The organism is Kitasatospora sp. NPDC048365, from assembly GCF_043200835.1.
Taxonomy (GTDB): domain Bacteria; phylum Actinomycetota; class Actinomycetes; order Streptomycetales; family Streptomycetaceae; genus Kitasatospora; species Kitasatospora terrestris.
Genome location: NZ_JBICYJ010000001.1, coordinates 1 through 56,777, shown reverse-complemented (window position 1 = coordinate 56,777; position 56,777 = coordinate 1). Strand labels below are relative to the sequence as shown.

The 56,777-nt window shown below is 71.5% G+C and carries 48 protein-coding genes and 1 pseudogene (1 of these 49 running past the window's edge); 20 read left to right on the top strand and 29 right to left on the bottom strand.

Annotation, left to right across the window (positions count from 1 at the left end; genetic code table 11):
* The 6 genes from ACGFX4_RS00245 to ACGFX4_RS00220 form a co-directional block, all read left to right on the top strand.
* Nucleotides 1-606: the 3' end of an ABC transporter family substrate-binding protein gene (locus tag ACGFX4_RS00245; RefSeq protein ID WP_393068903.1), read on the top strand. It extends 1,119 nt beyond the left edge of the window; 606 of the gene's 1,725 nt are visible here — the last part of the coding sequence; its start codon lies beyond the left edge, outside the window; the stop codon is at nt 604-606.
* Between the two features lie 483 nt (nt 607-1,089).
* Complete coding sequence (locus ACGFX4_RS00240) at nt 1,090-2,115, top strand: ABC transporter permease (protein WP_393068902.1); 1,026 nt, start codon at nt 1,090-1,092, stop codon at nt 2,113-2,115.
* A 130-nt stretch (nt 2,116-2,245) separates the two neighbouring features.
* Nucleotides 2,246-4,018: an ABC transporter substrate-binding protein gene (locus ACGFX4_RS00235; protein WP_393068901.1), complete on the top strand. Its 1,773-nt coding sequence runs from the start codon at nt 2,246-2,248 to the stop codon at nt 4,016-4,018.
* A 174-nt stretch (nt 4,019-4,192) separates the two neighbouring features.
* Nucleotides 4,193-5,170 (top strand): ABC transporter permease, encoded by a 978-nt coding sequence (locus ACGFX4_RS00230; RefSeq protein ID WP_393068899.1) that lies wholly within the window; start codon nt 4,193-4,195, stop codon nt 5,168-5,170.
* Nucleotides 5,167-6,246 (top strand): ABC transporter ATP-binding protein, encoded by a 1,080-nt coding sequence (locus tag ACGFX4_RS00225; RefSeq protein ID WP_393068897.1) that lies wholly within the window; start codon nt 5,167-5,169, stop codon nt 6,244-6,246. The genes ACGFX4_RS00230 and ACGFX4_RS00225 overlap by 4 nt, the downstream gene beginning before the upstream one ends.
* A 30-nt stretch (nt 6,247-6,276) precedes the next feature.
* Entirely contained in the window at nt 6,277-7,365 is a 1,089-nt protein-coding gene (locus ACGFX4_RS00220) for an ABC transporter ATP-binding protein (RefSeq protein ID WP_393068896.1), read from the top strand.
* A gap of 104 nt (nt 7,366-7,469) precedes the next feature.
* Here the strand turns inward: ACGFX4_RS00220 and ACGFX4_RS00215 are convergent, their stop codons facing one another.
* The 11 genes from ACGFX4_RS00215 to typA form a co-directional block, all read right to left on the bottom strand.
* Nucleotides 7,470-8,552, bottom strand: coding sequence for an ABC transporter ATP-binding protein (locus ACGFX4_RS00215; RefSeq protein ID WP_393068894.1), 1,083 nt, complete (start codon nt 8,550-8,552; stop codon nt 7,470-7,472).
* A complete protein-coding gene (locus ACGFX4_RS00210) occupies nt 8,542-9,594 on the bottom strand; it encodes an ABC transporter ATP-binding protein (RefSeq protein WP_393068893.1) in 1,053 nt (350 codons plus the stop codon). The genes ACGFX4_RS00215 and ACGFX4_RS00210 overlap by 11 nt, the downstream gene beginning before the upstream one ends.
* Before the next feature lie 16 nt (nt 9,595-9,610).
* Complete coding sequence (locus ACGFX4_RS00205) at nt 9,611-10,618, bottom strand: ABC transporter permease (RefSeq protein ID WP_393068891.1); 1,008 nt, start codon at nt 10,616-10,618, stop codon at nt 9,611-9,613.
* Nucleotides 10,611-11,537, bottom strand: coding sequence for an ABC transporter permease (locus tag ACGFX4_RS00200; RefSeq protein WP_393068890.1), 927 nt, complete (start codon nt 11,535-11,537; stop codon nt 10,611-10,613). Before ACGFX4_RS00200 ends, ACGFX4_RS00205 begins: the two co-directional genes overlap by 8 nt.
* Before the next feature lie 80 nt (nt 11,538-11,617).
* Entirely contained in the window at nt 11,618-13,240 is a 1,623-nt protein-coding gene (locus ACGFX4_RS00195) for an ABC transporter substrate-binding protein (protein ID WP_393068889.1), read from the bottom strand.
* A gap of 145 nt (nt 13,241-13,385) precedes the next feature.
* A complete protein-coding gene (locus ACGFX4_RS00190) occupies nt 13,386-14,408 on the bottom strand; it encodes an ABC transporter ATP-binding protein (RefSeq protein WP_393068887.1) in 1,023 nt (340 codons plus the stop codon).
* Nucleotides 14,401-15,453, bottom strand: coding sequence for an ABC transporter ATP-binding protein (locus ACGFX4_RS00185; RefSeq protein ID WP_393068886.1), 1,053 nt, complete (start codon nt 15,451-15,453; stop codon nt 14,401-14,403). The genes ACGFX4_RS00190 and ACGFX4_RS00185 overlap by 8 nt, the downstream gene beginning before the upstream one ends.
* Nucleotides 15,454-15,471: 18 nt before the next feature.
* Nucleotides 15,472-16,410: an ABC transporter permease gene (locus tag ACGFX4_RS00180; RefSeq protein ID WP_393068884.1), complete on the bottom strand. Its 939-nt coding sequence runs from the start codon at nt 16,408-16,410 to the stop codon at nt 15,472-15,474.
* Nucleotides 16,403-17,329, bottom strand: coding sequence for an ABC transporter permease (locus ACGFX4_RS00175; RefSeq protein ID WP_393068882.1), 927 nt, complete (start codon nt 17,327-17,329; stop codon nt 16,403-16,405). Before ACGFX4_RS00175 ends, ACGFX4_RS00180 begins: the two co-directional genes overlap by 8 nt.
* Nucleotides 17,330-17,472: 143 nt before the next feature.
* Nucleotides 17,473-19,101: an ABC transporter substrate-binding protein gene (locus ACGFX4_RS00170; protein WP_393068881.1), complete on the bottom strand. Its 1,629-nt coding sequence runs from the start codon at nt 19,099-19,101 to the stop codon at nt 17,473-17,475.
* A 341-nt stretch (nt 19,102-19,442) separates the two neighbouring features.
* Nucleotides 19,443-21,347, bottom strand: coding sequence for a translational GTPase TypA (typA, locus tag ACGFX4_RS00165; RefSeq protein WP_393068879.1), 1,905 nt, complete (start codon nt 21,345-21,347; stop codon nt 19,443-19,445).
* 211 nt (nt 21,348-21,558) lie between these two features.
* Between typA and ACGFX4_RS00160 the strand changes: the two genes are divergently transcribed.
* Nucleotides 21,559-22,767 (top strand): hypothetical protein, encoded by a 1,209-nt coding sequence (locus tag ACGFX4_RS00160; RefSeq protein WP_393068877.1) that lies wholly within the window; start codon nt 21,559-21,561, stop codon nt 22,765-22,767.
* On the opposite strand, the gene ACGFX4_RS00155 is transcribed toward ACGFX4_RS00160, so the two are convergent.
* The 6 genes from ACGFX4_RS00155 to ACGFX4_RS00130 all read right to left on the bottom strand — a co-directional run bounded on the left by ACGFX4_RS00155 (nt 22,757) and on the right by ACGFX4_RS00130 (nt 32,589).
* Entirely contained in the window at nt 22,757-24,490 is a 1,734-nt protein-coding gene (locus tag ACGFX4_RS00155) for an ABC transporter family substrate-binding protein (protein ID WP_393068875.1), read from the bottom strand. The genes ACGFX4_RS00160 and ACGFX4_RS00155 overlap by 11 nt on opposite strands.
* Nucleotides 24,491-24,604: 114 nt before the next feature.
* Nucleotides 24,605-27,163 (bottom strand): SpoIIE family protein phosphatase, encoded by a 2,559-nt coding sequence (locus ACGFX4_RS00150; protein WP_393068873.1) that lies wholly within the window; start codon nt 27,161-27,163, stop codon nt 24,605-24,607.
* A gap of 73 nt (nt 27,164-27,236) precedes the next feature.
* Nucleotides 27,237-29,927, bottom strand: a complete 2,691-nt coding sequence (locus tag ACGFX4_RS00145; RefSeq protein WP_393068872.1) for a SpoIIE family protein phosphatase — start codon at nt 29,925-29,927, stop codon at nt 27,237-27,239.
* A gap of 244 nt (nt 29,928-30,171) precedes the next feature.
* Complete coding sequence (locus ACGFX4_RS00140) at nt 30,172-30,708, bottom strand: (deoxy)nucleoside triphosphate pyrophosphohydrolase (RefSeq protein ID WP_393068870.1); 537 nt, start codon at nt 30,706-30,708, stop codon at nt 30,172-30,174.
* Nucleotides 30,709-30,852: 144 nt separating this feature from the next.
* On the bottom strand, nt 30,853-31,860 hold the full coding sequence (locus ACGFX4_RS00135; protein ID WP_393068868.1) for a hypothetical protein: 1,008 nt from the start codon (nt 31,858-31,860) through the stop codon (nt 30,853-30,855).
* A gap of 108 nt (nt 31,861-31,968) precedes the next feature.
* Complete coding sequence (locus ACGFX4_RS00130; protein WP_393068866.1) at nt 31,969-32,589, bottom strand: DUF4190 domain-containing protein; 621 nt, start codon at nt 32,587-32,589, stop codon at nt 31,969-31,971.
* Between the two features lie 193 nt (nt 32,590-32,782).
* Here ACGFX4_RS00130 and ACGFX4_RS00125 point away from each other — a divergent pair, with 193 nt between their 5' ends.
* Nucleotides 32,783-33,397 (top strand): pyridoxamine 5'-phosphate oxidase family protein, encoded by a 615-nt coding sequence (locus tag ACGFX4_RS00125; RefSeq protein ID WP_393068864.1) that lies wholly within the window; start codon nt 32,783-32,785, stop codon nt 33,395-33,397.
* On the opposite strand, the gene ACGFX4_RS00120 is transcribed toward ACGFX4_RS00125, so the two are convergent.
* On the bottom strand, nt 33,390-34,742 hold the full coding sequence (locus ACGFX4_RS00120) for a DUF3616 domain-containing protein (RefSeq protein ID WP_393069311.1): 1,353 nt from the start codon (nt 34,740-34,742) through the stop codon (nt 33,390-33,392). The two genes, ACGFX4_RS00125 and ACGFX4_RS00120, sit on opposite strands and share 8 nt — an antisense overlap.
* A gap of 233 nt (nt 34,743-34,975) precedes the next feature.
* On the opposite strand from ACGFX4_RS00120, the pseudogene ACGFX4_RS00115 reads away from it, so the two are divergent.
* Nucleotides 34,976-36,132 (top strand): annotated as a pseudogene (locus tag ACGFX4_RS00115) (dihydrofolate reductase family protein).
* 50 nt (nt 36,133-36,182) lie between these two features.
* On the top strand, nt 36,183-36,839 hold the full coding sequence (locus ACGFX4_RS00110) for an HAD-IA family hydrolase (RefSeq protein WP_393068862.1): 657 nt from the start codon (nt 36,183-36,185) through the stop codon (nt 36,837-36,839).
* Nucleotides 36,840-36,911: 72 nt separating this feature from the next.
* Here ACGFX4_RS00110 and ACGFX4_RS00105 read toward each other — a convergent pair whose 3' ends face one another.
* Nucleotides 36,912-37,271 carry a VOC family protein gene (locus tag ACGFX4_RS00105; RefSeq protein ID WP_393068860.1) on the bottom strand — a complete coding sequence of 120 codons (360 nt, stop codon included), beginning with the start codon at nt 37,269-37,271 and terminating at the stop codon, nt 36,912-36,914.
* 141 nt (nt 37,272-37,412) lie between these two features.
* Here ACGFX4_RS00105 and ACGFX4_RS00100 point away from each other — a divergent pair, with 141 nt between their 5' ends.
* Complete coding sequence (locus ACGFX4_RS00100) at nt 37,413-38,669, top strand: ALF repeat-containing protein (RefSeq protein ID WP_393068858.1); 1,257 nt, start codon at nt 37,413-37,415, stop codon at nt 38,667-38,669.
* A gap of 74 nt (nt 38,670-38,743) precedes the next feature.
* On the opposite strand, the gene ychF is transcribed toward ACGFX4_RS00100, so the two are convergent.
* Both ychF and ACGFX4_RS00090 read right to left on the bottom strand, forming a co-directional pair.
* The gene (gene ychF / locus ACGFX4_RS00095) at nt 38,744-39,817 is read right to left on the bottom strand and encodes a redox-regulated ATPase YchF (protein WP_393068856.1); all 1,074 of its coding nucleotides are present in this window, start codon (nt 39,815-39,817) and stop codon (nt 38,744-38,746) included.
* Nucleotides 39,818-39,893: 76 nt separating this feature from the next.
* Complete coding sequence (locus ACGFX4_RS00090; protein ID WP_393068854.1) at nt 39,894-40,283, bottom strand: glyoxalase; 390 nt, start codon at nt 40,281-40,283, stop codon at nt 39,894-39,896.
* A 259-nt stretch (nt 40,284-40,542) separates the two neighbouring features.
* Between ACGFX4_RS00090 and ACGFX4_RS00085 the strand changes: the two genes are divergently transcribed.
* Complete coding sequence (locus tag ACGFX4_RS00085; RefSeq protein ID WP_393068852.1) at nt 40,543-40,965, top strand: DUF6542 domain-containing protein; 423 nt, start codon at nt 40,543-40,545, stop codon at nt 40,963-40,965.
* 113 nt (nt 40,966-41,078) lie between these two features.
* On the opposite strand, the gene ppgK is transcribed toward ACGFX4_RS00085, so the two are convergent.
* The gene (ppgK, locus tag ACGFX4_RS00080; RefSeq protein WP_393068850.1) at nt 41,079-41,819 is read right to left on the bottom strand and encodes a polyphosphate--glucose phosphotransferase; all 741 of its coding nucleotides are present in this window, start codon (nt 41,817-41,819) and stop codon (nt 41,079-41,081) included.
* Between the two features lie 167 nt (nt 41,820-41,986).
* On the bottom strand, nt 41,987-42,961 hold the full coding sequence (locus ACGFX4_RS00075; protein WP_393068848.1) for a 4-hydroxy-3-methylbut-2-enyl diphosphate reductase: 975 nt from the start codon (nt 42,959-42,961) through the stop codon (nt 41,987-41,989).
* Nucleotides 42,962-43,045: 84 nt separating this feature from the next.
* Here ACGFX4_RS00075 and ACGFX4_RS00070 point away from each other — a divergent pair, with 84 nt between their 5' ends.
* Nucleotides 43,046-44,398 carry an APC family permease gene (locus ACGFX4_RS00070; RefSeq protein WP_393068846.1) on the top strand — a complete coding sequence of 451 codons (1,353 nt, stop codon included), beginning with the start codon at nt 43,046-43,048 and terminating at the stop codon, nt 44,396-44,398.
* 10 nt (nt 44,399-44,408) lie between these two features.
* Entirely contained in the window at nt 44,409-45,626 is a 1,218-nt protein-coding gene (xseA, locus tag ACGFX4_RS00065; protein WP_393068844.1) for an exodeoxyribonuclease VII large subunit, read from the top strand.
* On the opposite strand, the gene ACGFX4_RS00060 is transcribed toward xseA, so the two are convergent.
* Nucleotides 45,601-45,873, bottom strand: coding sequence for a hypothetical protein (locus ACGFX4_RS00060; RefSeq protein WP_393068843.1), 273 nt, complete (start codon nt 45,871-45,873; stop codon nt 45,601-45,603). The two genes, xseA and ACGFX4_RS00060, sit on opposite strands and share 26 nt — an antisense overlap.
* 240 nt (nt 45,874-46,113) lie before the next feature.
* On the opposite strand from ACGFX4_RS00060, the gene ACGFX4_RS00055 reads away from it, so the two are divergent.
* Nucleotides 46,114-46,644: an RNA polymerase sigma factor gene (locus tag ACGFX4_RS00055; protein ID WP_393068842.1), complete on the top strand. Its 531-nt coding sequence runs from the start codon at nt 46,114-46,116 to the stop codon at nt 46,642-46,644.
* A 7-nt stretch (nt 46,645-46,651) separates the two neighbouring features.
* Here the strand turns inward: ACGFX4_RS00055 and ACGFX4_RS00050 are convergent, their stop codons facing one another.
* A complete protein-coding gene (locus ACGFX4_RS00050) occupies nt 46,652-47,191 on the bottom strand; it encodes a GNAT family N-acetyltransferase (RefSeq protein WP_393068841.1) in 540 nt (179 codons plus the stop codon).
* 73 nt (nt 47,192-47,264) lie between these two features.
* On the opposite strand from ACGFX4_RS00050, the gene ACGFX4_RS00045 reads away from it, so the two are divergent.
* On the top strand, nt 47,265-47,531 hold the full coding sequence (locus ACGFX4_RS00045; RefSeq protein WP_393068839.1) for an exodeoxyribonuclease VII small subunit: 267 nt from the start codon (nt 47,265-47,267) through the stop codon (nt 47,529-47,531).
* Nucleotides 47,532-47,649: 118 nt separating this feature from the next.
* The gene (locus ACGFX4_RS00040) at nt 47,650-48,240 is read left to right on the top strand and encodes a malonic semialdehyde reductase (RefSeq protein WP_393068837.1); all 591 of its coding nucleotides are present in this window, start codon (nt 47,650-47,652) and stop codon (nt 48,238-48,240) included.
* Between the two features lie 67 nt (nt 48,241-48,307).
* On the opposite strand, the gene ACGFX4_RS00035 is transcribed toward ACGFX4_RS00040, so the two are convergent.
* On the bottom strand, nt 48,308-48,832 hold the full coding sequence (locus ACGFX4_RS00035; RefSeq protein WP_393068835.1) for a DUF4245 domain-containing protein: 525 nt from the start codon (nt 48,830-48,832) through the stop codon (nt 48,308-48,310).
* A gap of 193 nt (nt 48,833-49,025) precedes the next feature.
* Between ACGFX4_RS00035 and glpX the strand changes: the two genes are divergently transcribed.
* Entirely contained in the window at nt 49,026-50,066 is a 1,041-nt protein-coding gene (gene glpX, locus ACGFX4_RS00030) for a class II fructose-bisphosphatase (protein ID WP_393068833.1), read from the top strand.
* A gap of 32 nt (nt 50,067-50,098) precedes the next feature.
* On the opposite strand, the gene ACGFX4_RS00025 is transcribed toward glpX, so the two are convergent.
* Complete coding sequence (locus ACGFX4_RS00025) at nt 50,099-50,476, bottom strand: WhiB family transcriptional regulator (RefSeq protein ID WP_345698772.1); 378 nt, start codon at nt 50,474-50,476, stop codon at nt 50,099-50,101.
* 166 nt (nt 50,477-50,642) lie between these two features.
* Entirely contained in the window at nt 50,643-51,311 is a 669-nt protein-coding gene (locus tag ACGFX4_RS00020; RefSeq protein ID WP_393069310.1) for a DUF1707 domain-containing protein, read from the bottom strand.
* A 219-nt stretch (nt 51,312-51,530) separates the two neighbouring features.
* On the opposite strand from ACGFX4_RS00020, the gene ACGFX4_RS00015 reads away from it, so the two are divergent.
* Complete coding sequence (locus tag ACGFX4_RS00015; RefSeq protein ID WP_393068831.1) at nt 51,531-53,198, top strand: fumarate hydratase; 1,668 nt, start codon at nt 51,531-51,533, stop codon at nt 53,196-53,198.
* Between the two features lie 57 nt (nt 53,199-53,255).
* On the opposite strand, the gene ACGFX4_RS00010 is transcribed toward ACGFX4_RS00015, so the two are convergent.
* The gene (locus tag ACGFX4_RS00010) at nt 53,256-53,480 is read right to left on the bottom strand and encodes a hypothetical protein (RefSeq protein ID WP_393068830.1); all 225 of its coding nucleotides are present in this window, start codon (nt 53,478-53,480) and stop codon (nt 53,256-53,258) included.
* A 166-nt stretch (nt 53,481-53,646) separates the two neighbouring features.
* On the opposite strand from ACGFX4_RS00010, the gene ACGFX4_RS00005 reads away from it, so the two are divergent.
* Nucleotides 53,647-56,619, top strand: coding sequence for a BTAD domain-containing putative transcriptional regulator (locus ACGFX4_RS00005; RefSeq protein ID WP_393068828.1), 2,973 nt, complete (start codon nt 53,647-53,649; stop codon nt 56,617-56,619).
* Nucleotides 56,620-56,777 lie beyond the last annotated feature (158 nt).

Below are 56,777 nucleotides of genomic sequence, written 5' to 3'. Positions count from 1 at the left end.
GGCCAGCACGGCTACCAGGACAACTCGGACGGGCTGAGCCGCTTCGACCCGCAGGCCGCCGCCCAGCAGCTGGACGAGGCGGGCTGGAAGGCCGGCCCGGCCGGCGTCCGGACCCGGGACGGCAAGGAGCTGGCGCTGCGCTTCGTGGTGCCGACCGGCAACCAGGTGGCGGCCAACGAGAGCGCCCTGGTGACCCGGATGCTCGGCCAGGTCGGGGTGAAGGTGACGGTGCAGGCCGTGCCGGCCGCCGACTTCTTCGACAAGTACGTCTACAAGCACGACTTCGACCTGACCGCGTTCGCGCTGCTCGGCACGCCCTTCCCGGCGACCGGCTCGACCAGTACCTTCCAGCAGGACGCCGGCGGCAATTACGCCCAGGTGGGCAGCAAGGCCCTGGACAAGGCGATGGCGGACGCCGCCCGGGCGGACACCCCGGACGCCGCGACCGAGGCGATCAACCGCGCGGACGGCGAGGCGTGGGAGGTCGCCGGCATGGTCCCGCTGTACCAGCGGCCCGCCATCTACGGGGTCCGGAAGAACGTGGCCAATCTCGGGGCGCCGGGTTTGTCCGACTTCGTCTACGAGAACATCGGGCTGCTGAAGTAACCGTCCGGCGAAAACTCGCCAATGGCGTGAAATTGCCAGTCGGCCCGGGTAGCCCCCACTCGACCTAATTCGGATGCGTCGACCCCTCTAAATAGCGGGTGGACCCCTCGCCGCGATAGTGTCCGATTATCGGACACCCAATTACAGTGAACAATTCACTGTATTGATGGCAATTCGGGCAGCGGATCTACACGCGTCACACGACCGCCCAGCCGCGCGTCGCGTCCTGATACCGGACTTGTCGCGCTCGGGTTACGGACGTGTGAACCACGTTCGGGGCACTATGTCCGGTTTTGACCGTCTCACTGGGAGGCTGTCAAGAAGTTTCGAACTACGAAGTGGTTGATATTCCAGCACGATGAAAAAAATGGCTGGCCAGCAACTGAGAAACTCTTGACGTTCGATAAACGACTTGCAAGAGTCCGTGCATCCAACTTCTTACTCCTTGCTGCTGCACGGACCACGGTCGGGAGCTTTTGCACCATGACGACGCCACCAGGGGCCACGACAGAGGCCGACCCCGTCCTCGTCGAGCCCACGAAGGACGCGCCCGGCAACAAGCCCGGCGAGCTCCTCGGGCGCACGCCGGGCCAGATCGCCTGGAGCCGCTTCAAGCGCAACCGGACGGGCGTGATCTGCGCCTGGATCGTGATCTTCTACGTGGTGGTCGCCCTGTGCGCCCCGCTGATCTCCGCGCTGTACGGCAAGGACCCGTACACCTTCTACGGGCTCAAGGACATCTCGCTGCTGGACGAGTTCAACATGCCGGCCGGCGCCAACGGCGGCATCAGCGGTGAGTACTGGTTCGGCGTCACGCCGACCACGGGGCAGGACATCTTCACCAACGTCATCTACGGCGTGCGCACCTCGCTGGGCATCGCGGTGGTCATCGTGATCATCTCGACCCTGCTGGGCTCGGTCATCGGCATCGCCCAGGGCTACCTCGGCGGCCGCTTCGACTACCTCGTCGGCCGCTTCAGCGACCTGCTGCTGTCGATGCCCTCGCAGCTCTTCTTCATCGCGTTCACCCCGATCGTGATCAACCTCTTCGTGCCGATCAACAAGGAGACCCCGACCTACGTCCACGTCCTCGCGATGTGGGTCGTCCTCGCCCTGCTGGGCTGGATGGGTCTGGCCCGACTCCTGCGTGGCATGACGCTGAGCCTGCGCGAGCGCGAGTACGTCGAGGCCGCGAAGATCGCCGGTGCCTCCTCCCGGCGGATCATCTTCAAGGAACTGCTGCCCAACCTCTCGACCACGCTGCTGGTGCAGACCACGCTGCTGCTGCCGGCCATGGTCACCGCGGAGGCGGGCCTGTCCTTCCTCGGCGTCGGCATGGTGAGCCCGACCCCCGACCTGGGCCGGATGTTCGCCGACGCGGCGCAGTTCTACGACACCGACCTCACCTACCTGATCTTCCCGGGCCTCACGCTGACGATCTTCGTCCTCGCGTTCAACCTGCTCGGGGACGCGGTCCGGGACGCTCTCGACCCGAAGACCATCGCGTAACACCTGCACCACCTGAAGCACCCCTGCACACGTAGTACCCGCAAGACCCGCAACCCCAGTCCGGCAGACCCGGCGGCCCCCGCGGTCCGCGCTGACCAGACATCACATGTCCAGTGACAGGTAGGAATCCATGAGACTTCGCAAGGCAGCGTACGTGCCCGCGATGCTGGCCATCAGCGCCCTGGCCCTGACCGGCTGCTCCAGCGGCAGCGGCAGCAAGTCCGGTGACGGCGGCGCCAAGGGCGGCGCCAAGTCCGAGGTGCAGAACTTCGGTCTGGGCACCCTCGCCGACTCGACCGGTCCGGCCCCGGAGGTCAAGGGCTCGAAGACCGGTGGCGTCGCGCACGCCATCGAGGCTGCCGGCCTGGACCACCTGGACCCCGGTCAGATCTACGTCAACGAGTACCAGGCCGTCGCGCAGCTCTACAGCCGCTCGCTGACCGGTTACAAGATCGACCCGGCCTCCGGCAAGACCATCCTGGTCGGCGACCTCGCCACCGACACGGGCAAGGCGTCCGACGACGGCAAGACCTGGACCTGGACCCTCAAGGACAACCTGAAGTTCGAGGACGGCTCGCCGATCACCTCGAAGGACGTCAAGTACGGCATCGAGCGCCTGTACGCGTCCTACCAGGACCAGGGCCCGACCTTCATCCAGGAGTGGCTGTCCGGCGCGGACTACCGCAAGACCTACGAGGGCCCGTACGACGGCAAGGAGCTCGGTGACGACGTCATCGCCACTCCGGACGCCAAGACGATCGTCCTGCACTTCAAGGAGTCCCACAACGACGCGCCGTACGCGGCGGCGATGCCGAACATCACGGCCATCCAGAAGTCGCGGGACACCAAGGAGAAGTACGACGTCAAGCCGGACTCGATCGGCCCCTACAAGATCGAGAGCCACGAGGCCGACAAGTCCCTCAAGCTCGTCAAGAACCCGAACTGGGACCCGAAGTCGGACCCGATCCGCCACCAGTTCGTGGACTCCTGGGAGTTCGAGCTGGGCATCACCAACCCGGCGCTGACCACCCGTCTGATGGCCGGCAACGGTGACGACAAGAACGCGCTGACCCTGGTCCAGAACGCTGACGCGCCGAACATCGCCAAGATCTCGGCCGACGCGTCCTACAAGGACCGTCTGATCAGCAAGTTCCAGCCCTTCGTCGACACCTTCGACATCAACAACACCCGCGTGACGGACCCGAAGGTCCGCAAGGCCCTCGCCCTGGCCTTCCCGCGCGCCCAGGTGCAGAAGCTGCTCGGTGGCTCCGCCACCGGCGACATGGCCACCAACCTGATCAGCCCGACCGTGTCCGGCTGGAAGGACACCGACCCGCTGGGCCTCAAGGCCAAGCCGGAGGGTGACCCGGAGGCCGCCAAGGCGCTCCTGAAGGAGGCCGGCAAGGAGGGCTACCCGATCGTCCTCGCCTACGCGAACACCCCGCGTTGGCAGCCGATCTCGGCCGCCGTCCAGGAGGCCCTGAACTCGGCCGGCTTCAAGGTCGAGCGCAAGGAGCTGGACCCGACCACCTACTACTCGGTGATCGGCAAGAAGGACAACCCGTACGACCTGTACCGCACCGGTTGGGGCGCGGACTGGCCGGTCGGCGCGACCGTGATCCCGCCGACCCTGGACGGTCGCAAGATCGCTGACGGCTCGCCGAACTACACGCACTACAACAGCGACGCCACCAACGCGGAGATCGACCGCATCCTGAAGATCTCGGACGCCAAGCAGGCGAACGAGGAGTGGATGAAGCTGGCCGACAAGATCCTCGCGGACGTCCCGAAGATCCCGACCACCTACGGCAAGTTCTACCAGGTGTACGGCTCGGGCCTGGGCGGCGTGGCCTACAACGAGGTCATCGGCGCCACCGACGTGAACAGCGTCTTCGTCAAGTAAGCACCACCGGGCGCGGGAAACGCTCCCGCACCCGTCCCGGTGGGGGCCGCCGATCAGCGGCCCCCACCGGGCCCACTGCCGACCACCCACAGGCCCTGACCGGGGCCCCGACCGTGCCCGGCACTCTCCACGACGCGGCCGCCGCCGGCGCCCTCACTCGGAAGAGCCCAACCCATGCTCAGATTTCTCATCCGCCGGGTGCTCGGCGCGATTGTCATCCTCTTCCTGCTCGTCCTGCTGACGTACCTGTGCATCATGACGCTGCCGGTCGACCAGGCGATGCTCAGCTGCCCGAAGACCTGTACACCGCAGCAGCTCGAGAACCTCCGGCACAACATGGGTCTGGACAAGTCCCTTCCGGAGCAGGTCTGGCAGTACATGTCCGGGCTCGTGGTGGGCCGGGACTACGGCGACGGCTACTGCAACGCGCCGTGCCTCGGGTACTCCTACAACCGGCATGACTACGTGTGGAACGTGATCATGTCCAACTACCCGGCCACCGTCGTGCTGGCCATCGGTGGTTCGATCTGCTTCATCGTCATCGGTGTGACCCTGGGCATGCTCTCCGCCTGGAAGCAGGGCAGCCTGTTCGACAAGATCGCCAGCTCGGTCTCGCTGGTCGGCCAGTCGACCCAGATCTACTTCATCGCGCCGCTGTCCATCGGCATCTTCGTCACCCAGCTGCACTGGCTGAGCAAGCCCGAGTACGTGCCGTTCACCGAGGACCCGGCCGCGATGTTCGCCGGCATGGTGCTCCCGTGGCTGGTGCTCTCGGTCATCTTCTGGTCGAACTACACCCGCCAGGTCCGCTCGCTGATGCTCGAGCAGCTCTCCGAGGACCACATCCGGGCCGCCCGTGCCAAGGGCATGTCGGCCGGCTACGTGTGGTGGCGCTACGCGCTCCGCGGTGCGATGGCCCCGGTCATCACCATCTTCGGCATCGACCTCGGCGTGGTCTTCTCCGGCGGCATCATCACCGAGTTCTCCTTCGGCATCCACGGCCTGGGCATGCTCGCGGTGAAGTCGGTGAGCACCCAGGACACCATGCTGGAGCTCGGCGTCCTGATGTTCAGCGCCGCCGCGATCCTGTTCTGCAACATCATCGTCGACGCCGTCTACAGCCTCCTCGACCCCCGGGTGAGGATCGGATGACCACCGCAGCATCCGCCCCCGCCCCGCACCACGCTTCCGAGGAGAAGGCCGTGAGCAGCTTCCTGTCCGTCCAGGACCTGCAGGTCCGCTTCCGCACCGAGGACGGCATCGTCAAGGCCGTCAACAACCTGAGCTTCGAGCTGGAGGCCGGCAAGACGCTCGGCATCGTCGGCGAGTCGGGCTCCGGCAAGTCGGTGTCGAACCTGGCCGTCATGGGCCTGCACAACCCGCGCAACACCACCATCGAGGGCTCGATCAAGCTCGACGGCCAGGAGCTGCTCGGTCAGTCGCAGAAGGAGCTGGAGAAGCTCCGCGGCAACAAGATGGCGATGATCTTCCAGGACGCCCTGGCCGCGCTCTCCCCGTACTACACGGTGGGCCGCCAGATCGCCGAGCCCTTCATGAAGCACACCGGTGCGAACAAGAAGGAGGGCCGCGCGCGGGCCATCGAGATGCTGACCAAGGTCGGCATCCCGCAGCCCGACAAGCGCGTCGACGACTTCCCGCACCAGTTCTCCGGCGGTATGCGCCAGCGCGCCATGATCGCCATGGCGCTGGTCTGCGACCCGAAGCTGCTGATCGCCGACGAGCCGACCACCGCGCTCGACGTGACCGTGCAGGCCCAGATCGTCGACCTGCTGAAGGACCTCCAGCAGGAGATGGGCACCTCGATCATCTTCATCACCCACGACCTCGGCGTGATCCGCGAGATCGCCGACGACGTGCTGGTGATGTACGCGGGCCGGGCCGTCGAGCGCGGCACCATGCGGGAGATCCTGAAGACCCCGCAGCACCCGTACGGCTGGGGCCTGCTCAGCTCGATCCCGCGGATCAACGCCTCGGTGGACATCCCGCTGCAGCCGATCCCGGGCACCCCGCCGTCCCTGCTGAACCCGCCGAGCGGCTGCGCGTTCAACCCGCGCTGCGAGTACCGTGAGCTGGTCGTCGGCGACAAGTGCACCACCGAGCGCCCCGCGCTGGAGCTCGCCAACGGTCACCTCACGGCCTGCCACCTCACGGCCGCGCAGAAGCAGTCCATCCTCACCGAGCAGATCCTGCCCCGGCTGAGCAGCTGAGTCCGGAACTCGGTTAAGGAGCAATGAACCATGAGCGCTGAGCAGACTCTGACCGAGCCGGCCGCCTCGGCCACCGCCCCCGGCGAGACCCTGCTGGAGGTGAGCGGCCTCACCAAGCACTTCCCGGTGATGGGCGGTTTCCCGTTCCGTCGCCAGGTCGGTGCCGTCCAGGCGGTCGACGACGTCAGCTTCACCGTGGGCGCGGGCGAGAGCCTGGGCCTGGTCGGTGAGTCCGGCTGCGGCAAGTCGACCACCGGCCGTCTGGTGACCCGGCTGTACGAGCCGACCGCCGGCTCGATCAAGTACCTCGGCCAGGACATCGCGCACGCCTCCCGCAAGGAGCTGGCGCCGATCCGGTCCGAGATCCAGATGATCTTCCAGGACCCGTACTCCTCGCTGAACCCGCGCCACACCGTCGGCACGATCATCAGCGGCCCGATGGAGATCAACGACATCAACCCGCCCGGCGGCCGCGAGGCGCGGGTCAAGGAACTGCTCGAGATCGTCGGTCTCAACCCGGAGCACTTCAACCGCTTCCCGCACGAGTTCTCCGGCGGCCAGCGCCAGCGCATCGGCGTCGCCCGCGCGCTCGCGCTGAACCCGAAGCTGATCGTCGCCGACGAGCCGGTCTCCGCGCTCGACGTGTCGATCCAGGCGCAGGTCGTCAACCTGCTCCAGAAGCTCCAGCGCGAGATGGGCATCGCCTTCGTCTTCATCGCGCACGACCTGTCGATCGTCCGGCACTTCTCGCAGCGCGTCGCGGTGATGTACCTCGGCAAGATCGTCGAGATCGCCGACCGCGACTCGCTGTACAACGCGCCGCGCCACCCGTACACCCACGCGCTGCTGTCGGCCGCGCCGGACGCCGACCCGGACTCCGACGCCACCGAGCGGATCCGGCTGACCGGTGACGTCCCGTCGCCGCTCAACCCGCCGTCCGGCTGCCGCTTCCGCACCCGGTGCTGGAAGGCGCAGGACAAGTGCGCCTCGGAGGAGCCGCCGCTGATCCAGCTCGGCGGCAGCGCGGCGGGCCACCTCACGGCCTGCCACTTCCCCGAGGACGGGGTGACGGCCAAGCCGGCCAAGACCCTGGTCCCGGAGCCGCGCGACGCGGAGTGACCAGAACGAAGGGCCCCCGGTTCACCGGGGGCCCTTCGTCGTTCCCGCTACTGCTCGATCTCGCGCTCCGCCGCGCTCTACTCGATCTCGCGCTCCGCCGCGCTCTACTCGATCTCGCGCTCCGCCGCGAAGTGACACGCGGAGTCGTGCGCCGCGCGCCCGTCCAGCCACTCCCGGACGGTGAGCGCCGGCTCCTCCTGCGCGCACTTCTCCTGGGCCTTCCAGCAGCGGGTGCGGAACCGGCAGCCGGACGGCGGCTTGGCCGGCGAGGGCACGTCGCCGACCAGCACGATCCGGTCCCGCGACTCCCGCGCCGTCGGGTCCGGCACCGGTACCGCCGACAGCAGCGCCTGGGTGTACGGGTGGGTGGCGTGCTCGTAGATCTCCGCGTCGGACCCGATCTCGACCATCTTGCCGAGGTACATCACGCCGACCCGGTCGGAGATGTGCCGGACGATCGAGAGGTCGTGGGCGATGAACATGTACGACAGGTTGAACTCGCCCTGCAGCTTCTCCAGCAGGTTGATCACCTGGGCCTGCACCGAGACGTCCAGCGCGGAGACCGGCTCGTCGCAGATGATGACCTCGGGCTTGAGCGCCAGCCCCCGCGCGATGCCGATGCGCTGGCGCTGGCCGCCGGAGAACTGGTGCGGGTACCGGTTGATGTACTCCGGGTTCAGGCCCACCACGTCCAGCAGGTCCTGGACGGCCTTGCGCCGGTCGCCCTTGGGCGCCACCTCGGGGTGGATCTCGAAGGGCTCGCCGATGATGTCGCCGACCGTCATCCGCGGGTTGAGCGAGGTGTACGGGTCCTGGAACACCATCTGGATGTTGCGGCGGACGGCCTTCAGCGCCGAGCCGCTCAGCCGGGAGATCTCCTCCCCCTTGTACTTCACCGAGCCGCCGGTGGCGGGCTCCAGGTTCATCAGCACCTTGGCGAGCGTCGACTTGCCGCAGCCGGACTCGCCGACGATGCCCAGCGTCTCGCCCTGCATCAGGTCGAAGGAGACGCCGTCGACCGCCTTGACCGCGCCGACCTGCTTCTTGAACAGGATGCCCTTGGTCAGCGGGAAGTGCTTGACCAGGTCGCGCACCTCCAGGATCGGCTCTCCGCGCTCGACCTCCTTCTCGAAGGAGACCTCCTCCGGCACCAGCGCGCCGGCTGCCGACGATCCGTTAGGCGTCATGGATGGTCTCCTTCCAGAAGAAGCAGGCGCTTCCCCGTCCGGCGATCGCCGTTCCGTCGTCCTCGGTGACCTCGAACAGCTTGGGCACCTCCTGCCGGCAGATCTCCTGGGCCCGCGGGCAGCGCGGGTTGAAGGCGCAGCCCGGGGGGATCCGCAGCAGGTTGGGCGGCAGGCCCTTGATCGCGTAGAGCTCCTGGCCCTTCTGGTCCAGGCGCGGGATGGAGTCGAGCAGGCCGCGGGTGTACGGGTGGGCGGGCCGCCCGTAGAGCTCGTGGACGGGGGCGGTCTCGACGATCCGGCCGGCGTACATGACCGCGATCTTGTCCGCGACGTCGGCGACCACGCCGAGGTCGTGGGTGATCAGGATCAGGCCCATGTGGTACTCGGCCTGCAGCTCGGCGAGCAGGTCCATCACCTGGGCCTGGACGGTGACGTCCAGGGCGGTGGTGGGCTCGTCGGCGATGATCAGGTCCGGCTCCAGGGCCAGCGCCATCGCGATCATGATGCGCTGGCGCATGCCGCCGGAGAACTGGTGCGGGTAGTCGCCCACCCGGTCCGCGGCGGCCGGGATGCGGACCCGGTCCATCAGCTCGATCGCCTTGAGCTTGGCGTCCTTGCGGCTGGTGCCCCGGTGGGCGCGGTACATCTCGCCCAGCTGGTGGCCGACGGTGAGGACCGGGTTGAGCGAGGAGAGCGCGTCCTGGAAGATCATCGCGATCTTCTGGCCGCGGATCCTGCGCCGCTCCTCCCGGCCCATGGTCAGCATGTCCTTGCCGCGGAAGAGGAGCTCCCCCTTGGGGATCCGGGCCGGCGGCATGTCCAGGATGCCCATGATCGCCTGCGCGGTGACGGACTTGCCGGAGCCCGACTCGCCGAGCACCGCGAGGGTCTCGCCCGCGCTGACGTCGTAGTTCACGCCGTTGACGGCCCTGACGACGCCGTCCCGGGTCTTGAACTCCACGTGCAGGTCCCGGACGTCCAGCAGCGGCCCGGAGTAGGGCTCCTCCCGTACCGGCTCGGTGCGGTCGACAGCGGTGGTCACGGTGCGTCTCCCTCGCTCAGCGCAGCTTCGGGTCGAGGGCGTCGCGGACCGCGTCGCCCAGCATGATGAAGGCCAGCACGGTGATGGACAGCGCGGCGGCCGGGAAGAACAGCACGAACGGCGCCTGCCGGATGAACTTCTGGGCGGAGGAGATGTCCACGCCCCAGGAGATCGTCGGGTCCTGCAGGCCGATGCCGAGGAAGCTCAGCGTCGCCTCGGCGGTGATGTAGCCGCCGAGCGCGATGGTGGCGACCACGATCACCGGGGCCAGCGCGTTCGGCAGGATGTGCTTGAACATCAGGCGCCCGGTGCCGGCGCCGAGCGCCTTTCCGGCCACCACGTAGTCGGCCTGCTTGATCGTCAGCACCGAGCCGCGCATCACGCGGGCCAGCTGGGTCCAGCCGAGGAAGGCCAGCGCGACCACCACGGACCAGACGTTGCGGACGGCGAAGGCGTTCAGCAGGACGAGCGCGCCGAGCAGCAGCGGGATACCGAAGAAGATGTCGATGATCCGGGAGATCACCGCGTCGGTCCAGCCGCCGAAGTAGCCGGCGATCATGCCGGCCAGGCCGCCGGTGATGGTCACCGCGAGGGTGACGCAGATGCCGACGGTGATCGAGGCGCGGGCGCCGTAGATCACCCGGGCGTAGACCGAGCGGCCCTGGCCGTCGTAGCCGAACCAGCCGGCCCCGAAGAAGTCGGTCCAGTCGGGCTTCTTCAGGAAGTCGTTCTGCAGGTCGGCCTGGCGCGGGTCGGCGTCGGTGAACAGGCCCGGCCAGATCGCCATCAGCAGCAGCAGGACGATCAGCAGCGCCGAGACGATGAAGATCGGCCGCCCGCGCAGGTCGCGCCAGGCGTGGCCCCAGAGGCTGCGGGCCGCCTCGCGCTTCTGCGGATCCGGTTCGATCAACGTGTCCTGCTCGACCGCCAGCCCTTGCTGGCCCACGTAGTCCAGGTGGTCGCTGTCGGTCGGCTGGATGTGCCGCAGCGGGTCGTGGTCGTCCGGGAGGTCTTTGCTAGGCATAGCGGATCCTCGGGTCCAGGATGGCGTAGAGCAGGTCCACCACGAGGCTGGCCACCAGGTAGACGATCACCAGGACGGTGACGATGCCCACCACGGTCGGGCCTTCCTTGGTCCGGATCGCCTTGTAGAGGATGTTGCCGACGCCCGCGATGTTGAAGATGCCCTCGGTGACGATCGCGCCGCCCATCAGGGCGCCGAGGTCGGTGCCGAGGAAGGTCACCACCGGGATCAGCGAGTTGCGCAGCAGGTGCCGGCTGATGATGGTCCGCCGCGGCAGGCCCTTGGCGATGGCGGTGCGCATGTAGTCGGCGCGCAGGTTCTCGCCGATCGAGGTGCGGGTGAGTCGGGCGACGTACGCCAGTGACAGTGATGCCAGGACCGCGCCCGGCAGGATCAACTGGGTGATGTCCGTGGAGTCCTGGACGGTCGGTGTGACCCAGCCCAGATTGGTCGCGAAGATCGTCTGGGCGATGTAGCCGAGCACGAAGACCGGGATCGAGATCACCACCAGGGTGACCAGCAGCACGCCGGTGTCGGCGAACGAGCCGCGCTTGAGGCCGGCCAGCAGGCCGAGCGGCAGACCGATGAAGATCTCGAAGAAGAAGGCGACGAAGGCGAGCCGGATGGTGACCGGGAACGCGTCCGCCATGATCTCCGAGACCGGGCGTCCGGTGAAGCTGGTGCCGAAGTCCAGCTGGAAGACGTTGCCCATGTAGATGAAGTACTGCTTCCACCAGGGCTCGTCGAGGTGGTACTTGTGCCGCAGGGCGGCGACCTGGGCCGGGTCGGCGGCCTTGTCGCCGAACATCGCCGCGATCGGGTCGCCCGGCAGCATGTACACCATCATGAAGATCAGGAACGTGGCACCGAAGAAGACCGGGATCATCTGCAGGACACGCCGAATGACGTAGTGGCCCATCGAACCTCCTTCCGAAGGGGTGACTCAGTGCCGGAGCCCCGCCCTCCGTGCGGGGAGGACGGGGCCGGCGTCGGGTGGCGTCAGCCCTTGACCTCGACCTGGGTCCAGGCCGGGTTGCCGAAGGAGTCGAACTTCACGTTCTGCACCTTGGTGGAGTAGCCGGAGTTGGTCCGGTAGTACCAGAGCGGGATCGCCGGGAAGTCCTGCGCCAGCACCGCCTCGGCCTTCTGGTAGCCGGTGGCCGAGTCCTGCACGGACGCCGCCTGGTCGGCCTGGTTGGCCAGCTGGTCGAACTGGGCGCTGGAGTAGCCGAAGTCGTTGGAGGCCGCGCCGGTCTTGTAGACGTCGGCCAGGAAGTTGGCGTTCAGCGGGTAGTCCTGCACCCAGCCGGTGCGGAACATGCCGTTGATGGTGTGGCCGGTGATCGCCGCACGGGCGGTCTTGAAGTCGGTCTTCGGGTCGCCGACGCAGTCGACGCCGGTGGCCTGGCGGATCGAGTTGCAGACCGCGTCGACCCACTCCTTGTGGCCGCCGTCCGCGTTGTAGGTGATCTTGATGGAGTTGCCGGGCACGCCGCCGCCCTCGGTGATCAGCTGCTTGGCCTTGTCGGCGTTGAAGGTGCAGAAGTCGCCGCAGGTGCCGGCCTTGTAGCCGTCCACGCCCTCGGCCGTCCACGCGCTGGCGGGCGAGCGGGAGCCCTGCAGCACCGTCTTGGTGATGGTGGGGCGGTCGATCGCCATCGACAGGCCCTGCCGGACCTTGGCGGTGTTCGCGCCCTGCCACTCGGGCTGGTAGAGCGTGAAGCCGATGTTCTGGATGGCGCCCTGCGGGGAGTCGATCGCCCGGTCGCCGAGGTCGCTCTTGTAGTTGGCCAGCGCCGACGGCGGCACCTGGTCCATCACGTCCAGGTTGTTGGACTGCAGGTCCGCGTAGGCGGCCTCGGCGGTGGTGTACATCTTGAAGACGACGCCGCCGTTCTTCGGCTTGTCCACGCCCTGGTAGTTCGCGAAGGTCTTGGTGACCACCTGCGAGTTGTGGTCCCAGCTCACGAACTGGTAGGGCCCGTTGCCGACCGGCTTCTGGCCGTAGCCGTCGGGGTCCTTGAAGAAGCCCTCGGGCAGCGGCGAGAACGCGATGTACCCGAGCTTCATCGGGAAGTACGCGACCTTGCTGGTCAGCTTGATGGTGAAGTGGGTGTCGTCGGTCACCGTCAGGCCGGACATGGTGTCCTTGGTGGGGGCGGCGCCGGCGCCGGACGGGTGGACGTCGTTGTAGCCCTCGATGTCGGAGAACCAGGAGCTGTTGATCTGGTTGTTCTTGGTGTTGGCCGCCCAGTTCCAGGCGTCCACGAAGCTCTTCGAGGTGACCGGGGTGCCGTCGTGGAAGGTCCAGCCCGACTTCAGCGTGACGTTGAAGGTCTGCGCGTCGCTGGACGCGATGTTGTCCGCGACCTGGTTGCGCATCTCGCCGTTGCTCGGGTCGTAGTCGATCAGGCCCTTGAAGAGGTTCTGGATGATGCGTCCACCGCCGACCTCGTTGGCGTTGGCCGGCTGGAGGGGGTTCTGCGGCTCGCTGGACTGGTAGCTGAAGGTCGCGCTGGAGTTGGAGGAACCGCCTCCGCCGCTGCTGCTGCTGCACCCGGTGGCCACCAGGGCCACGGATGTCGCACCGACAACGGCCCAGCGCATTCGGGCTGCAGGCATGGATGTCCTCCTCGAGGGTGTATGAGACGCATCTCACCCCATGAGAAGGGCACCGTTGCGGTGGCGCGACTTCGGCTCCGCCGGATGGGTGCACAAAACTCCCCGGACCCGCCGAGCGGGTCCGGGGAGTTCCGGTGACTGCGGGTCAGGCCGCGGCGGCCTCGGTCGCACGCACCTCCGCGAAGTGGCAGGCCGACTGGTGCTTGGCCGGGCCGCTCAGCACCTCGGGCACCGCCAGCAGCGGGATCTCGGTGGAGCAGCGCTCCTCCGCCTTCCAGCAGCGGGTGCGGAAGCGGCAGCCGGACGGCGGGTTGGCCGGCGAGGGGATGTCGCCGGAGAGGATGATCCGCTCGCGGCCCTCGCGCCCGGTTGGGTCCGGCACCGGCACGGCGGAGAGCAGTGCCTGGGTGTAGGGGTGGGTGGCGTGCTCGTAGATCTCCTCGTCCGAGCCGATCTCGACCATCTTGCCGAGGTACATCACGCCGACCCGGTCGGAGATGTGCCGGACGATCGAGAGGTCGTGGGCGATGAACATGTAAGAGAGCTCGAAGTCCTTCTGCAGCGTCTCCAGCAGGTTGATCACCTGGGCCTGCACCGAGACGTCCAGTGCGGAGACCGGCTCGTCGCAGATGATGACCTCGGGCTTGAGGGCCAGGCCGCGGGCGATGCCGATGCGCTGGCGCTGGCCGCCGGAGAACTGGTGCGGGTACCGGTTGATGTACTCCGGGTTCAGACCGACCACGTCGAGCAGGTCCTGGACGGCCTTGCGGCGGTCGCCCTTGGGGGCCACCTCGGGGTGGATCTCGAAGGGCTCGCCGATGATGTCGCCGACCGTCATCCGCGGGTTGAGCGAGGTGTACGGGTCCTGGAACACCATCTGGATGTTGCGGCGGACGGCCTTCAGCGCCGAGCCGGACAGGCGCGAGATGTCCTCGCCCTTGTACAGCACCTGGCCGGAAGTCGCGCGCTCCAGGTTCATCAGGACCTTGGCGAGCGTCGACTTGCCGCAGCCGGACTCGCCGACGATGCCCAGCGTCTCGCCCTTGTGCAGGGCGAAGGAGATGCCGTCGACCGCCTTGACCGCGCCGACCTGCTTCTTGAAGAGGACGCCCTGGTTGAGCGGGTAGTGCTTGACCAGGTCCTTGACCTCCAGGATGGGCTCAGCCATGGAGGGTCTCCTTCCAGAGGTGGCAGGCGCTCTTGCGGCCGGCGAGCTCGGCGCCGTCCTTGTCCGTCACCTGGTGCAGCGCGGGGATCTCGGTGCGGCAGAGGTCGGTGGCGACGTCGCAGCGCGGGTTGAAGGCGCAGCCGGCCGGGACCTTGTACAGGTTCGGGGGCAGGCCCTTGATCGCGTAGAGCTCCTCGCCCTTCTGGTCCAGGCGCGGGATCGACCGGAGCAGGCCCTTGGTGTAGGGGTGGGCGGGGTTCGCGTAGAGCTCGTGGACGGGGGCGGTCTCGACGATCCGGCCGGCGTACATGACCGCGATCTTGTCCGCGACGTCGGCGACCACGCCGAGGTCGTGGGTGATCAGGATCAGGCCCATGTGGTACTCGGCCTGCAGCTCGGCCAGCAGGTCCATCACCTGGGCCTGGACGGTGACGTCCAGCGCGGTGGTGGGCTCGTCGGCGATGATCAGGTCCGGCTCCAGGGCCAGCGCCATCGCGATCATGATGCGCTGGCGCATGCCGCCGGAGAACTGGTGCGGGTAGTCGCCCACCCGCTCCTTGGCGGCCGGGATGCGGACCCGGTCCATCAGCTCGATCGCCTTGGCCTTGGCCTCCTTCTTGGAGGCGCCCTCGTGCACCCGGAACATCTCGCCGAGCTGGTAGCCCACCGAGAGGACGGGGTTGAGCGAGGAGAGCGCGTCCTGGAAGATCATCGCGATCTTGCGGCCGCGGATCTTCCGGCGCTCCTCGCCCGACATCTTCAGCATGTCCTGGCCGCGGTACAGGATCTCGCCCGCGGTGACCCGGCCGGGCGGCATGTCCAGGATGCCCATGATGGTCTGGGCGGTGACGGACTTGCCGGAGCCCGACTCGCCGAGCACGGCGAGGGTCTCGCCGGCGGCGACCGAGTAGTTCACGCCGTTGACGGCCTTGGCGACGCCGTCGCGGGTCTTGAACTCCACGTGCAGGTCGCGGACCTCGAGCAGCGGGGTGCCCGGGGTGAGCTTGTCCTTGGCAGCCAGGGGCTTCTCAAGTGCGGTGGTCATGATGTGCGTCCGCCTCTCTCAGCGCAGCTTCGGGTCGAGGGCGTCGCGCACCGCGTCACCGAGCATGATGAACGCCAGCACCGTGATGCTGAGCATGCCGGCCGGGAAGAACAGCGCGAACGGCGCGGTCCGGATCACCTTCTGGGCCGAGTTGATGTCGATGCCCCAGGAGATGGTCGGGTCCTGCAGGCCGATGCCGAGGAAGCTCAGCGTGGCCTCGGTGGCGATGTAGCCGCCGAGGGCGATGGTGGCGACCACGATCACCGGGGCGATGGCGTTCGGCAGGATGTGCTTGAACATGATCCGCGCGGTGCCGGCGCCGAGCGCCTTGGCGGCGGTCACGTAGTCGGCCTGCTTCACGGTGATCACCGAGCCGCGCATCACGCGGGTCATCTGGGTCCAGCCGAGGGCGACCAGGGCGAAGACCACCGACCAGACGGTGCGCACCGAGAAGGCGTTCAGGATGACCAGCGCGCCGAGCAGCAGCGGGATGCCGAAGAAGATGTCGGTGACCCGGGAGACGATCGTGTCGACCCAGCCGCCGAAGTAGCCGGCGAGCATGCCGGCCAGGCCGCCGAGGACGGTGACACCGGCGGTGACGCAGATGCCGACCACGACCGAGGCGCGGGCGCCGTAGATCATGCGGGCGTAGATGGAGCGGCCCTGGCCGTCGTAGCCGAACCAGTCCGGCTGGAAGAGGTGCAGGTAGTTCGGCTTGGCCAGGTAGTGCGCCCGGAGGTCGCCGGCGCGCGGGTCGACCGAGGTGAACAGGCTCGGGGCGATCGCGAAGGCGATCAGCAGCACGATCAGCGCGGCGGAGATGATGAAGATCGGCCGCTTGCGCAGGTCGTGCCAGGCGTCCAGGCCCAGGCTGCGGGCCTTCTCCGGCTTCGGCTCGGCCGGCTCGCCCGCACGCTGCGCGGGGATCTCCGGGTTCTTGGCGAGCAGGTCAGGCATACCGGATCCTCGGGTCCAGGACCGCGTAGAGCAGGTCGACGAGCAGGCTGGCGGCGAGGTACACGAGCACCAGGACGACGACGAAGCCGGAGACGGTCGCGCCCTCCTTGAGGTTGATCGCGTGGTACAGCTCGAAGCCGACGCCCTTGACGTTGAAGATGCCCTCGGTGACGATCGCGCCGCCCATCAGGGCGCCGAGGTCGGTGCCGAGGAAGGTGACCACCGGGATCATCGAGTTGCGCAGCAGGTGCGTGCCGATCACCTTGCGCTTGGGCAGGCCCTTGGCGACCGCGGTGCGCATGTAGTCGGACTTGATGTTCTCGACGATCGAGGTCCGGGTGAGCCGGGCGACGTACGCGAGGGAGAGCGAGCCGAGCACGATGGCGGGGAGGATCAACTGCCCCAGGTTCATCGAGTCCTGGACCGTCGGGGTGATCCACTTCAGCTGGATCGCGAAGACGTTCTGGTAGATGAAGCCGAGCACCGGGACCGGGATCGAGATCAGCAGCAGGGTCAGCACCAGCGAGCCCTTGTCGAAGGCCTTGCCGCGGCGGAGCCCCGCGAACAGGCCGATCGCCACGCCGATCAGCAGCTCGATGCCGAACGCGAGGAGCGCCAGGCGGATCGTCACCGGCATGGCGGCGGAGATCTTGTCGATCACCTTGCGGCCGTCCATCGCGGTGCCGAAGTCACCGGTGAACAGCTTGCCCATGTAGTCGGCGTACTGCTGGATCAGGGGCTGGTCGAGTCCCCGGGCGTGCTTGAAGGCGGCGAGCTGGGCCGGGTCGGCGGCCTTGTCGCCCCACATCGCGGCTGCCGGGTCGCCGGGCAGCACGTTCACCATGAAGAAGATCAGGGTGACCGTGCCCAGGAAGACCGGGATCATTTGGAGCAGTCGCCTCGCGACAAAACGCCCCATCGTGCCTCCAATTCGCTGCTCTGACGGGCCGTCGTCCCGGTGTCAGAGGTGTCGTCGCGCGACAAGGCCGGCGCCGGCCCGCCCTTGTGGGGCGGGCGCGGGCACCGGCCGTGTCGTTCCAGGCCGTTGTGGTGCCGACCTGGTTACTTCTGCTTGACCTCGATCTGCGTGAAGACCGGGTCGCCGAAGGAGTCGAACTTCACGTTCTGGACGTTCTTCGAGTAGCCCGAAGTCGTCTTGTAGTACCAGAGCGGGATGGCCGGCATGTCCTTGGCCAGCTGGGCCTCGGCCTGCTGGTACAGCTCGGCGGTCTTCTCCACGGAGGTGGACTTGTCGGCCTCGGCGGCGAACTTGTCGAACTCGGGCGAGGAGTAGCCGGCGTCGTTGGCCGCGGCACCGGTGCCGTAGACGTCACGCAGGAAGTTCGCGTTCAGCGGGTAGTCCTGCACCCAGCCGGTCCGCATCATGCTCTGGACCTGCTTCTTCTTGATCAGGTCGCGCGAGGTCTTGAAGTCCGGCTTCGGGTCGCCGATGCACTCCACGCCGGTGGCCTGGCGGATGGAGTTGCAGACCGCGTCCACCCACTCCTTGTGGCCGCCGTCGGAGTTGTAGACGATGGTGATCTTGTTGCCCGGGACGCCGCCGCCCTCGGTCACCAGCTGCTTGGCCTTGGCCGGGTCGTACTTGCAGGCGTCGCCACAGGAGTTCTCCTTGTAGCCCATGACGCCCGGGGCGACCCAGCTGGTGGCCGGCTGGCGCGAGCCGTTCAGCACGGTCTTGGTGATGGTGTCGCGGTCGATCGCCATCGACAGGCCCTGGCGGACCTTCGCCTTGTCGACCGGCTTCCAGCCGTCCTGGTACATCGCGAACGAGATGTTCTGGATGGCGCCCTGGGCCTGGTCGACGGCGCGGTCGCCCAGGTCGTTCTTGTACGAGGCGAGGTCGGCCGGGTCGACCTGGTCCAGCACGTCCAGGTTGTCGGAGACCAGGTCCTTGTACGCGGCCTCGGCCTGCGTGTAGTTCTTGAAGACGATGCCGCCGTTCTTCGGCTTGTCGACGCCCGCGTACTTGTCGAAGGCGGCGACGGTGATCGCCTTGTTGTGCTCCCACGAGACGAACTTGTAGGGGCCGTTGCCCACCGGCGACTGGCCGAACTTGGCCGGGTCGGCGTAGAACGCCTTCGGCAGCGGCGAGAAGGCCGTGTAGCCGAGCTTGTACTCGAAGTACGAGACCGGGCCGGTCAGCTTGATGGTGAAGTGGGTGTCGTCCACGACCTTGAGACCGGACATGGTCTCGGCGGTCGGGTCGCCCTTCTCCGGGTGGACCGCCTCGTAGCCCTCGATGTCCGAGAACCAGTCCGAGTTGATCTGGTTGTTCTTGACGTTGGCCGACCAGTTCCACGCGTCCACGAAGGAGGCGGCGGTGACCGGGGTGCCGTCGTGGAAGGTCCAGCCGGACTTCAGAGTGACGGTGTAGTTCTGCGCGTCGGTGGTCTCGATCTTCTCGGCGACCTGGTTGCGCAGCTTGCCGTCCGTGGGGTCGTAGTCCACCAGGCCCTTGAACAGGGACTTGATGACGCGACCGCCACCGACCTCCATGGCGTTGGCCGGCTGGAGCGGGTTCTGCGGCTCGCTGCTCTGGTAGCTGAGCGTCCCCGCAGCGTTGACCGGACCACCCGCGTCGGTGGAACCGGCGCTGCTGCCGCAGGCGGTAGCGGCGAGGGCGACCGCAGCTGCTGCGACGACCCACTTGACCTGGCTGGCACCGCGCATCGGTGTGCCTCCTGAATCCGTGTTACACACTCGCGGCCTGGCGCGCACCCCTGCGCATGAGCCTTGACCCGAGCTCGACTGATCCCACTATCAGTCACGTACGGATACGAAGGTGACCACTACCGATCTCAATTTGGTCACATGAACGGCCGATGAATCCCAAGAATCGGACATAAGAGACATACGCAGACACCCCCAAAACGGACAGTTGTCACACATGACGGACGGTAGTGTCCGGAAAACGAACAGCGGGCCATCGGCGACACATCACGCAACGTCACGGAAAACCGAACGGCCGGCGTCCCGGAGGACGCCGGCCGTTCGGGCCGTCAGGGGGCTGGTCAGCCCTTCTTGGCGCGGGACGCGGTACGGCCGCGGTCCTTGGCGTCCAGGACGACCTTGCGGATGCGCACGGTCTCCGGGGTCACCTCGATGCACTCGTCCTCGCGGCAGAACTCCAGCGACTGCTCCAGCGAGAGCTTGCGCGGCGGGACGATCGACTCGGCCACATCGGCGTTCGACGAACGCATGTTGGTGAGCTTCTTCTCCTTGGTGATGTTCACGTCCATGTCGTCGGAGCGCGAGTTCTCGCCGACGATCATGCCCTCGTACACCTCGGTGCCGGGGTCGGTGAACAGCACGCCGCGCTCCTGCAGGTTGGTCATCGCGAAGGCGGTGACCACACCGGCGCGGTCGGCGACCAGCGAGCCGTTGTTACGGGTCGTCAGGTTGCCGAACCACGGCTCGTAGCCCTCGTGGATCGAGTGCGCGATGCCGGTGCCGCGGGTGTTGGTGAGGAACTCCGTCCGGAATCCGATCAGACCGCGGGACGGCACGACGAACTCCATGCGCACCCAGCCGGAGCCGTGGTTCGACATGTTGTCCATCCGGCCCTTGCGGATGCCCATGAGCTGGGTGACGGCACCCATGTGCTCCTCGGGCACGTCCACGGTCAGGCGCTCGACCGGCTCGTGGGTCTTGCCGTTGACCTCGCGGGTGACCACCTGCGGCTTGCCGACGGTCAGCTCGAAGCCCTCGCGGCGCATGGTCTCGATCAGGATGGCCAGCGCCAGCTCACCGCGGCCCTGCACCTCCCAGGCGTCGGGACGCTCGGTGTCCAGCACGCGCAGCGAGACGTTACCGATCAGCTCGCGGTCCAGGCGGTCCTTCACCTGGCGGGCGGTGACCTTGCGGTCCACCTTGCCGGCGGACTTGGCGTCCGCGCCCTTGCCGGAGCCGCCCTTGCCGACCAGCGGCGAGGTGTTGGTGCCGATGGTCATCGAGATGGCCGGCTCGTCCACCGTGATCAGCGGCAGCGCGATCGGGTTCTCGGTGTCGGCCAGGGTCTCGCCGATCATGATGTCGCCGATGCCGGCGACCGCGCAGATGTCACCCGGGCCCGCCACCTCGGCCGGCTTGCGGGTGAGCGCCTCGGTCATCAGCAGCTCGGAGATGCGCACGTTCTGGATCGAGCCGTCGCGCTTGATCCACGCCACGGTCTGGCCCTTGCGCAGCTCGCCCTGCTCGACGCGGAGCAGCGCGATGCGGCCGAGGAAGTTGTCGGCGTCCAGGTTGGTGACGTGGGCCTGCAGCGGGGCGGCCTCGTCGTAGACCGGGGCCGGGACGTGCTCCAGGATGGTGGAGAAGAACGGCTCCAGGCTGTCGGAGTCGGCCGGGACCGTGCCGTTCTCCGGCTTGGTCAGCGAGGCGACGCCGTCACGGGCACAGGCGAAGACGATCGGGAACTCGATCTGGTCCTCGTCCGCGTCCAGGTCCAGGAACAGGTCGTAGGTCTCGTTGATGACCTCGTCGATCCGGGCGTCCGGACGGTCGGTCTTGTTGATGCACAGGATGACGGGCAGGCGGGCCGTGAGCGCCTTGCGCAGCACGAAGCGGGTCTGCGGCAGCGGGCCCTCGGAGGCGTCCACCAGCAGCACGACCGCGTCCACCATCGACAGACCGCGCTCGACCTCGCCACCGAAGTCGGCGTGGCCCGGGGTGTCGATGATGTTGATGGTGATCGGCTTGCCGCCGTCCTTGGGGTGGTACTTGACCGCGGTGTTCTTCGCGAGAATGGTGATGCCCTTCTCGCGCTCCAGGTCGTTGGAGTCCATCATGCGGTCGTCCAGCTGCTGGTGGGCGGCGAAGGCGCCGGCCTGCTTCAGCATGGCGTCGACCAGCGTGGTCTTGCCGTGGTCGACGTGGGCGACGATGGCGACGTTACGAATGTCGTTGCGCGTGGGCATGCGGCGCTGATTCTCCCGGAATCGTGGGTCACGGTGCCCGGCCACGTAATCGTTACCACCGGTCCACCCGCCGGGCAGGACATGCCACGGCTTCCTCCTATCGTACGGGGAACCCCCCAACGGAGCCGAAACGGGCAGGCCCGGCGAGGCCGAGATCACAACTGCGTCACAGGTCTTCTGCCCGGAGACGGTGATCCACCAGCCTGTTCCGATGAGCTCCTCCCCCAAGCCCGCCGGTGACCGCGGCCGGCAGATCCTCCTGAAGGTCGGCCTCCTCCTCGCCCTCGGCGTCGTCGTCCGCAACGCCGTCGCCGGCGATTCGGGCGCGCTCGTGGCCGGGCTCGCCGGCGGTCTGGGCGCGCTGCTCTCGCTCCAGCTGTCGATGGTCTGGGTGCTGGTCGGCGGTCGGTTCTCCGGCTTCGCGGTCACCGCGGTGGAGTTCGGCTACGGCCGGCGGCTGCTCTCCACCCGGATCGGCGGGGTGCCGGTCGGCGTCCGGCGGCTGCCCTTCCCCTTCATGTCGGTGGTCTGGGCGCCGATCCGCCGCCCCGGGCTGCGATGGCGGCTGGTGGTCTCCGCGCTGCTGCAGCTGGCCGTGCAGATCGGGACCGGGCTGTGGCTGCTGGACTCCGCCCCCGCCTGGGCCTTCCCGGGGGCCGTGGCGTTCCTGGTGTTCGCGGTGGTCATGCTGGCGACCTTCTCCCTGCCGCTGACCATCGGCTGGGTGCTCTTCCGGATGCCCTTCCTGCCCGCCGAGGCCCTCGCCACGTACGCGCTGCGCCCCGGCGAGGAGCACGCGGCGCGCGCCCTGCGGGACGGCCGGATCGAGGACGCCCGGGCCGCGCTGGAGCGGGTCGCGGACGACGGCGCGCCCGGCTTCCAGAGCCACCTGGTGCACGCCGGCGTCGACCTGGCCGAGGGCCGGTACACCGAGGCCGCCGTCGAGGTGAACCGGGCGCTGGAGGCCAAGCCCCACCCGCGGTACGCGGCCATTGCCGTCGGCCTGCGCACCGCCTCGCTGGTCGGCGCCGCCGAGACCGGGACGCTGCCGGTCACCCAGGCCGTGCCGTGGCTCGGCCAGACCGTCGAGCTGCTGCGCACCTGGAACCCGATGCTGCTGCGGAGCCTGGCCGCCACCGCCGACCTGGCACTGCTGGAGAACCGCCGGGAGGAGGCCCTGAAGCTGGCCGGGAAGGCGGCCGTGCGCACCGTGGACCGGTTCTGGGAGGCCCACGCCGCCTGCAGCCACGCCGCCGCGCTGGCCTCCGTCGGCCGGCCCGAGCAGGCCCGGGCGGAGCTGGACCGGGCCCGCCGGGCGATGCCCGGCCTCGCCCGGATCGCCCTGGTCGAGCGGCGGATCGAGCTGAACGTGATCGAGGTCGACGGCCCGGTGGTGGGCGCGGGCTCGGCTACTTCTTGAAGCCGACGTCCTGGTAGCGCGGGGTGCTGAAGCCGTACGCGCCGGCGCCGGCCACGGTGCTGCGGACGGCGACCAGGTCGGGCCGCTGGTAGAGCGGCACCGAGTGGGCCAGCTGCCAGATCCGGGCGTCCGCCTCCTGCAGCAGGGTGCGCTGGACGGCCGGGTCGAGTTCGGCCGCGGCGCGGGCCAGCAGCTGGTCGAGTTCGGCGCTGCCGGTGCCCGCGTAGTTCAGCCCGGCGACCGGGTGGCCGTCCGGGCCGGGCCGCGGCTTGGTGTACAGCGCCCGCTCGTCGGCGGCCGGGTAGCCGGTCGCCGGCCAGGAGAACAGGGCCAGGTCGAAGTCGCCGGTCGCCAGGTGGTCCTTGACGAAGACGTCCGGCGCGACCGGCTGCGGGCGGACCGTGATGCCGGCGCCGGACAGCTCGGCGGCCAGCGTGTCGGCGGTCCGGCGGGCGGTGGCGGAGCCGTCCGGGAGCAGCAGGGTGAGGACCAGGTCCTTGCCGTCCTTGCTGCGGACGGAGGCGCCGCCGCTCTTCCAGCCGGCCTGGTCGAGCAGCTGGGCGGCGGGCTCGGAGCCGGCCGCGGCGCTGTTGTCGCGGTAGCCGACCTGCCCGTTCATCAGCAGGTGGTTGCCGAGCGGGACGGCCCGCACCCCGAGCGGGGAGAGCGCGGCGTCGGCGACCTGCCCGCGGTCCACGGCGCGGACCACCGCGCGACGCACCGTCTGGTCGGCGAGCGGGCCGCGGGCCGAGTTCAGCGTCAGCTGGGTGAACCCGGCGGCCGCCGCCCGGTGCAGGGTGAGGCCGGGCAGCGCCTCGGCGCGCTTGAGCGCCTGGGCGGACGCCTGGGCGACCGCGGCGGCGTCCGGCGGCGGGGCGGTCCTGGCGGTGCCGGGCGGGGTGGCCCGGTCGATGGCGTCGGTCAGCGCGGCGACGTCGAGCTTCCCCTGGTCGAGGGCGTCGAGCCGGTCGGCGGCCGGGACGGCGAGGAAGTCGATCTGCTCCGCCTTCGCCGCGGCGCCCCACCACTTCGGGTTGCGGACCACGGTCGCCCGGCCCGCCGCGGCGTCGGCCGCCTGCAGGGTGAACGGACCGGCCGAGGGCACCGCGGTCAGCGGACGGTTGAACGCCTCGGGGGTGGCCGTCGCGGCCGCCGGGTAGAGCGGGCTGAACAGCCCCTTCCAGGACGCGTACGGCTGCTTGAAGACCACCCGGACCTCGCGCGGGTCGCTGCCCTGGGCCACCGACTCGATGGCGCCGTAGCCCGCCGGGAGGTCGGCGACGTACGCCGGGTCGGCGCCCGCCAGCGCCTTCCACTGCGCGGTGAAGTCGGCGGCGCCGATCGGGGTGCCGTCGCTCCACGCCGCCCTCGGGTTGAGCCGGTAGGTGACGGTCTGCGGGTTCTGCCCGGGCGGGGTGGACTCGGCGGAGGCGAGGTAGTCCGGGTCGGGGACGGCCCGGGCGCCGGCGTCCAGCCGGAACAGGGTCGGCAGCACGGCGCGGGCCACCAGGCCGGAGTCCTCGGTCGCCCCGGGCTGGAAGACGTTCAGGGTGGCGGGGACGGCGTCCACCGCCCAGCGCAGGGTGCCGCCTTCCCGGACCTCGGACCGGTCGACCGCCGGGACGTCACCGGCCGAGGCGGGCGCGGCGTCGTCCGAGCAGGCGGCCAGCGAACCGGCCAGCAGCAGGGCGACCGCGGGGGCGAGGTACTGGTGGGCGCGCAATCGAGGCCTCCGTCCGGTGGACCAGAGGACCACTGAACGGCACGACGGCAGGACGGGCGCAGGGACACGACGGGGCCCGGCGAGGATGCACCCGCACGGCTGAACCGGTCCTGCCTAAAGTGCCAGTTCGAACCAGACGATCTTGCCCTTGGGGGTGCGGCGGCTGCCCCAGCGTTCGGCGAGCAGGCTGACCAGCTGGAGGCCGCGGCCGCCCTCGTCGGTCTCCTGGGCGCGGCGCTGGCGGGGCTGGGCGTAGCCGTCGTCCCAGACCTCGCAGACCATCGTCCGGTCGCGCAGCAGCCGCAGCCGGATCTCCCCGCGCCCGTGCCGCAGCGCGTTGGTGACCAGCTCGCTGACCAGCAGCTCGGAGGTGTCGACCAGCTCGTCCAGGCCGCGTTCCAGCAGCCACCCGCAGGCGGCCTCGCGGGCCTTGGCGACCGAGGTCGGCTCCGGCGGCAGCTTCCAGTCGCCGACCGAGCCGGACGGCATCGCCTGGACCTTGGCCATCAGCAGGGCGATGTCGTCCTCGCCGTGGTGCGGGTTGAGCTCCTCCAGCACCTGGTCGCAGAGCAGCTCCAGCTCGCTGGAGCCGTTGGTGAGCGCGGTGCGGAAGGCCCGCAGGCCCTCGTCCAGCTGGTGCTTGCGGGACTCGACCAGTCCGTCGGTGTAGAGGCCGAGCACGGCGCCCGCCTCCAGGCCGACGGTGACCTCCTCGAACGGCTCGCCGCCGACGCCGAGCGGGAGGCCCGGCGGGACGTCGATCATGCGGGCGCCCTCGCCGGGGCTGAGCACGACCGGCGGCAGGTGGCCGGCGTTGGCGAAGGTGCAGCGCTGCTTGACCGCGTCGTAGACCGCGTACACGCAGGTCGCCAGGTAGAGCTCCTCGCCGGGCGAGTTGTCCTCGCCGCCGAGGCCGCGGGCGATCTCGTCGAGGGCGGAGAGCACCTCGGCGGGGTCGAGGTCGAGCATGGCGAGGGTGCGCACGGCCGTCCGCAGCTGGCCCATGGCGACGGCGGCGCGCAGGCCGCGGCCCATCACGTCGCCGATCACCAGCGCGGTGCGGGAGCCGGGCAGCGGGATGACGTCGAACCAGTCGCCGCCGACCTCGGTGTTGTTGTTGCTGGGCAGGTAGCGGCGGGCGATCTCCAGGCCGCTGGCGGCCGGGTTGCCCGGGGGCAGCAGGCTGCGCTGGAGGATCAGCGCCCGCTCGTGCTCGCGGCGGTAGAGCCGGGCGTTGTCGATGCAGACGGCGGCGCGGGCGACCAGCTCCTCGGCGATCGCCACCTCGCGGGCGTCGAACGGCTCGCTGCCGATCGCCCGGGAGAGCTGGACCAGGCCGAGCACCCGGTCGCGGGCGACCAGCGGGACGACCAGGGTGGAGCGCAGCAGCGGGTCCGGACCGGGCTGCGGGACGGTGGAGCGGCCGGTGCGCAGGGCCCGGGCGTGCGGGGAGCGCGGCGGGTAGCAGAGGGTGCCGCCGGCCTCGGCGACGCGGACGCCACCGCGTTCGGTGCCGAGCACGGAGGGGGCGTTGCCGACCACGCTGGAGACGGCGACCCGGCGCAGCTCGCCGGTCTCCGGGTTGGCGGAGAGCGGGGCGGTGTCGCCGGAGAGCAGCGCGGTGTACAGGTCGACGGTGGCGACGTCGCAGAACTGCGGGACGATCACGTCGAGCAGTTCCTTGGCGGTGGTCTCCAGGTCGAGGGTGGAGCCGATGTGGCTGGAGGCCTCGTTCAGCAGGGCGAGGTTGCGGCGCACGCCGGCCGCCTCGCGCTCGGCGATGTGCCGGCTGGTGACGTCCTGGACCTGCCCGGCGACGCCGATCGGCCGGCCGGCCGGGCCGTTGAGGCGGTACAGCGAGACGGCCCAGGTGCGGTGGTCGCCGCGGCCGGCGGGCCGGCGCTCGGGGTGATGGGCGGCGCTGAGCCGCAGGTCGAGCACGGGTTCGTCGCCGGCCAGCACCTTGCGCAGGGCGACCTGCAGCCGGTCGGCGTCGCCGGGCTGGAAGACCTGCTCGGCGGTCAGGCCCTGCAGGGCCTCCGGGGCGAGCCCGACGCCAGCGGCGAAGGCGTCGTTGACGCGCTGCAGCCGCAGGTCGAGGTCGAAGAGGAAGAAGCCGGTCGGGGTCTGGCCGAAGACCGCCTCGGAGGCGGCCAGTTCGGTCTCGACGGAGCGCAGCCGGCCCAGGTCCACGGCCAGGCAGGTGGCGGAGCCGGCCTCCTTGGCGGGCATCACGTACACCTCGGCCAGGCCCTCGCCGCCGGTGGAGTCGCGGTACGGGGCGGTGCCGACCCACTCCTCGCCGGCCAGGATCCGCTCCAGCCGGGCCCGGCCGCGCTGCCACAGCTCGCGCGGGACGAAGGTGGTGATCGGGTCGGCGCCGACCGCGTCGGCGGCCGGGACGCCGAAGAACTCCGCGGCCCGGTCGCTCCACTGGGCGATCCGCCCGTCCGGGCCGATCGCGAAGGTGGCGACCCGGATGTAGTCGTAGATCGAGCCGGACTTCGGGTCGTGGCCCCAGCCGGGCGGCGGCGCGACGGGGTACGACGAGGGCGCCGGGTGCGGTGACTGCGCGCCCGGCTGGCCGGGCACGGCGGCGCGGCCGCTGCCACTCGTCGCGTTGCGTGCCGGGATGCTGTTCAACGGACCGACCCCTCCAATATCCGCGCCCATCCGGATGTCGAGAAGACCGAGGTATTCCGTCCGAGTATTCATCATCCGGGCGCGGGCGCACACGTCCCGGACGTCACAACATCGAATCGGGTAGCTGAACGGCACCTTCCTCCAGGGCGAGTTCGAACCAGACGACCTTGCCCATACCCTCCGCGCGGGCCCCCCAGTGCAGGGCGAGCCGGCGCACCAGCTCCAGTCCGCGGCCGCCCTCGTCGCCCTCGGCGGCGTGCCGCTCGCGGGGCGGGTCGGGCAGCGGGTCGGAGATCTCCACCAGCAGCGTGTCGCCGAGGGTGAGCCGCACCCCGATCGGGGCGCTGGCGTACCGGACGGAGTTGGTGACCAGCTCGCTGACCAGCAGCTCGGCGGTGTCGGTCAGCTGTTCGACGTGCCACTCGGTGAGGGTGCCGCGGACCAGCCGGCGGGCCCGGGAGACGGCGGTCGGCTCGGCGGGCAGCGTCCACCCCGCGGTCGGGGTGCCCGCCTGGCCGCGGCCGAGCCGGGCCAGCAGCAGCGCCACGTCGTCCGGCTCGCGGCCCTGCTCCATGGTGTCCAGCACCGCCTCGCAGGCCTGCTGGATCGAGGCGTACGGCTGTTCCAGGACGCTGACCAGCCGGCCCAGGCCCACGTCCAGGTCCTTGTCCCGGGACTCCACCAGGCCGTCGGTGCACAGCGCCAGCAGGCTGCCCTCGGGGATCTCCAGCTCGATCGACTCGAACGGCACCCCGCCGACGCCCAGCGGCGCGCCGGACGGCAGGTCGAGCACCTGGCCGACGCCGCCGGGCAGCGGGCCGCCGGTCCGGGTCGGCTCCTCCCCCGGCGCGGGCCCCGGCACCACCAGGACGGGCGGGATGTGCCCGGCCTTGGTCACGGTCAGCCGTTGCCCGGCCGGGTCGAAGACCGCGTACACGCAGGTGGCGAGCAGCGCCTCGTCCGGGCCCTGGGCGAGGTCGTCGGCCAGCTCGTGGACGTGCCGCAGCAGCACGTCCGGCGGCAGGTCCAGGGCGGCCAGCACCCGGACGGCGGTGCGCAGCCGGCCCATCGTGGCGGCCGCCCGCAGGCCGTGGCCCATCACGTCGCCGACCACCAGGGCGGTGCGCTCGCCCGGCAGCGGGATGACGTCGAACCAGTCGCCGCCGACCTCGGTGCCGCTGGAGCCCGGCACGTACCGGTAGGCGACCTCCACCCCGGCGGGCTGCGGGACCTGCTGCGGCAGCAGGGTGCGCTGCAGGGTCAGCGCGGCGGTCCGCTCCCGGGCGTACAGCCGGGCGTTGTCCAGCGAGCTGCCGGCCCGGTCGGCGAGCTCCACGGTGAACGCCAGGTCGTCCCGGTCGAAGCCCTCCCGGTAGCCCGCCCGGGAGACCACCAGCAGGCCGATCACGATGCCCCGGGCACGCAGCGGGACCACCAGCCGGGAGTGCACGCCCAGCTCGTGCGCGGCCTGCACCTTGGGGTCGCCCGGGTAGGAGACGTCGCTCAGCTCGTCGCTGCCGGAGAGCAGCTCGGGGACGCCGCTGCGCAGCACCCGGCCGAACGCGGAGTCCTCGGCGAAGGTGATCCGGGCGCCGCGCCGCAGCATCACCTCCACCTCCGGGCCGTCCTGGACGGAGGCCACCCCGAGCTGCAGCAGCGAGGTGCGCCGGTCGTGGCCGTGGCGGGGCAGGTCGTCGCCGTGCGCGACGGCCTGGAGCAGGATCACGCCCGCGTAGTCGGCGAGCCGGGGCACCACGGCGCCGGCCAGCTCCTGGGCGATCCGGGAGGCGTCCAGCAGGTCGCCGACCCGGGAGCCGAACTCGTTCAGCAGGGAGAGCCGGCGCCGGGCGTGCTCGACCTTGGCGACCGCCCGGTACCGCTCGGTGACGTCCATGACCGTGCCCGAGATGCCGAGCACCCGGCCCGCGCGGTCGGTCATCCGGCTGTAGGAGATGGAGCGGAAGCCGGAGCGGGCGGTCACCGGGGAGGCCAGCGTCACGTCGATCACCGGCTCACCGGTGGCCAGCACCTGGCGCTGGATCGCGGTGATCTCGTCGGCGGCCCGCTCCGGCAGGGTCTCGCCGGTGGTCCGGCCGACGTGCTCCTCCGGGGCGACGCCGTTCATGTCGGCGAGCGTCCGGTTGACCGCGGTGTAGCGCAGGTCGGTGTCGAGCACCGCGATGCCCAGCGGCGACTGCTCGAACAGCGCGTCGCGGACCGCCAGGTCGCGCTCCACCGCCTGCAGGGTCCCCGCGTCGGCCAGCGCCACCTGCAGGAACGGCGTGCCGTCGCCGTCCACCAGCAGCGACAGCCGGGCCTCCACCGCGATCGGCACCCCGTCCCGGTCGTTCAGCTCGGTGAAGCCGTGCCAGTTGCCCAGCCGCAGGGTCTCCTGGATCGCCGCCCGGACCCGGTCCACCATGCCCGGGTCGTTGATCAGCTCCTCGATCGTCCGGCCGACCAGCACCTCGCTCGGCCAGCCCAGCATGTCCTCCGCCGCCGGGCTCCACAGCACCACCCGGCCCGCGGTGTCCAGGATGATGATCGCGACCTTCACCACGTCCAGCAGGCTGCCGCGGGTGGCCGGAGCGCCGCTCGGGCCGCTGCCGTACGGGAGCGGCGCCGGAGCGCCGGGGAACGGGACGGTCGGGCGGCCGCGCACCGGCAGCACCGGCACCGCGCCGTCCACCGCCCGGGCGCCCTCCGGGCCGGCCTGCGCCTCCGCCGCCGCCCGGGCCGCCGCCCGACGGCGGCGCAGCCGGGCACGGGCCGCCGCACCGCCGAACGCGCCCACGGGGCGGGCTCGGCGCCCCGCGTCACCCGAACTCGACACCTAGCGGGCCTCCGGCCGTCGGACCGCGCACCGCGGCGGGCGCCGCGGGTGCGGGCAGCGCCGCGTGACGCGGTCTCGGATCACCGATGGTGACGAATGCTGCCGAACAGTGACATACCCCGTGGAACGCGGCACTATCCCGGCATATGGGTCGTCTTTGCCCCGCGCGAGGGGCCATCCGGACCAGGGCGCCGCGCCGTCCGGGTCAGCGTGCGCGCAGCAGCTCCGCGACGTGCGGCAGCACCTCGCGGTCGTGCGCCAGCCACTCGACGGACTCCAGCTCGGCGGGGCCCAGCCAGCGCACCTCGGAGTGCTCCAGCAGCGCGCGCGGCTCGCCCTCCAGCAGCTCCGCCGCCCAGATCCGCAGCTCCAGGCCCGGCCGGACCACCCAGCTGCCCGGCAGCTGCCGCAGCGCCCGGGCCCGCACCCCCAACTCCTCGGCCAGCTCGCGCTCCAGCGCCTGCTCCACCGACTCCCCCGGCTCCGCCTTGCCGCCCGGGAACTCCCAGAACCCCGCCACCTCGGCCGGCGTGCTGCGCCGCGCCGCCAGCACCCGGCCGTCGCGGATCAGCGCGCCGCCGACCACGATCCGTACCTCGGCCTCGACCCAGTACAGCTGCTTGTGGCCGCGCGCCTCGAACTCCGCCGCCATCTCCTCGGCCGCCGACCGGCCCAACCCTCCCGCCACCAGGAACCGGTTGCCGTTGTCGTCCTGCCGCATCACCCGAAAACTGGTCTCCACCCCGCCACGGTAGCGATCCCGGCCCGGTGGGGGTCGGGCCGGGCGCGCCAACCTCGGACCCGACCGTACCCACCCATTGCTACCGGCGAGTAACGCCAGACGTCAACGGTGTGTGAACCGCGGTCCGAGCAGGCGCACGACCGGTCAGATCGAGGCCACCGCCCGCACCGACGTGGCCAGCCCGAGCGACCTGCGGACGGCCCGCGCGGCGTCCTGGGTCGCCTTGTCCACGACCTGCGCCGCCTCGATCTCCCGGACCGCCTGCGCCCGGTCGGCCGCGCCGGCTGCCGCCTGCCAGTCGGCCAGCGCCGCCCGGTGCCCGTCGATCAGCGACGCCAGCGAATCCCGTGCGTCGGCGGGGACGTCGAGCCTGGCCAGCGCGTCGACCGTCCGCTGCTCGGCGGCCGCCACGTCCCGGGCCGAGTCGGAGAGTTCGGCGAGCGTGGCCTCGCTCCCGGTGTCCTGCGCCGCGCCGATCGCGGCGTCGTACGGGCGGACCGCCCCCAGGTAGGCCGCCTGCGCCTCGGACAGGGCCGCCCGGTCCGCACGCAGCGAGGAACGGGTGGGAAGCCCCTGGCCGTCGTACACGCAGGCGACGGACCGGTCGGTCTCGATGTCGCGGAACTTGGGGTGGACCGCGATCTCCGAGGTGTTCTGCGGCAGCGCCCACGGATCCGGGCGGTAGTCCAGGAAAGCGGGCTGACAGGCCGCCAGCGACAGCCCGAACAGCTGCGCCCGCGTCCGGATCTCGACCTTGGGCAGCGGAACCTGCGCCACCACCTCACCGCGGTGCGGCTCCTGGCAGGACACGGTCCGCACCTCGGCCGGGTACTCGGTGTCGCCGTCCTGCGGCTGCCAGGTCCCGTCGAGGGTGAAGCAGGATCCGGGCGGGAGCCCGTGGAGCTCCACGAGTCCGCCGCGGGCCGGGCCGGCGGCCGACCCGGAACCGCCCCCGTCGGGCCCGGTGAAGAGCATGCCCCCCAGGATCGCCACCCCCAGCGCGCCGATGCCCGCCGCCTTGGCCAGGTTCGCCGGGCCCAGCACACGCAGCTGGCCCCACAGCCCCGAGCCCCCGCCGGGAGCGACGCCGGCGTGCTCCGCCGACACCCGGTACTGGTCGATGGTCTCGGAGTAGCGGTCCGGGACGTCCAAGGCTCCCCCTGCGAACGGGCCGTCCCTCCCCGGGGCGGCGCATGACCGCGACACTGTGGCAGGCGAACGGTCCCGGCGCAACGCTGTTCCGGACGGGGCAGGCGCGGGCTACGGTGCGGTGCGGAGGGTGCCGGTGTGCAGGGTCATGCCGCTGGAGACGATGCAGTGGACCCTCGCGCCGGCGGCGGACGGGGCGGACGGGGCGGACGGCGGGTAGACCACGGAAGCGGTGAAACCGTCCGGGAGGTCGGAGCCGGCCGGGCGGAACGCGGTGAAGCCCGCGGCGCAGGCGTCCTCGGCCCGGGCGGCGGGGTCGCCCTGGGTGTAGGCGTCCCGGTCGATCCGGGCGACGGCGGCCACCTCGCCGTTGTGCGGCTCGGTGCACGGCACCACCTGCACGGCGTCGGGCATCCGGTCGTCGGCGAGCCAGGCGGGCCGCTGGGCGCCGTCGGGGAAGTAGAAGCAGTCGCCGGCGGCGAGGTCCGCGGAGAGCACCGAGCGGCCCTTGTCGCCGCGGTCGAGGTCCAGGACCTGCACGGCGGTGACCGCGGCACCGAGCCCGGCGAGCACCAGGCCGACCAGCGCCAGCCCCTTGCCGCGCCGCCCCCGCCGGGTCTTCACCAGCGCGGCGATCGCGAAGCCGGCCGCCAGCGGCCACAGGCCGAGCACGCCGGTGGCCACCGAGGCGATGGCGAACCTGGTGATCGTCGGGGGCACGGAGGTCGACACGGGTGTCGCGGCTCTGTCGGACGCGTCTCGCGCGGCGGTCGTCATGGGGTCCCCTCGGACGGGCTCTCGGGTTTCGGTCGCCGGACCCTACCGTCACCGGTGGGCGGCGAACAACCATCGCACCTCTGTGACCTGCAAAAACATCGGCAATTGCGGGCAGATCGGGCACGGGCGGGATGGCAGAATCGGTGACATGGGAAAGACATACGAACGCATCGACGGCCGGCTGCGGGAGTTCATCGATCGTCAGCCCGTCTTCTTCGTCGCCACCGCGCCGCTGGGCGCGGACGGGCACGTCAACCTCTCGCCGAAGGGCCGCTCGGGGACGCTGGTGGTCCTCGACGAACTGACCCTGGCGTACCTGGACTTCGGCGGGTCGACCGCGGAGACCCTGGCGCACCTGCGGGAGAACGGGCGGATCACGCTGATGTGGTGCGCGTTCGACGGTCCGCCGACCGTGGTGCGGGTGCACGGGCAGGGCGAGGCGGTGTTCCGGGACGATCCGCGGTTCGCCGGGCTGCTGGGCCGCTTCGACCCGTCGGCGGACGGCTCGGCGCTGCGCGCGATCGTGCTGGTGCGGGCCGAGCGGGTCAGCGACTCGTGCGGCTTCGCGGTGCCGTTCATGGACTACCGGGGCGACCGCGAGCTGCACGAGCAGTACTTCGACCGCAAGACGGACGAGGAGTTCAACACCTACTGCGAGGGCAAGGAGTACATCGCCACCAGCCTCGACGGCCTGCCGGCGCTGCCACTGCCGCTGCCGCCCCGGCCCGAGCGGACCGAGGCGGCGAACGGGGCCGTCAGCTGACGGTGAACCAGGTGGAGCGGGACTTCTTCCACTCCGGGTGGGTCAGGTCCTTCGCCGCGGTGCCGTCGCTGTACAGGTCGGCCGCACCGTCGTCGGTGATCAGCTGGGCGCGGGCGCCCGGCACGGTCAGGTCCGGCACGTCCACCACGGTCTCCCAGGCGCCGGCGTCGGCGGTGGGCAGGTCGCGGACCTTGACCGGGGCGTCGCCCGGCTGACCGGTCCAGCGGTAGAGCGCGTACGGGTCGGAGTTGTCGTCCGCGGCCCAGGAGCCGGCCACGATCAGGTACTGGTCGGCCGCGTTCTTGCGGATGTCGCGGATCGACAGGCCACCGAGGTCGAGGGTGATCGGGGTGCCGAAGGTGGCGTGCACCGAGCCGCCCGGCAGCTTGTCGAAGTTGGTGACCGGCACGATCAGCGCCTTGCCGCCGGCCTGGGCCGGGGTGAGCGGGGCACGGAAGCCCACGTACACGGTCGAGGTCGAGCCCGGGGCGAACTCCATGCCCTCGACGTTGAAGCCGTTGATCTGCTTCGGCACCTGGCCGGACGCGGCGCCCGCCGCGAAGCCGAAGCGGTTGCCGTTGGCCTGGTCCCAGGAGATCAGGTCGGCGCGCAGGCCCTTGTACGAGCCGCCCAGGGTCAGCTGGGTGGCGGCGCCCGAGCCGGTCACCGTGGTGGTGAACAGGGTGGTGCGGTTCGGCTTGAGGCTGCCGTCCTTGCCGTTGCCGAGCGAGCCCGTCCAGTAGACGGTGTTGCCGACCCGGGTGGCGGCCTCCAGGTCGATCTCGGAGGAGACGCCGAGCGCCGAGGAGAAGTCCCAGGTGCGCACCGGGGCACCGGAGTTGTTGCGGTCGTACAGGCGCAGCACGTTGGACTCGTCGTCCGCGACCACGATGTAGCCGCCGCCGGCGTCGACCGCCGCGGAGGCGTCCGAGGAGCCGGTGAGGTAGCGGGCGTCGGCCGCGTACTGGACGGCGGCCGAGGCGGCGTAGTGCAGGGTCTTGGACGCGGTCTTGCCGCCCAGGCCGGTGACCTTGACGGTCAGGTCGGTGTAGCCGACCCCGCGGGCGGCGACCTGCAGGGTGCGGGCCGATCCGGTGCCGGTGACGGTCACGTCGCCGGTCTGCGCCACCGAGGACTTGGTGGTGGCGGTGGCCGCCACGGTCAGCGCCGAGACGTCGGCGCCGCTCTGCGCGACCGTCACGGTGACGGTCGGGTCGCCGGTCGCGCCCACCGCGCCGGAGAGGTAGCTCGCGGAGAGCGAGATGGTCGGCGTTCCGTAGGTCACCGCCGAGGCGGGCAGGCCGAGGGCGGGGACGGTGGCGAGCGCGACAGCGGTCGCGACCAGGCCGAGCGTACGGGTGCGGGACACCGGTGAGCCCTTCTGAGAGGTGCTGTGTGCGGGGGTTCTGCTGCTTGTCGATCACCTGGGTGCGCAGGTCCGGATCAGGTTGGAGGTGTCCGGCGAACGCCGTTCGTACGGCGCCGGGCGGTTCGGCGAACAGCAGCCGCCCTACCGTGCGGTCGGGAGCGCCGGCCGGCGGACGTACGGTGAGGGCAGACCAGCCGAAGGAGTCCGCCGTGCCACGTCCGTACGTCCTGCTGAGCGCCGCCGTGTCGGTCGACGGCTACCTCGACGACGCCTCCCCCGAGCGGCTGCTGCTGTCCGGCACCGAGGACTTCGACCGGGTCGACGAGCTGCGCGCCGGCAGCGACGCGATCCTGGTCGGCGGCAACACGCTGCGCCGGGACAACCCCCGACTGCTGGTCAACTCCGAGGCCCGGCGCGCCGAGCGGGTCGCCGCCGGCCTCCCCGCGTACCCGCTGAAGGTGACCCTCAGCGCGAGCGGCGACCTGCCGGCCGGCCTGAACTTCTGGCACACCGGCGGGGCGAAGGTCGCGTACACCACCGACGCCGCCGCGCCCCGGCTCGGCGCCGAACTGGCCGGACTGGCGGACGTCGTCGGGGTCGGGCCGCGGGTCGGGCTCGGCGCGGTGCTGGACGACCTCGGGGCGCGCGGGGTGCGACGGTTGATGGTCGAGGGCGGCGGCAGCGTCCACACCCAGTTCCTCGCCGAAGGGCTCGCGGACGAGCTGCAGCTGGCCGTCGCGCCGCTGCTGGTCGGCCAGGCCGACGCGCCGCGCTTCCTCGGCGCCGCCGACTACCCCGGCGGCCCGCGGCACCGGATGCGGCTGCTGGGGGCACGTACGGTGGGGGACGTCGTGCTGTTGCGCTACGCCCCGAAGGAGTCCGACGCGTGAGTGGTGACCCGGTGAACGGTGGCCCGGTCAGTGGTGACCTGGCCTTTCTTGCCCGGGCGGTCGAGCTGTCCCGGCTCTGCCCGCCGTCCGAGAGCGCGTTCTCGGTGGGCGCGGTGATCGTCGGCGCGGACGGCGAGGTGCTCAGCGAGGGCTACAGCCGGGAGCTGGACGCGCACAACCACGCCGAGGAGGCCGCCCTCGCCAAGCTGCCGGACGGCGATCCGCGCCTGCGCGGCGCCACCGTCTACTCCACGCTGGAGCCGTGCGGGGAGCGCAAGTCGCGGCCCCGGCCGTGCGCCCGGCTGATCATCGCGGCCGGGATCCCCCGGGTGGTGGTGGCCTGGCGGGAGCCGGCCCTGTTCGTCGCCGCCTGCCAGGGGACGGAGCTGCTGGAGGCGGCCGGCATCGAGGTGGTCGAGCTGCCGGAGCTGGCGGACGCCGCCCGGGCGGTCAACGCCCATCTGCTCGGCGGATGATTTTGTATTATGGGGAAACAAAGCCCTCGACGCCCCTGGAGGACTCCCCGATGACCACCGCCGCCCTGACCGTCCGCGCCCTGCTCCTCGACATGGACGGAACCCTGGTCAACTCCGACGCCGTCGTCGAGCGGGTCTGGCGCCGCTGGGCCGCCCGGCACGGCCTCGACGCCGACACCGTGCTGCACGTCGCCCACGGCCGCCAGGGCCACCTCACCATGGCCGAGCTGCTCCCCGACCGGCCCGTCGAGGAGAACCTCGCCGAGAACCGCCAGATGCTCGCCGAGGAGACCGCGGACCTGCTGGGCGTGGTGGAGGTGCCCGGCGCGGCCGCCCTGCTCGCCCAGCTGGACGGCCTGCCGCACGCGCTCGTCACCTCGGCCGACGAACCGCTCGCCCGGGCCCGGATGGGCGCGGCGGGGCTCGGCCTGCCGCCGCTGCTGGTCACCGCCGAACGGGTCGGCGCCAGCAAGCCCGACCCGGAGGGCTTCCTGAAGGCCGCCGCCGAGCTGGGCTTCGAGCCCGCCGACTGCCTGGTCCTGGAGGACTCCGAGGCCGGCATCGCGGCCGGCCGGGCCGCCGGCATGCCGGTCCTCGGCATCGGCCCGCGCGCCGGCGCGCAGCGGCCCACCGTGCACGTTCCCGATCTGCTGGGGGTCACCGTCACGGCGGGCGCCGAGGGAATCCTCACGGTCAAGGTGCGGTAAACGGCGTCCCTTTGTCCGGTCGAGCCGAAGATCCGGCCCTTGGCCGGTTGTCCGCCGGCCGACCGTGTCCGGCTATCCGGCTTCGGTGATGCACATCGGATGTCCGGCGGGATCCAGCAGGACCTTCCAGTCCTCCCCGCCGGGCTGGTCGTCCGGAAGGCTCGCGCCGGCCGCGACCAGCGCCGGAATCCCGGTCGCGAAGTCGGGGACCGTGAAGTCCAGGTGGGCCCGCGGATTGCCGCCCGGCCACTGGGGACGCAGGTAGCCGCCGATCCGCTGGAAGCCGATCCGGGTGGCGCCCTCGCCGATGAACACGAAGGTCTCGCTGCGGTAGCCGACCTCCCAACCCGTGATCTTCCGGTAGAACTCGGCGAGTTCGTCCGGGTCGGCGCAGTCGAGGACGACGGCATGCAGGGCGGCGATCGGCGACATGCCGGCCACTCTAGGGGCGAGTCCCGCGGCACGCGACACCCGCGAAACCCGTTCGCTGACGACCGGGGTTACTGACATATGATCACTTCGATCGTCTGTTCAGTTTTCTCGGGGGGAATTCTCGTGAACATCCGCCGTTCGTTGGCCGCTGCCGTTTTCGTCGCGGCCGTCGCCGCACCCACCGCCTTCGGCGCCGCTCCCGCCCTCGCCGAGGAGCTCCCCACCGGCCAGTCGCAGCCGGACACCGCACCCGCCACCGGCCAGGCCGACGACGAGGCCGCCAAGAAGGACGCGGAGAACCGCGCGAAGATCGAGCAGATCAAGGCCGACCCGAAGAGCGGCCCCATCGTCCGCGAGGCGGCCGAGAAGGCTCTGGCCGGCACCCCGGCCGACCGGCAGCGCTTCCTCGACGACGGCTGGGCCAAGGCGCGGCTCACCGACGACCGGCTCCGGGTCGTCCAGATCATGTCCACCGGCGGTAAGGCCGTCCGGGCGGCCGCCAACGTCGCGCTCAACGACGACAGCCCGGCGGCGATCACCAAGTTCCTCGAGGTCGACCAGTTCAAGGCCCGCGCCGAGGACAACCGGGTCGCCGTCCTGACCGCGATGAGCGGCCCGTACGCGTCCGACTACCTGCGCGAGGCGGCGAGCAAGGCACTCGACGGCGACGCCGCCACCGTCGAGCACTTCCTCACCGTCGAGCTGCCCAAGATCCAGCTCGACGACCTCCGGGTCTGGGTGGCGCGGGCCGCCGGCGACCCGAAGAACAGCCCGCGGGTCCGCGAGGCCGCCGAGAAGGCGCTCAAGGCCGGAGACGCGGCGATCCGGCACTTCCTCGACGTCGAGCTGCCCAGCATCAAGGCGAGCGACAACCGGGTGAAGGTCTCGCAGATCATGGCCGAGCCCGGCATCGGCCGGATCCTCGCCGAGGCCTGCCAGAAGGCGCTGGACGGCGACGACGCGGCCGTCACCGACTTCCTCGCCAAGCTGCCGTCGATCCGCCGGTCCGACGACCAGCTCCGGATCTCGCAGCTCGCCGAGAGCGGCGGCCCCGCGGTGAAGAAGGCCGCGCTCGCCGCCCTCGGCACCGGCAGCGCCGAGGCGTACCGCGCCTTCCTGACCACCGGCCTCGCCGAGGCCCAGGCCCAGGACAAGGCCGCCACCGCCAACCAGCAGACCGGCACCACCACCGGCGGCACCACCGTCACCCCGGCGTCCGACACCACCACCAACACCACCGCCACCACCCAGAACACCGGCGGCGGCACCACCACCGCCGACCGCCTGGCCTCCACCGGCACCGAGACGCCGTTCGGCGCCCTCACCGCCGCCGGCGGCGCGGCCGTCCTCCTCGGCGCCGGCGCCCTGGTCGCCACCCGCCGCCGCACCCAGGCGTAACCGCACCGACCACCGACAGAGGCCGGCCCCCGGGGGAAACCCTGGTGCCGGCCTCTTCGCGTGCTGCCGGTACGTCAGACGTTGAAGCGGAACTCCACGACGTCGCCGTCCTGCATGATGTATTCCTTGCCCTCGATGCGGGCCTTGCCCTTGGAGCGGGCCTCGGCGATCGAGCCGGTCTCGACCAGGTCGGCGAAGGAGATGACCTCGGCCTTGATGAAGCCCTTCTGGAAGTCGGTGTGGATCACACCGGCGGCCTCGGGGGCGGTGGCGCCCTTCTTGATGGTCCAGGCGCGGGTTTCCTTGGGACCGGCGGTCAGGTAGGTCTGCAGGCCGAGGGTGTCGAAGCCGACCCGGGCGAGGGTGGCGAGGCCGGGCTCCTCCTGGCCCATGGACTGGAGGAGTTCGAGGGCCTCGGCGTCGTCCAGCTCGATCAGCTCGGACTCGATCTTGGCGTTGAGGAAGATCGCCTCGGCGGGGGCGACCAGCGCGCGCTGGGCGTTCTTGAAGTCCTCGTCGGCCAGCTCGTCCTCGTCCACGTTGAAGACGTAGAGGAAGGGCTTGGTGGTGAGCAGGTGCAGCTCACGGATCGAGGAGGCGTCGAAGCCGGCCTCGAAGAGGGTCTTGCCGGTCTCCAGGATCGCCTGGGCCTCCTTGGCGGCGGCCAGCACGGCGGCGGTGTCCTTCTTGAGCCGGGCCTCCTTCTCCAGGCGCGGCAGGGCCTTCTCGACCGACTGGAGGTCGGCGAGGATCAGCTCGGTGTGGATGGTCTCGATGTCGTCCTTGGGCGAGACCTTGCCGTCGACGTGGACCACGTCGGGGTCGGTGAAGGCGCGGACGACCTGGCAGATCGCGTCCGACTCGCGGATGTTGGCGAGGAACTTGTTGCCCAGGCCCTCGCCCTCGCTGGCGCCACGGACGATGCCCGCGATGTCGACGAAGTCGACGGTGGCGGGCAGGACCCGCTGCGAGCCGAAGATCCCGGCGAGGGCGGCCAGGCGCTCGTCCGGGACGCCGACCACGCCGACGTTGGGCTCGATGGTGGCGAACGGGTAGTTGGCCGCCAGCACGTCGTTCTTGGTCAGGGCGTTGAACAGGGTCGACTTGCCGACGTTCGGCAGGCCGACGATTCCGATCGAGAGCGACATGAAGCGATGTCCCGTGGCTTGGAGGGCGTGGAGCGGCGCGGGGTTGCGGGCCGATCCCCCAGTCTACGGGGCGCGCTCAGGCGGACCGGTCGGGCTCCAGGAACTCCAGGCGGTTGCCGAACGGGTCGGCGGAGTGGAAGCGGCGGAAGCCGGGGAAGTTCTCGTCCCAGCCGACCGGGTGGCCGGCGGCGGCCAGGCGCTCGGCGAGCGCGTCGAGGCCGGTGACCAGGATGCCGGGGTGGGCCTTGGGCGAGGGCGTGTGCCCGGCGACCACGCCGAGGTGCACCTCGTACCCGCCGCCGCGGAACCAGCAGCCGCCGCGGGCGGCCAGCACGGGCGGCTTCGCCAGCTCGGTCATGCCGAGCAGGCCGCCCCAGAACGCCCGGCAGCGCTCCTCGGCGCCGGGCGGCACGTCCAGCTGGACGTGGTGCAGCCGATCGAACGAGAACCCGGTCGTCCCGGTCATACCGTCCACCCCCCTGATGATCGTTCCAACCGAACGTTACTCCGTACGCGGACACGGAAGAACCCATTCGCGCCCATTACACAGGGTGCCGATGATCGGACCGTACGTTGGACCGGTGGAGCAGAGCATCCGAACCTCGCCGCCAGGGCCGAGAAGGCGACCGCCCGGGCGCGGCGCCGCCGAGGCCGCCGTACCCGGGCCCGCGTCGCCCCCCGACTCGCGGCTGCGGACCGCGTCGGCCGGGCGGTCGGTGCCGCGGGTGCGGCTGCGACTGCCGCTCGGCCGCGGACGGTCCGGCACCGGGCGCCCGGCCCGACTGACCGGGATGGGCACCGGGGTCGCCGGGGTGGCCGCGATGCTGCTGGTGGCGGGCGCGGACCGGCTGCTGTTCGGCGGCCTGGGCGTGCTGTTCGGCCTCGGCTACCTGGTGGTCTGCTTCCAGCTGGCGGTACGGGTGCGGTTCACCGACCTGCCGGCCGCGCCGATCAGCGGGCCGATCGCGTTCGCGGCGGCGCTGCTGGTGGTCCAGCCGGTGGCGGCGGACGGCGTGACCGGCGAGGTGGTGGCGCTGGCCGGCGGGCTGGCGCTGCGGGCCGGCTGGCTGTTCACCGGCACCGGCCTGGCGACGGCGATCGTGGCCGCCCGCTTCGTCGCCCGGCGCCGCCTGCGCCGCACCCGCTGAGGCCGGTCCGACCCCGCTGAGGCCGGTCCGACCCCGCTGAGGCCGATCCGACCCCGCTGAGGCCGGTCCGACGATTCCCGCCGGCCCCGCTGGTGGGGGCCGACGGGTGGTGGTCAGTGCTGGGCGGCGGCCATCGCGGCGCCGACGATGCCCGCGTCGTTGCGCAGCAGCGCCGGGACGACCTCCGCCGTGCGGTCCTTGAGCAGCGGCAGGAACTTGTCGTGCTTGCGGCTGACCCCGCCGCCGATGATCAGCAGTTGCGGGGAGAAGAGCATCTCGACCAGGTCGAGGTACTCGTCGACGCGGCCGGCCCAGTCCGCCCAGCTGAGGTCGTGGCGCTCCTTGGCGGCGGAGGAGGCCCGGCGCTCGGCGTCCTTGCCGCGCAGTTCGAGGTGGCCGAGCTCGGTGTTGGGGACGAGCACCCCGTCGGAGAAGAGCGCGCTGCCGATGCCGGTGCCGAAGGTGAGGACCAGGACCACGCCGCCGCGGTCGCGGCCTGCGCCGTGGGTCATCTCGGCGACACCGGCCGCGTCCGCGTCGTTGAGGACGGTGGCGGGCAGGCCGAGGGTGTCGGAGAAGAGCGCGGCGGCGTCCCGGCCGATCCAGCCCTTGTCGACGTTGGCGGCGGTACGGGTCCGCCCGTCGACGACCACGCCGGGGAAGGTCAAACCGACCGGCCCGCGGTGGTCGAAGCTCCGGACCACCTCCTGGACGGCCGCCGCCACCGCCTCGGGACCCGAGGGGTGCGGGGTGAGCACCTTCAGCCGCTCCTGGGCCAGGGCCCCGGCCTCGAGGTCGACCGGGGCCCCCTTGATGCCCGAACCGCCGATGTCCACGCCGAATACCGTCGTCATCTGCCGCTGCCCTCCGTTGCGCGCGGTCGTTGTCCACAGCCTGTGCACAACGCTACGGGTGGGGGTTCGCGCCCGCAGCCCGATAGCTGAAGCAGTACGGCCCGGAACATCCGGAACAGCACGACGCCCGGCCCCGGGGGTCGGGGCCGGGCGTCGTGGACGGCGGGTCAGAGCTTGCCGGCGGCCTCCGCGCGCAGGTCGCGGCGGAGCTCCTTGGGCAGCGAGAAGGTCAGGTGCTCCTCGGCGGTCTTCACGGTCTCGACGGTGTCGAAGCCGCGCGCGGCGAGGAACTCCAGCACGCCGTCGACCAGCACCTCGGGGACGGAGGCGCCGCTGGTCAGGCCGACCGTGGCGACACCGTCCAGCCAGGCCTCGTCGATCTCCTCGGCGAAGTCGACCAGGTAGGCGGCCTTGGCGCCGTACTCCAGGCCGACCTCGACCAGGCGGACCGAGTTGGAGGAGTTCTTGGAGCCGACCACGATCAGCAGGTCGGCCTCGGGGGCCAGCTGCTTGACCGCGACCTGGCGGTTCTGGGTGGCGTAGCAGATGTCGTCGCTGGGCGGGCTGACCAGCAGCGGGAAGCGCTTCTTCAGCTCGCCGACGGTCTCCATGGTCTCGTCCACGGAGAGGGTGGTCTGGGAGAGCCAGACCACCTTGGACTCGTCGCGGACCTGCACGTTGGCCACGTCCTCGGCACCGTCCACCAGGTGGATGCGGTCCGGGGCCTCGCCCATCGTGCCGATGACCTCCTCGTGGCCCTCGTGGCCGACGAGCAGGATGTCGTAGTCCTCGTCGGCGAAGCGGACGGCCTCCTTGTGCACCTTGGTGACCAGGGGGCAGGTGGCGTCGACGGTGGCGAGCTTGCCGACCCGGGCCTCGTCGTGCACGGACGGCGCGACGCCGTGCGCGGAGAACACCACGATCGAACCCTCGGGCACCTCCTCCGTCTCGTCGACGAAGATCGCGCCCTTCTTCTCCAGGGTCTGCACGACGTACTTGTTGTGGACGATCTGCTTGCGGACGTAGATCGGCGCCCCGTACTGCTCCAGGGCCTTCTCCACGGCGATCACGGCGCGGTCGACGCCCGCGCAGTAGCCCCGGGGGGCGGCGAGCAGGACACGGCGCTGAGCACTGGTGGACATGGCTCCATCGTACGGGCGCCGGTCCGGGCTGCCGACGCGCCCGGCCCGCGTGGCCCTCCGGCGCGGCGCGGCGGCGGTGGTCGAATGGGGAGAATGAGCGATCGAGCGGAAGCCGGGGCCCTGCGGCGCAGCCTGGGCGTGCGCGACCTGATGGTGTACGGCCTGCTGTTCATCGCCCCGATGGCCCCGGTCGGGGTGTTCGGGGTGCTGGACGCCAAGAGCGGCGGCGCGGTCGCGGCGGTCTACCTGCTGGCGACCGTGGCGATGGGCCTCACCGCGTGGTCGTACGCCCGGATGGTGCGCGCGGTGCCGCAGACCGGGTCGGTGTTCGCGTACGCGCGGGCGGGGCTCGGGGAGGGGCCGGGGTTCGTCGCGGGGTGGATGGTGATGCTGGACTACCTGCTGATCCCGGCGGTGGCGTACCTGTTCTCCGGGATCGCGCTGAACTCGCTGGTGCCCGGGGTCTCCCGGTGGGTGTGGACGGCGCTGGCGGTGGTGGTGACCACCGGGCTCAACCTGGTCGGGGTGCGGACGGCGGCTGCGGTCGGGTTCGCGGTGCTGGCGATGGAGATCGCGGTGCTGGCGGTGTTCCTGGTGGCGGCCACCGTGGAGCTTCTCCGGCACGGCGCGGCCCGGGACTGGCTGTCCCCGGTGGAGGGCGTCGGCGGCTTCTCGCTGACCGCGGTGGTGTCGGCGGTGTCGGTCGCGGTGCTCTCGTACCTGGGCTTCGACGCGATCGCCTCGTTCGTCGAGGAGGCGGTCGGCGCGTCGGCGGCGGTCGCCCGGGCGCTGCTGTGGTGCCTGGCGCTGGCCGGCCTGCTGTTCGTGGCGCAGACCTGGCTGGCGGCACTGCTGGAGCCGCTGTCGCCCACCGAGCTGGCGGCGGACCCGGCGAAGCAGGGGTCGGCGTTCTACGACACGGTGGAGGCGGGGGTCGGGCACTGGCTGCACGTGCTGATCGCGGCGAGCAAGGCGATCGGGGCGGCGTTCGCCGCGCTCGCCGGGCAGGCGGCGGCCGGGCGGCTGGTGTACGCGATGGGCCGGGACGGGCGGCTGCCGCGCTTCCTGGGCGCGGTCGACCCGGTGTCGGCGGTGCCGCGCCGGGCGCTGCTCGCCACGGCCGCGGTCACCATGGCGGCGGCGGTCTGGGCGGCGAGCCGCGACGACGGGCTGGACCGGCTGACCAGCGTGGTGAACGTGGGCGCGCTGACCGCGTTCGTCCTGCTGCACGCCTCGGTGATCGGGTGGTACGTGGTCCGGCAGGGCGCGCGGCCGTGGTGGCGCTACACGGTGGTGCCGGTGCTGGGCATCGCCGTGATCGTCTGGGTGCTGGTGGAGGCCTCGCCCGCCGCCCTGCTGGTCGGGGCCCTGTGGCTGCTGGTCGGGCTGGCGGTGCTGCTGGCGCAGTCGCGGCGGGCTGACGGGGTCAGGCCGTAGCCTCGTCCCCATGGCCAACACGAGCTCGCCCGAAGCCCCGGTACCGGTGGGGAAGGTCTCCGCGCTGATCGGCGGGTGGATCGACCGGCTCGGGGAGGTGTGGGTGGAGGGGCAGATCGCCCAGCTGAACCGGCGGCCCGGGGCGGGCATGGTGTTCCTGACGCTGCGCGACCCGGAGCGGGACGTCTCGCTGACCGTCACGTGCTTCCGCTCGGTCTTCGACCAGGTCGCGGAGGCCGTCCAGGAGGGCTCGCGGATCATCGTCCACGCCAAGCCGGAGTGGTACACCGCGCGCGGCACCCTCTCGCTGCGGGCGACCGAGATCCGACTGATCGGGCTGGGTGAACTGCTGGCCCGGCTGGAGCAGTTGAAGCGCCGACTGTTCGAGGAGGGCCTGTTCGAGCCGGCCCGCAAGCGGCCGCTGCCGTTCCTGCCGCACCGGATCGGCCTGGTGACCGGCCGCGGTTCGGCGGCCGAGCGCGACGTGCTGGAGAACGCCCGCCGCCGGTGGCCGGCGGTCCGCTTCGAGGTCCGCAACGTGCTGGTCCAGGGGCCGCAGGCGGCGGGCCAGGTCGCCGCGGCGGTACGGGAGCTGGACGGCCACCCGGAGGTGGACGTGATCGTCGTGGCCCGCGGCGGCGGCAGCGTGGAGGACCTGCTGCCGTTCTCCGACGAGGAGTTGATCCGCACCGTGGCCGCCGCGACCACCCCGGTGGTCAGCGCGATCGGGCACGAGCCGGACCAGCCGCTGCTGGACTTCGTCGCCGACCTGCGGGCGTCCACCCCCACCGACGCGGCCAAGCGGGTGGTGCCGGACGTCGGCGAGGAGCTGGCCCGGGTGCACCAGCTGCGGGACCGGGCGCGCCGGGCGGTCGGGCACCGGGTGGAGCGGGAGCTGGCCGGGCTGGCCGCGCTGCGCAGCCGCCCCGCGCTCGCGGCGCCGCAGCAGGCGCTGGCGACGCGCGGCGAGGAGCTGGAGGCGCTGCTCGGCCGGGCCCGGCGGGTGCTCGGGCACCGGCTGGACCACGCGCAGACGGACCTGGGCCACGCGCTGGCCCGGGTGGTGGCGCTGTCGCCGCTGGCGACGCTGGAGCGCGGCTACGCGGTGCTGCAGAAGGCGGACGGCGAGGTGGTGACCGATCCGGCGCGGGTGGCGGCGGGCGAGACGCTGCGCGCCCGGGTGGCGGGCGGCGGGTTCGACGTCACGGCGGCTCCGGACGGCGACTGAGCGGCTCGCGGGCGTCCCGCGGCCGGCCGCGCTCGGCGTTGGCGCGGCGCAGTTCGGCGTGGACGTCGGTGAGCAGCCGCAGCAGCACGGCGCTGGTCTGGGCGGAGGTCAGCTCGGCCAGGGCGCGGGCCTCGCGCTGCTCGGCGCTGCCCAGGTAGCGGCGCAGCCGGGCGATGGCGTACCCGGTGCCGGCCAGGCCGACGACGGCCAGGCAGCCGAGGACGGCCGCAGGCAGGATTTCCCGCATTGCGTGCTCGCTTTCGCGATCGGTCGGGGTGGGGGCGAGCGTACTCCCGACGGAAAGATCACCTGGGAAATTCCGGAAAATCGCCGGGATTTCGCGCCGGACGCCCGGAGTTCGAGCCCCCGGCGGCGGCTCGCGGGCGGGCGCTACGGCCGATCGGGGGGCATTTTCGGGGAATCGCTTGCCGTCGGGCGGAACGGCTCGTAGCGTGACGCCTCCCCTTTCCCGGAGGTTCCCATGGAAGTGAGACCTTCCCTAGTCGAGGCCGCGAAGTCCGGGGACAGCGAGGCCTGGGCACAGCTCTATCTCGCTTATCACGGCGTGGTGTTGGCGTTCCTGATCCGGCGGACCGGAAATCGCGTGCTGGCCGAGGATCTCGCCCAGGACACTTTTGTCAGGGCAATGGCGGGAATTCACGGTTTCCGCTGGACCGGCAAGGACATGGGCGCGTGGATGGTGACCATCGCGCGCAATGTGATGCTCGACCACGACAAACGTCGCTCCACCCGCCGGGAGTCGGCGGTGGCGACGGTCGCCGACACCGACTCCGGCGTGCGGGTGGAGGAGGCGGTGCTGGCGGCGGCCGACGCCGACCGGGTCTGGGCGGCGCTGGAGTCGCTGAACGACCGGCAGCGCACCGTGCTCACCATGCGGTACTGGGAGGAGCTGAGCTCCAACGAGATCGCCGACCGGATCGGCCTGCGGGTGGGCGCCGTGAAGACCCTCACCTACCGGGCCCGGGCCAACCTGCGGCACGCCCTCGGCGAGAAGTGACGAGGCGTCAGTCCGCGAGCGGCCGGGTGCGGGAGAGCGCCGTGGAGTGCTCGTGGAAGCCGAGGCTGCGGTAGAGCGCCTCGCCGCCGTCGCTGGCGTGCAGGTCGATCCTGGTGGCCCGGTGGGCGTCGAACCAGGCGAGCAGGGCCTCGGTGCAGGCGCGGGCGTAGCCGCGCGAGCGCTGCCCGGGGTCGGTGCAGATGTTGAAGACGAAGCCGAAGAGCCCGTCCGGGTGGCCGGGCGCGGGCAGCCGGCGCTCCAGGGTGCCGACCGCGCAGGACGCCAGCCGGCCAGGGCCCGCGGGGTCGTCCACCACGAACGCGGCCAGGGTCCGTCCGGGCTCGGCCAGCCGGGCGCGGAGCTCGGCCTCGGCGCCGGCCCGCCAGGGGCCGTGGTCCTCGGCGCCGGTCATCGCGGCGAACATCAGGCCGCGCAGGCGGACCAGCTCGGGCGCGTCGGCGGGCTCGGCGGGGCGCACCGGGGCCGGGCTCACCGGGGCCGGGCGCGGCACCGCGGCGCGGGCCGGAGCGGGGCGTTCGGGGGTCATGGCGCGCAGGATAGGCGCGGCCCGGTGCCGGGTGCAGCGGGTTTTGTCGGCGACAGGCCCTACGCTGGGCGCCATGGCTGATCAGGGCAACGGCGAGGTCACCGGTACGCCGCCGGGGGCGGACGACGCGCTCGGCTACGAGCAGGCGCGGGACGAACTGCTGGAGGTGGTGCGGCGGTTGGAGACCGGCGGCACCTCGCTGGAGGAGTCGCTGGCGCTCTGGGAGCGCGGCGAGCGGCTGGCGAAGGTGTGCCAGCGCTGGCTGGACGGCGCCCGGGCCCGGCTGGACGCGGCGCTGGCGGCGGAGGAGGCGGACGGCGACCCGCAGGCCCGGCCGTGACACAGTGGCTGTGACGCGTATCACTTGTCCGCACGGAATGGTTTAACGTTCACCCACTGTTGGAAGCGGGTGTGCGGCACCAATGCCGCCATCCGAATTCAGCATGAGGTAGGACATCATGACCCTGGCTCTCGACGCCGCCGCTCAGGACCTGCTCTTCCGTGAGGCCCGCACGGCCAACACGTTCACCGACGAGCCCGTCACCGACGAGCAGGTCCAGGCGATCTACGACCTGGTCAAGTTCGGCCCGACCGCCATGAACGCCCAGCCGCTGCGCGTGGTGCTGGTCCGCACCCCGGAGGCCCGCGAGCGCCTGGTCAACCTGATGAGCGACGGCAACAAGGAGAAGACCTCCAGCGCCCCGCTGGTGGCCATCCTCGCCGTGGACAACGAGTTCCACGAGGAGCTGCCGACCCAGTTCCCGCACTTCCCGGGCGCCAAGGACATGCTCTCCGACCGCGCCGGCCGTGAGCCGATGGCCGCGATGAACGCCGCCCTGCAGGCCGGCTACTTCATCATCGGCGTCCGCGCCGCCGGCCTGGCCGCCGGCCCGATGGCCGGTTACGACGCCGCGGGCATCGACAAGGAGTTCTTCGGCGACGGCGAGCACACCGTCCTCGCCGTGGTGAACATCGGCAAGCCCGGCGAGAACGCCTGGTTCCCGCGCGGCCCGCGCCTGGCCTACGACGAGGTCGTCACCACCGTCTGACCGGACGGCGACGACGAAGGGCCCCCGCTCCGGCGGGGGCCCTTTTCGCGTCCTGTGGTCCGGAGCGCTACTTGAGCGCCTCGGCGAGCTGCGCCAGCTCCTCGTACGTCGCGGTACCGGTGACCACCGTGGTGCCGGTGGTACCGGCCGGGTGGGTCAGGCCGCGGTAGCGCTCGCCCTTGAAGCGCGGCCACTCCTGGCCGGCCACCGTGGAGCTGCCGTCGGCGGTGAAGCCGGGCACCTTGTCGGCGAGCAGCGTGTCCCGGTCGACCGCGCTCTGCTCGACGGCCGCGTACTGCCCGGACGGGGTGACGAAGCCCAGGTGCCAGACCTCGTGGCCGTTCTTGTCCGCGCGGTACTCGACCGAGGTCGCCCGCCACCGGTCGGAGAGCCCCTGCGGACCGAGCACCGGGAACGGCGCGGCCCGCTTCGCCGAGGCGAGCGCGCTCCGGTAGTCGACCGTGTGGACGCCGTCGCCCGCCGAGTGCGGGAGGAAGACGAAGCCCACGGCCGCGACGCCGCCTACCGCCAGCATCGACAGGATCATGTCCCGTACGGTCTGCCGGCCTCTCTTGCTGCTGTTGCCTGCCACCCGGCCATGGTAGGCGGGCCCGACCGGCGGCCGGCGCGCGGGACCCGGCGGCCGGTGCGCCGCCGGTGCCCCGGGAGGTGCGCCACAGACACCCGTCCGGTGGACGGATACGATCGCAGCACCCTCACCACGGCGTTCGACCCAGGCAGTAGTCGGGCGCTCACAGGCCGTCGCGTACAGAGAGGTAACGACGATGACCGCGCAGTACCCGCACAACCTCCCCAGCTCCCTGGAGGTCGCTCCGGAGGCCCCGGACCGCAACCTCGCCCTCGAACTGGTCCGCGTCACCGAGGCCGCCGCGATGGCGGCGGGCCGCTGGGTCGGCCGCGGCGACAAGAACGGCGCCGACGGCGCGGCCGTGAAGGCCATGCGCACCCTGGTCTCGACCGTCTCGATGAACGGCGTGGTCGTCATCGGCGAGGGCGAGAAGGACGAAGCCCCGATGCTGTACAACGGCGAGCGGGTCGGCGACGGCACCGGCGCGGAGTGCGACGTGGCGGTGGACCCGGTGGACGGCACCACGCTGACCGCCAAGGGCATGCACAACGCCGTCGCCGTGCTCGCGGTGGCCGACCGCGGCACCATGTTCGACCCCAGCGCCGTGTTCTACATGGACAAGCTGGTGACCGGCCCCGAGGCGGCCGACTTCGTCGACATCACCGCCCCGACCGCGGTCAACATCCGCCGGGTCGCCAAGGCCAAGGGCATCGCCGTCGAGGACGTCACCGTGGTGGTGCTGGACCGTCCGCGCCACGAGGGCCTGGTCCGGGAGATCCGCGAGGCCGGCGCGCGCATCAAGTACATCTCCGACGGCGACGTGGCCGGCGCCATCATGGCGGCCCGCGAGGGCACCGGCGTCGACCTGCTGATGGGCGTCGGCGGCACCCCCGAGGGCATCATCGCGGCCTGCGCCATGAAGTGCATGGGCGGCGTGATCCAGGGCCGGCTGTGGCCGAAGGACGAGGCCGAGCGGCAGAAGGCGCTGGACGCCGGGCACGACCTGGACCGCGTCCTGAGCACCAACGACCTGGTCAGCGGCGAGAACGTGTTCTTCGTGGCCACCGGCATCACCGACGGCGAGCTGCTCCGCGGCGTGCACTACCGCCAGGAGACCGCCACCACCAGCTCCCTGGTGATGCGCTCCAAGAGCGGCACGATCCGCGAGGTCCACGCCACCCACCGGCTGTCGAAGCTGCGGGCGTACAGCGCGATCGACTTCGACCGGGCGAACTAGCCCCGGCCCCCGTCACGGCTCGCCCCGTGCCCTCAGCCGGCTATCCGGCGGGGCTCGGCGGCGAGCCGGCGGGAGTCCCGGAGTTCGAGGTCGCGGCGCCGGCGGCGGGTGAGGACGACCCTGCGCTCGGCCGCGGTGAGACCGCCCCAGACGCCGTACGGCTCCGGCTGCGCGAGCGCGTGCTCGCGGCACTCCAGCAGCACCGGGCAGCGCGCGCAGACCCGCTTCGCCTGCTCCTCCCGGGCCAGCCGGGCCGCCGTCGGCTCCTTGGAGGGGGCGAAGAACAGCCCCGCCTCGTCACTGCGGCAGGCCGCACCGGTGTGCCAGGGGTCGTCCTCCACCGCGGCGGCGCGGGGGGTGCTGGACTCGATGGGATGCAGCACGGCGTACTCCTGACTGACCAGGGACATGGCTTGGCATGGCACGGGGAAGTGTGCGAGGGGAACTACCCCGCGGTATCCCGATTCATGCACACCGCACGCAACCGACTACGCAGTGCACTCGATGCAACGTCGAGTGCCCGCGCGGGAATTGACGGAGCGCAGGATTCCGCCGCCCGGCCGCCGGCCGCCCCCGTCAGCCGTCGAGCTGCTTGCGCACCCACTCCTTGAGCTTCTTGCCCCGGCGCGGCCGCGCGCTGCAGCCGCCGAACACCGCGCCGCCCTTGATCCGCACCACCGGCGCGTACGGGTCCGGCGAGGTCTGCTCCTTGACGTCGAAACCGCCGAAGATGCCGACGCCGCTGCCGTGCAGCGAGACGTTCTCCGGCACCTTGATGTCCACGCCGCCGAAGACCGCGGCCACCTCGATCACCACCTCGGGCGACTCGAAGACGGCGTCGGTGAGGTCGATGTCCACCCCGCCGAAGACGGCGATCGCGCGCAGGTGCGAGCCGACCCGCCAGCGGCCCTTGCGAGTGGCGCCGCCGAACACCGCGACCATGGACGGGGACTCGGTGCGGGCCGGGGGCAGCTGGGTGCCGCCCTCGCGCAGCGGCGGCTTCTCCATCGACAGGCGCGGGGTCTCGCCGGCCACCGGCAGGTCGCGGGTGAGCGGGACGAGATCGCCGAAGGTCTTGGCGCTGTAGGCCGCCTCGATCCGCTCGGCGTGCTCGTCGACGGTCAGCCGGCCCTCGGCGTAGGCGTCCCGGAGCAGTTCGGCGACCCGCTCGCGGTCGGCGTCGGAGCAGCGCAGGTCCGCCTCGGCGACGGGGGCGGACTCGGGCCGGGTCACGGCCTTGTTCATCGGTACGGGCTCGCGGCCCTCGGTGCCCGGGCCGTCCTGGGCTGCAGCGTTGTCCACGTCACACAGCCTATCCAGGCGCACCCGGCACCGAACGGCAGTTCGGCGGATTGGGCGTGACCCCTGTCACGCAGGCCTACCTGGCCGCCCGGGCACCGTCCGGGTGCACCTACCCTGGAGGGTGCTTCGTCGACGCAGCTGACAGAACTGAGGATCTCCCCCATGGCTCCCACGCCAGAGTTCGCCTACAGCGACCTGCTCCCGCTCGGTGCCGACCCGACGCCGTACCGGAAGATCACCTCCGAGGGCGTCTCGACCTTCGAGGCCGGCGGTCGCACGTTCCTCCAGGTGGAGCCCGAGGCGCTGCGGCTGCTCACCGCCGAGGCGATGCACGACATCTCGCACTACCTGCGCCCCGCGCACCTCGCCCAGCTGCGCCGCATCCTGGACGACCCGGAGGCCAGCCCGAACGACCGCTTCGTGGCGCTGGACCTGCTGAAGAACGTCAACATCTCGGCCGGCGGCATCCTCCCGATGTGCCAGGACACCGGCACCGCGATCGTGATGGGCAAGCGCGGCCAGAACGTGCTCACCTCCGGCCAGGACGAGTCCGCGATCGCCCGCGGCGTGTACGACGCGTACACCAAGCTCAACCTGCGCTACTCCCAGATGGCCCCGGTGACCATGTGGGACGAGAAGAACACCGGCAACAACCTGCCGGCCCAGATCGAGCTGTACGCCACCGACGGCGACGCGTACAAGTTCCTCTTCATGGCCAAGGGCGGCGGCTCGGCCAACAAGTCGTACCTGTACCAGGAGACCAAGGCGATCCTCAACGAGTCGTCGATGCTCTCCTTCCTGGAGCAGAAGATCCGCTCGCTGGGCACCGCGGCCTGCCCGCCGTACCACCTGGCGATCGTGGTCGGCGGCACCAGCGCCGAGTTCGCGCTGAAGACCGCCAAGTACGCCTCGGCGCACTACCTGGACAACCTGCCGACCTCCGGCGACGCCGCCACCGGCCACGGCTTCCGCGACCTGGAGCTGGAGGCCAAGGTCACCGAGCTGACCCAGAAGATCGGCATCGGCGCGCAGTTCGGCGGCAAGTACTTCTGCCACGACGTGCGGGTGATCCGCCTGCCGCGGCACGGCGCCTCGCTGCCGGTCGCGATGGCCGTCTCCTGCTCCGCCGACCGCCAGGCGCTGGGCAAGATCACCGCCGAGGGCGTCTTCCTGGAGCAGCTGGAGACCGAGCCGGCCAAGTACCTGCCGGAGACCACCGACGCCCACCTCGACGGCGAGGTGGTCCGGGTCGACCTGAACCAGCCGATGAGCGAGATCCGGGCACAGCTGTCCAAGTACCCGGTGAAGACCCGCCTCTCGCTGTCCGGCACCCTGGTGGTGGCGCGCGACATCGCGCACGCCAAGATCAAGGAGCGGCTGGACGCCGGCCAGGGCATGCCGCAGTACATGAAGGACCACCCGGTGTACTACGCGGGCCCGGCCAAGACCCCCGAGGGCTTCGCCTCCGGCTCCTTCGGCCCGACCACGGCCGGCCGGATGGACTCCTACGTGGACCAGTTCCAGGCGGCCGGCGGCTCGATGGTGATGCTCGCCAAGGGCAACCGCTCCAAGCAGGTCACCCAGGCCTGCGGCACCCACGGCGGCTTCTACCTCGGCTCGATCGGCGGCCCCGCCGCGCGCCTGGCCCAGGACTGCATCAAGAAGGTCGAGGTGCTGGAGTACCCCGAGCTCGGCATGGAGGCGGTCTGGCGGATCGAGGTCGAGGACTTCCCGGCGTTCATCGTGGTGGACGACAAGGGCAACGACTTCTTCGCCGAGGTCACCGACGGCCCGCTGATCACCAGCCTGCGGGTGCGCTCGGCCGAGTAGGCCCCGCGAACGACGAATGCCCCGGTCCGTGCGGACCGGGGCATTCGGTGCGTCGGGTCACGGACGGCTGGTGATGTTGCCGAGCGGCTCGAAGACCTCGTCGTTCTTGGGCTCCTCGGTGGCCGGCTCGACGGTCGGCTCGGGGTCGGCGGCCAGCAGTTCGAGCGCCTGCTCGATCGCGTTCGGGTCGACCGGGGTCGCGCTGTGCTCGGTGGGCGCGGTCTCGGCAGCAACCGGGGTGGTGGTCTCGTCGGCCATGACGTGGGCCGCCTTTCGGGTCATCAGTTCCAACGGCCCGGAAGGATCCTCCTGGGCGCCCGGACAGTATCGTAGGGACCGTTAAATGTCCTATAAACGATCCACGCCCTTTCCTGTTCGTGGATGTTTGCGCGCGGTCTCATAGGCTGGACACTTCACGGGCAGACGAGCCATCACATCGGGGGAGGACATGGAGCATCAGGGGACACCGTCCACCGGCGCGCTGCGGTTCCAGGTGCTCGGCCCGGTGCAGGCCTGGCACGGCGAAAGGGCACTGGCCCTCGGCTCGCCGCAGCAACAGGCCGTGCTCACCGCACTGCTGCTCAGCCACGGCCGCCCGGTCACCACCGACGACCTGGTCGACGGCATCTGGGGCGAGCGCACCCCGCCGCAGGCACTGGCCGCACTGCGCACCTACGTCTCCCGCCTGCGCACCGTCATCGAACCGAACCGCGAGACCCGCAAGCCGGCCGAGATCCTGGTCTCGGTCTCCGACGGGTACGCGCTGCGGATCCCGGCGCAGTCGCTGGACCTCGCCAGCTTCGAGCGGCAGGTCGCCGACGCGGCCGACGCCAAGTCTGCGGGCGACTACCGCGGTTCGCACGAACTCCTGCTCTCCGCCCTGGCCCTGTGGCGCGGCAAGCCACTGCCCGGGGTGCCCGGTCCGTACGCCGAGGCGCAGCGCAACCGGCTGTCCGAGCGTCAGATCGCGGTCGCCGAGGAGCGCTGCGCGGTGGCACTGGAGATCGGCCTGCACGCCGAGGCGGTCTCCGAACTGAGCGCGCTGTGCGCCGCCCAGCCGCTGCGCGAGCGGCTGCGCGAGCTGCTGATGCTGGCGCTGTACCGCTGCGGCCGGCAGGCCGAGTCGCTGGGCGTCTGGGCGGACACCCGCAAGCTGCTGATCGAGGAGCTCGGCGTGGAGCCGGGCAGCGGGCTGGCGGCGATGCACGCCCGGATCCTGGCCGGTGACCCGACGCTGATGCCGACCGCGGCGGCCGCGCCGCGCGGCGAGGTCGAGGAGTCGGCCGCTTTCGTGCCGCCCGCCCAACTTCCCGCGGACGTATCCGACTTCAGCGGGCGCTCCAAGATCGTCCATGAGCTGCGGGACGTCCTGCGGGCCGGCTCCGGGCAGGCCGTGGTGGTCACCTCGCTGGCCGGCATCGGCGGCGTCGGCAAGACCACCCTGGCGGTGCACGTCGCCCACGGCCTGCGCCCGGACTTCCCGGACGGCCAGCTGTACGTGGACCTGCGCGGCGCGGGCGAGTCGCCCGCCGAACCGGCCGTGGTGCTCGGCGACTTCCTGCACGCACTCGGCGTGACGGACACCCCCGACTCGCTCGACCAGCGCGCCGCGCTGTACCGCTCGCTGCTGGCCGACAAGCGGATGCTGATCCTGCTCGACAACGCCAGGGACGCCCGGCAGCTGCTGCCGCTGATCCCCGGGGTCTCCGGCAACGCCGTGATGGTCACCAGCCGCTCCCGGCTGGCGGAGATCCCCGGCGCGCACCTGATCGACATCGAGGAGCTCACCCCGGACGAGGCGTTGGCACTGTTCTCGGCCATCGTCGGGATCGAACGGGTGGCCGCCGAACCGGAGGCCGCGCTGGCCGTGGTCACCGCGTGCGGCTTCCTCCCGCTCGCGGTCCGGATCGCCGCCGCCCGCCTGGCCAGCCGTCCGCGCTGGAGCGTCTCGGACCTCGCACGGCGGTTAGCGGACCAGCGGAACCGGCTCCAGGAACTCCAGCTCGGCAACCTGGCCGTGGAGACCACCATCGGTCTCGGTTACGGCCAGCTGCAGCCGGAGGAGGCCCGGGCGTTCCGCCTGCTGTCCGTCGTCGACTCGCCCGATCTGCCGCTGTCGGCCGTCGCCGCGCTGCTCGGCACCGACGAGCGCACGGCCGAGGACCTGGCCGAGGCACTGGTCGAGGCCAACATGCTGGAGTGCTTCACCCCGGGCCGCTACCGCTACCACGACCTGCTGCGCCTGTACGCCCAGCGGCAGAACGAGCGGCTGGGGGACACCGTCGAGCAGCAGGCCGCCCTGCTGCGGCTGCTCGACCTGCTGCTCGCCACCCTGCAGAACGCCGCCCGGGTGCTCGAACCGGACGACGAGCTGAGCGAGCTGCTGCACGACTCCACCACCGCGGGCCTGCGACTCGCGGACAGCACTTCCGCCCGGGACTGGCTGCGGTCCGAACTCGCCCTCCTGCTCAGCGCGGTGGAGCGCGCCGTCGACGGTCCGCCGGCCCTGCTGCGACCGGGGGTCGACGTGGTGCTGGTGCTGCGCGCGCTGGTCGAGGACCCGACGCTGAGCCCGCGGATCGGCAACGCGCTGCGCACCGCGGCCTCCGGCGCCCAGGCGCAGCGGGACACCGATGCGCTGGCCCGGATCCGGTACGCGCTGGGCCACGTCCAGCAGATGACCGGCGAGCTCACCGAGGCGGAGGCCTCGCTGCGGCAGAGCCTCGGCCTGCAGGCACCCGACGACCTCACCCACCTGCGGGCGTCCGTCGCCAACGAGCTGGCCGTCGTCCTGGACCTGGCCGGCCGGACCGACGAGGCGCTGCCGTTCTACCAGCAGGCGCACGAGATCAGCCGGGCGCTGGGCGCATCGATCGGCGAGGCCCGGCTGCTGGGCAACATGGCCCGGGCGTACGTCGGGCTGGACCGGCACGCGGAGGCGGTGGAGTCGGCGCGGGCCGCCGTGGCGGTGGCCCGGACCGCCGGGAACACGCCCTGTCTGGCGGACACCCTGTACCAGCTGGGCGTGGTGCTGAGAGCCACCGGTTCGACGGCGGAGGCGGCGCGCGCGCTGCGCGAGGCGCACGGGCTGTTCCAGTCGCAGCAGTTGAGGTTCTGGGAGGGCTACGCGCTGGCCCGGCTGGCGGCCTGTCTGCTGGACGAGGGCCAGCACCCGCAGGCGGCGGAGGCCGCCGAGGAGTCGCTGTCCATCGCCCAGGAGATCGACGCGGCCTACTGCCAGGGGCTGGCCAACGCGGCGCTCGGCGAGGCGCTGCTGGCGCTCGGGCAGCCGGCCCGCGGCCTGGCGTGTCTGAGCGAGGCGCACGCGGTCTTCACCCGGCTCGGTGTGCCCGAGGCCCTCCCCGTGCAGAGCCTCATCTCCGACCAGCACACCGAGCCCACCGCTCCCCCCGCGCCGTAGCCGCCTCTCCCCCCGGACCGGCGGCCTTCCCCCTCGGTGCGTCGGGGGGGGGGGGGGGGGGCCCCCGCGGGGGGGCCCCCCCGCGCGCCCCCCCCCCGCGGGGCCGGACGCCGCGGGCAGGGCGGGGAGGTGAATAAATAAGAGGAGGCCACGCCACC

Excerpts from the sequence above, each read along its gene's own strand:
- ACGFX4_RS00205 (WP_393068891.1), bottom strand. The coding sequence starts at position 10,618 with ATGCCTAGCAAAGACCTCCCGGACGACCACGACCCGCTGCGGCACATC.
- ACGFX4_RS00045 (WP_393068839.1), top strand. The coding sequence starts at position 47,265 with ATGGCTGATCAGGGCAACGGCGAGGTCACCGGTACGCCGCCGGGGGCG.
- ACGFX4_RS00010 (WP_393068830.1), bottom strand. The coding sequence starts at position 53,480 with ATGACCCGAAAGGCGGCCCACGTCATGGCCGACGAGACCACCACCCCG.
- ACGFX4_RS00070 (WP_393068846.1), top strand. The coding sequence starts at position 43,046 with ATGGGGAGAATGAGCGATCGAGCGGAAGCCGGGGCCCTGCGGCGCAGC.
- ACGFX4_RS00160 (WP_393068877.1), top strand. The coding sequence starts at position 21,559 with ATGAGCTCCTCCCCCAAGCCCGCCGGTGACCGCGGCCGGCAGATCCTC.
- typA (WP_393068879.1), bottom strand. The coding sequence starts at position 21,347 with ATGCCCACGCGCAACGACATTCGTAACGTCGCCATCGTCGCCCACGTC.
- ACGFX4_RS00090 (WP_393068854.1), bottom strand. The coding sequence starts at position 40,283 with ATGACCGGGACGACCGGGTTCTCGTTCGATCGGCTGCACCACGTCCAG.
- ACGFX4_RS00240 (WP_393068902.1), top strand. The coding sequence starts at position 1,090 with ATGACGACGCCACCAGGGGCCACGACAGAGGCCGACCCCGTCCTCGTC.
- ACGFX4_RS00195 (WP_393068889.1), bottom strand. The coding sequence starts at position 13,240 with ATGCCTGCAGCCCGAATGCGCTGGGCCGTTGTCGGTGCGACATCCGTG.
- ppgK (WP_393068850.1), bottom strand. The coding sequence starts at position 41,819 with ATGACGACGGTATTCGGCGTGGACATCGGCGGTTCGGGCATCAAGGGG.
- ACGFX4_RS00125 (WP_393068864.1), top strand. The coding sequence starts at position 32,783 with ATGGGAAAGACATACGAACGCATCGACGGCCGGCTGCGGGAGTTCATC.
- ACGFX4_RS00005 (WP_393068828.1), top strand. The coding sequence starts at position 53,647 with ATGGAGCATCAGGGGACACCGTCCACCGGCGCGCTGCGGTTCCAGGTG.
- ACGFX4_RS00215 (WP_393068894.1), bottom strand. The coding sequence starts at position 8,552 with ATGACGCCTAACGGATCGTCGGCAGCCGGCGCGCTGGTGCCGGAGGAG.
- ACGFX4_RS00220 (WP_393068896.1), top strand. The coding sequence starts at position 6,277 with ATGAGCGCTGAGCAGACTCTGACCGAGCCGGCCGCCTCGGCCACCGCC.
- ACGFX4_RS00050 (WP_393068841.1), bottom strand. The coding sequence starts at position 47,191 with ATGACCCCCGAACGCCCCGCTCCGGCCCGCGCCGCGGTGCCGCGCCCG.
- ACGFX4_RS00040 (WP_393068837.1), top strand. The coding sequence starts at position 47,650 with ATGACCCTGGCTCTCGACGCCGCCGCTCAGGACCTGCTCTTCCGTGAG.
- ACGFX4_RS00170 (WP_393068881.1), bottom strand. The coding sequence starts at position 19,101 with ATGCGCGGTGCCAGCCAGGTCAAGTGGGTCGTCGCAGCAGCTGCGGTC.
- ACGFX4_RS00180 (WP_393068884.1), bottom strand. The coding sequence starts at position 16,410 with ATGCCTGACCTGCTCGCCAAGAACCCGGAGATCCCCGCGCAGCGTGCG.
- ACGFX4_RS00230 (WP_393068899.1), top strand. The coding sequence starts at position 4,193 with ATGCTCAGATTTCTCATCCGCCGGGTGCTCGGCGCGATTGTCATCCTC.
- ACGFX4_RS00175 (WP_393068882.1), bottom strand. The coding sequence starts at position 17,329 with ATGGGGCGTTTTGTCGCGAGGCGACTGCTCCAAATGATCCCGGTCTTC.
- ACGFX4_RS00235 (WP_393068901.1), top strand. The coding sequence starts at position 2,246 with ATGAGACTTCGCAAGGCAGCGTACGTGCCCGCGATGCTGGCCATCAGC.
- glpX (WP_393068833.1), top strand. The coding sequence starts at position 49,026 with ATGACCGCGCAGTACCCGCACAACCTCCCCAGCTCCCTGGAGGTCGCT.
- ACGFX4_RS00190 (WP_393068887.1), bottom strand. The coding sequence starts at position 14,408 with ATGGCTGAGCCCATCCTGGAGGTCAAGGACCTGGTCAAGCACTACCCG.
- xseA (WP_393068844.1), top strand. The coding sequence starts at position 44,409 with ATGGCCAACACGAGCTCGCCCGAAGCCCCGGTACCGGTGGGGAAGGTC.
- ACGFX4_RS00105 (WP_393068860.1), bottom strand. The coding sequence starts at position 37,271 with ATGTCGCCGATCGCCGCCCTGCATGCCGTCGTCCTCGACTGCGCCGAC.
- ychF (WP_393068856.1), bottom strand. The coding sequence starts at position 39,817 with ATGTCGCTCTCGATCGGAATCGTCGGCCTGCCGAACGTCGGCAAGTCG.
- ACGFX4_RS00060 (WP_393068843.1), bottom strand. The coding sequence starts at position 45,873 with ATGCGGGAAATCCTGCCTGCGGCCGTCCTCGGCTGCCTGGCCGTCGTC.
- ACGFX4_RS00075 (WP_393068848.1), bottom strand. The coding sequence starts at position 42,961 with ATGTCCACCAGTGCTCAGCGCCGTGTCCTGCTCGCCGCCCCCCGGGGC.
- ACGFX4_RS00110 (WP_393068862.1), top strand. The coding sequence starts at position 36,183 with ATGACCACCGCCGCCCTGACCGTCCGCGCCCTGCTCCTCGACATGGAC.
- ACGFX4_RS00200 (WP_393068890.1), bottom strand. The coding sequence starts at position 11,537 with ATGGGCCACTACGTCATTCGGCGTGTCCTGCAGATGATCCCGGTCTTC.
- ACGFX4_RS00025 (WP_345698772.1), bottom strand. The coding sequence starts at position 50,476 with ATGTCCCTGGTCAGTCAGGAGTACGCCGTGCTGCATCCCATCGAGTCC.
- ACGFX4_RS00185 (WP_393068886.1), bottom strand. The coding sequence starts at position 15,453 with ATGACCACCGCACTTGAGAAGCCCCTGGCTGCCAAGGACAAGCTCACC.
- ACGFX4_RS00150 (WP_393068873.1), bottom strand. The coding sequence starts at position 27,163 with ATGGGCGCGGATATTGGAGGGGTCGGTCCGTTGAACAGCATCCCGGCA.
- ACGFX4_RS00225 (WP_393068897.1), top strand. The coding sequence starts at position 5,167 with ATGACCACCGCAGCATCCGCCCCCGCCCCGCACCACGCTTCCGAGGAG.
- ACGFX4_RS00015 (WP_393068831.1), top strand. The coding sequence starts at position 51,531 with ATGGCTCCCACGCCAGAGTTCGCCTACAGCGACCTGCTCCCGCTCGGT.
- ACGFX4_RS00020 (WP_393069310.1), bottom strand. The coding sequence starts at position 51,311 with ATGAACAAGGCCGTGACCCGGCCCGAGTCCGCCCCCGTCGCCGAGGCG.